Raw genomic sequence first — 57,671 nt, 5'->3', positions numbered from 1 at the left:
TCTGAACGTTCATTCGTTGCGAGCTGGCCGTTCAGGTAGGCTTGGTTCGCCGCGGAACCCGCAAGATAGTTCCAAAGTGCCCTATATCCCCTGAGGTGCTCGCCACCGACCAGACCTAGTACGCGTGATGCCGCATCCATTGCATCAACGAAATCGCCCTGCCAAATGCTTTTTTGGAAATCAATTTCATGGGGTACGGCTGACTCAAGTGCCGTGATCGCAGGGAAGTTATCTTGAGTGTAGCTGTCTCTCAGATCCAATATGTCTTGGTTTGCAGACTCCCATTCCTCATCGTTCGCCAGAAAGATATTCAAATTATCCAGGAAGTCTTTGGGCTTGGCGGCCATGGATTGCTCTATGCCAAACTGGAGCTCTGCTTGGATCTCAGGGTGTAGATATGATCGGCGTTTTTTGTCAGTAAGGTAATCCTGAAGGTCCAGGCCGTTGACAATAACTGCGGAATAATCCTCGAGTGACCTTGTGCATCGTCCAATGGCTTGAAGGACACGCGTTTGTACTCTTTCGTTGAATAGAACATTGGCGGCCATGCGGGACATCAAAAACTTTTCCTGCATGTTCGTTGCGGTGGGAAGGCCCTCCACAAACGTGACACGACATTCGTCCCCTGGAAAGTCAATTCCGTCATATCGATTTGCAACGATTGCCACAGCATGATTTTCTTTCAGGAATGGATCTTTTGTGACTTCGATATCGACCGCATCCAAAGTGCGAAAGCTAATTTTGCTTTCAATTTCAGTTCGGATGCTTTCTCCGTTTGTTGTGCTAGGTACTAGCACGAGGCTTCTGCCAGCTCTCTGCATCATGCTCAAACGAAGATTGCTTGCTTCTTTGTCATCAAGGCTCATGCCAGGAAATAGGAACAGTCTGCGACCAACCCCTTGTTTGTCCCATCCTGTTGGTGTCGATATGCGATGAATTTTCTTTCGTCCAAATAGGCGCTCTAGATCACCGCCTTTTCCAAGCGTCGCAGACATGTAGATTCGTTGGCGAGCATTGGTGAATGCTTCGTGAGTCCATGTGGGTGGTATCAATGGTCGAATCAGTATTTCGCTTTCGTTTAAATATAGATGGCATGCATGGAGGTTACTTCGAATGAGGGACCATGGGTATCGAATGCTTTTTACGGTTGTTGCGTGCTCGTCAATTATTGAGCGAATCTCGTTTATAGATTTTATAAAAGAAGGGGTGGGAACTTTGTCGATCCATCCATTATTTTCGTCCCTACTTGATCGAAGTTTGTAGTTGCTGGCATCGTCGAGATGCGGTTTTAGTGCGCTGACAATGGAGTTGAAACAAGCCGTGTGATCGTGATCAACTTTTAATAGTGAGACGGACCACATGCTTGCAATATAGTTTTCCGCAGCATGTGAGTCATCAATGATGATTACATCCGCATCGCAGAAGAATGGATTAGTGTTGAACAGGCTGCTGTAGTTGGTAATGGCAATCTTTTCTGCGGTTTTGTACTCGGAGCGACTGGAGGGTGAATAGTCGGATTTTGCTCCCGTGAAACCATTTGCCTGAATACCGTATCGCGACTCGCATTGAGTTACCACTTGATTGACAAGCTGCTTTGTTGGGGTTAAGTAGACAACACGTTCTCCCTTCTTTCTGCGAATCCATTCGGCTATTAGTGCTCCAACTAGCGTCTTTCCGCTCCCGGTTGGTAACTGTAGCGCGACGTCAGACTTCTCAGTTGACGTCTCATAATAAGCCCTCATTACTTCAGACTGATGCGTGAGTACACCCGGGATCTTTCGTCTAGGTAAGTCGAATATTAGATTTTCAGGGCTGCTGGTTGCCTGAGGAATCTTTGTTACGCGCTTGAATGCCATGGGATTTCCTTGTCCTCTTTCTATGGATGCCAAATTTTGGCCAGACTACGTCGTAGAGATGCAATGGTGATCTTGGTTGTGTGATTTTTCTCAATATTGCCGCCGCGCAAGATTTTCGGGATGCTGAGGTTGGTTCGCTAAGCAATCTTTGCGCCGAAGATCGCACGGTGGTGACCAAGAAAGAACTTTTGTTCGGGTCTGAACTGATCAGTCTTCTTGTGCGGATTAATGCCCCAGCGCTCCAGGACCTCAGGGGAAAGTGAGCGGTGAAAATGCATGCGTCCGTTGTCTTCAAATGTCATAAGGTGGTCGTCGAACAAAGTGTCCACATGCGGTGACAGCAAAATGCCGTTGTGACCATCGAGGCGTTCGATGTTGCTAGACGCACGCCACGGCTTGATATGACTCGCAATGAGTACCCGGCTATCTTCCACGCCTGTTACGCGGCAAGCGGACTCCAAAAGCATCACACGCTTTCGGTACAAGCCTTGGCCAACGCGTGCTTTGGCCAGGTGCAGGCGCTGTGTCTCAGGGACGTTTGGATCACGCTCGATCACGTGCAAATCTTCTAGGAGCTCTGGTGCGGGCACATGCTCGCTTACGAGATGATGGAGCCAAGGCTTCGGATCGATCTTAAGAAGCGCGAGGAGAAGATGGCCCAACGCATCGCTGATCGCGGCCAGGTAGCAGCCTTGGTTGCCATGCCCTGTGGCTTTCTGGATTGGGGAATGCTTGTCTGGTAACAGTGGAGCTATTTGCTGCAGGTGATCGACAGGACGCAAGGGCTGAGCCACTTGCTCGAAGTACACGTCAACTAGCCAGCCATCGTCGGACCAGTTGTCGCCTACGTTGCCAAACTCTTCGGGTTTTGGTCCCGGTACCGCGGCAGCAGTGACCGTACCGACATACGCGATATGCCCGAAGCCGTAGGAAAGCACGATATCGCCAGCCTTCACGTGGCGCATGTTCTCGTAGCTCTGATTGAAAGCGCCATTCGCGTTACGGTACGGAGACCACAGATAGCCTCCGCGAACCTCATGAGCACGCGTTTGCTTGTGATTGACCCACCAGAAGCTCATCGATATCGCTCCGTGCGAAGGATGCAGCTCGCCGTTTGGATAGCGGTAGAAATCGCTTTCGCCATTCAGACTTTCCCCCTTTCGAGGGATGGTAGGCGAGCTGACTGGAATCTTCCATCTCAATGCGTGGGACGCGTCCAGGTCAGGCTCGCTGCTGGTTGGTTCTCGTGGCTGATGGGATGAGAGAAAGCGTGAGTTACTCGGTGCTGGAGTACATGTATCGCGATGCAGGGAATTGGAAGACCCATGGCGTCGCTTTGCTGTTGGGCAATGTCGGGGCGTTGGAGGCGACGATTCGGTCTTGTTTAGATCCCGGGGCGCTGTTCGTGCCCGAGCAAGTGCTGCTGCCGGGGCTGCACCGCCGGCATTGGACTCAGTACGGCGACGGGCCCAACGACTTGGACCATGCATTTCATGAGTTCGTAGGATTGCGCGATGTTGGAAAGGAGGATGCTGAGTTGCATCCTCTCATTGGATCAACAATGGAAGTCGCCGCACTTTTCTTGGAAGCGCGTGGCCGATGGGACGTCCGCTGCTCGCGGTACTTGAGAGAGATATATTCCGGTTGGGTAGGTTGAGTTAGTACGGGCTCGAGGCCGGGTCACCATGTCTGCGAAAGCATCCGACGATACTCGGGTGCTTGCATCAACCCGGATGATCGTAAGAGTCAGGTCCATCTCTCGCGTTTCCGATGTTCCGTTACGGAGAGGGCCGGTTTAACGGTGTGATTGGGTACGATACGCGCCACTTGGTTTCTCCGCTCCGGATTCCGCTGCCCATGCTGGCGGCCATCCGCGTTGTTCTGCACCTGCGCCTTTCAACCTCGACCACCCCATGATCGCCACCCTTCTCGTAGGCATGCTGTGTGTCTACCTGCTGAGCTTTACGGTGATGTTCCTGCTCATCAGCCGGCGGCTGCGAGAAAACAGGGGTCAGAGTCGAGTTTCTTGGCATTGGCTTATTTGTACCGGTTAACTGGGTGAGACTCATTTCGGATAATTTTGCTGTTGTTGGTATACGGCCAGGGATAGGTCGATGTGGAAATTAACTAGAGAAGAATATGAGCCAGAGAGGTTTTCTACCCTGGCCCTTTGCTATTCACAGCGGCTTAGATATTGCTAGTCAGCTGTGCCCAGCCAGCACGGGCGACTCTCGGTGCTGTTCACGCTAAGAAATTAGGTTGAGTCTGATCGACCTATCAAGATATATCAGTAATCTAGTTACTGGCGGGAAGCCGAAAACATATGGAGTGTAAGAGATATGGCAAGGAACTGGATTGTTGTTGGCGACGCAACTACAGGCGGCGGTCGTGTGATAACCGGCTCGCCGCATACGGATATAGATGGGATCCCAGTCGCGCGGGTGAACGATAAGGTCACTTGCCCGCAGCACAAGGGCGTGTTCCCGATCATACAGGGCGATGCATCCATGATCATTGATGGCCAACCGGTGGCTATCAATGGTGGTGCAGTCGCTTGTGGGTGCCGATTGATGTCTTTTCGGCAGAATCATGTTTATGTGGATAGCGCAGGCTCGCCTGGCACGAACTCAAGCACAGCCGCTGCCTTGGGCGCACTTGCTGCGACCGCATCTGCAAATATTAATAAATCCAGCGGCGGTTATGATCAGGCGATTCGATTTGTAACAGAGTCAAATGGCAGTTTATGCAAGGTAGGTTACGCTCTGCGCTTGGCGAACGGCGAGGTGATTGAAGGTGTGACCGACGATGAGGGCTTGACGCAGCGCGTGGTGACGGCTACTCCGGTTGCCATTAAAAGCGTGGAACTAAAGCAGTTTGAGAAAAATGCGGGATGTTGCGGTGACCTAGTATCCGGTCAAGAGGATGACGTCGAAGCCGAGATATTTGATCTGGACGGAGTGATTACAACTAGTAGCTACCTTGGAACGTCGGTGGTTGTCGCGAAGGCACCTCATCATGAGCGTGATTTAACTCATGATGAAATTGAGATGGCTAGGCTGGTGTTCGCCGAATCTATTGACTATACGAGGGTTAAGGTTCATAACCATGGGTATTGGCTTTTCTTTGGGCTTCAGGACAGCGAGACCGCGGTGACCCCGAATGGTGAAATGTATTTTCCAAAAGGGGTGTATAAGGACGACTACTCCTTGGAGGACTTCAAGACTCAGGCTTGGTTTATTCATGAAATGGCCCATGTATGGCAGTATCAGCTCGGTTATCCCGTTAAGTTGGTAAGAGGGCCTAGGCCAAATATGAGTTATAAATATACTCTGGCGCCAGATAAAAAATTATGCGATTACAATATGGAGGCGCAAGGGAATATCATTGCTGACTATTTTCTATCTGAATTTCGGTTGGCGCAGGATAGCGTCTATGAAGCGCGCTATTCGTTTGACCCTTTGTTCTTAGGGATGATTCGAGCGACGCTATCTGATTTCTTGGAAGCGCCCAGTAGCGTAAGTAATTTGCCAAACACAGCAAAAAGCGGGAGGTGATATGCGTTATTTCTTGTTGATGGCGCTGTTCGCTATTTCGACGACGGCTGCATGTGGTCAACCGAAGGAGCTGTACCAGAAGGCGGTCGTTACTGGCAGCGGAGAGTCTTTGTGCGTAAAGGCCAATGACGTGCCAGAACTAAAACAGACTTCTCCCGCGGTGACCAATGTGTCGATCTACCAGAGAATCGACGGCGCTCAGCGAATCATCTGGCAGCAAAGCTACCCTCCTGGCGATGGGGAGGTTCCAACGGTGTCTTCGAAAGAGTGTATGAATGATCTGGGTGGGAGAGGTAATCCATTTCCTTCCCTGTTGCCTGGAAAGCAGTACTCGATTGACATTGCGGCTGGAATCGCAGATCGAGATGGCGATATGGTGCGCCGTTGGTATAGCGCGTATTTCTGTGTCGTGAGTAATGGGAATAGCTCTGATATTCGCCAGGTCGTGTTTGATCGTCGGCGAGAAGTATGGCGTTGGGATATTTGCGGTTTGTAGGGAGGGAGGGGGCATGGTCCAGCTTCGGAGCGGGTTCGTCCTGTCCCTCTTTGTGATTATGAAAGCGTCGGTCAGCGAGGCGATTGGCTTGAAGACAGGGGTCAGAGTCGAGTTTCTAAGTCTCTGGCCTTCGCTTCTTGGGCCGTCCACCTTTTCCCGGCGTGAGCTTGCGACCCAACTGCGCTTCGATGGTTGCGCGAAACCGGTCATTCCCCATCGGATGTTGATGCCGCAAATGATCGCTGAAACGTGCCGCATCTTCTTCGCAGGCTTGTTGAACCAAATCGCGATACGCCGGTAGCCGTTCCGTGTCTGTTATCCCTAACCGGCGATAGCAATCGTGCGGGCGAACGAGTGGATCAGCTTGGCCCAGGGCATTGCGGCGATAGCTCGACCAGCGGTAGTCGGCCGCGTGCGCAACCATTCCCGCACGAACCGGGTTGAGCTCGATGTAGCGATAGCAACGCAGTAGATGGTCGTCATCAGCGACGAGGTGCGACTTGTAACGGCCTTCCCATAGCGTGCCGGTTCGGCCGTAAGCGTCATTGATGTAGCGAACGTAACGCCGCCCAAGGGATTGCATCACCTTGCTGATGGCCCCGGTTACGCCGGGCGTGATCAATAGATGCACGTGGTTGGTCATCAGTACGTACGCGTGCACATGGCAGCGTCCTGCTAGCGTCAGTTCGCGCAGGTCTTGCAGATAGCGCACGCGATCAATGTCGCGGAAGAAACACGGCTGGCGGTCGTTGCCGCGTTGGATGACGTGCTGGGCTACGCCGGGTAGATCGATTCTGGGTTGTCGTGCCATGTCAGCCTCGCTGTCGTTGTGCAGACGAGGCTGATTTGCTCAGTGGGCAATGGCGATCCGGGGAGTCAGTGGCTTGGGGTAAGAACCCGACTCTGACCCCGGTTTTCTTCCTTCTTCCAGGCACGAAGGCCCATCGCGGCCAAGCCTACGAAGACCAGATACAAGCCCGCCGTCGCATGCAGCGACTTCACCGCATACATGCCGATGTAGACCACGTCGACCACGATCCACAGCCACCAGGCGGCGGTGTGGCGGCGTGCCTGCCACCATTGGGCGACCAGGCTGAGCGCGGCGAGCATGGCGTCCAGCCAGGGCAGGGCGGCGTTGGTCCAGCTATGCATGGCCGCACCGAGCGCGATGCCGAACGCGATGCCGATGCCCAGGTCACGCGCCAGCAGGTGATTGGCCAGCGGCACGATGATGACGCGACCATCGGGCCGGTCCTGCCGCTGCCAGTTGATCCAGCCGTACAGCAGGAAGGCGGCGAACGCGCATTGCAGCAGCGTGTCCGAGTACAGCCGCGCTTCGATAAACACGAAGGCGTACAGGCCGACCGAGATCAGCCCCACCGGCCAGGCCAGCATCCGCCGCTGCGCCATCAGCCAGACGCCGAGGATGCTGGCGCCGACTGCCGACCATTCCAGGATCGCCGGGTTCATAGCGCGACGGTGACCGACAGGCGTGCCTGACGCGGGGCGCCGGGGAACAGGTAGTAATCACCGGAGCTGCTGCCAGTGTCGCGCCAGTAGAAGCGGTTGAACACGTTGTCCACCGACAGGTTCCAGTTCACCGCGTGCTCGCGCAGCTGGTGCTGGAAGCGCAGGCCCACATCGGCGACGTTGTAGCTCGGTGCACGCACGCGGCCGTCGGCGGTGGCAACGTTGGAGGACGCATAACGCCAGCCGCCGGTGATGCCCAGGCCGGAGACGAACGGCAGTGCGTAGTCGGCATGCAGGCTGGCGCGCGTGCTCGGCACGTTGATCAGCGGATGGCCTTCGTAAGCCGGCGTGCCGGTGTTGCGTGCACGCGCGCGCAACGCACTGGCGCTGGCGGTCAGTTGCAGGCGCTCGGTGATATGGCCCTGCGCGCTCAGTTCCAGGCCGATGTGGTTCTGTTGGCCTTCCTGCACGAAGGTGTAGCCGTAGGCGCTGTCGTCGGGCTTGGCGTACTGGAATGGCTGGCTGATGCGGAACAGGGCGGCGCCCAGCGTCAGGGCATCCGATGGCGTGTACTTGGCGCCCACTTCCAGCTGGCGTGAGCGCACCGCCGGCAGGAAGGTGCCTTCATTGGTGGTCCAGAACGGCGCTTCCTGGCCGAGCGAAATGCCCTGCGCGTAGCTGGCATAGAGATTCAGTTCGTCGTTGGCGCTCCAGATCAACGCGGCCTGCGGCAGGAACCGCGACAACCGGCTGCTGCGCTCGGGATTGCCACGCTTGTCGAACGCGCGCTCGTCCAGCCGCACGAAGCGGCCGCCGGCCAGCAGCTGCCAATCGTCGGCGAAGCTCATGCGGTCGAGCAGGAACAGCGATTTCTGTGTGCTGTCCAGGCGACGCACCGAAGGGCCCGGTTGCAACGGTGACGGCGCGAACTGCGGCACGTGCTTGTCGTGGATATTGGCGGTGCCGACGTACTCGTTGACGTTGCGGCGCTTGTCGACGGTGCGGTCGAAGTAGTCCGCACCGAAGGTCAGCTGGTGCTCGACGCCGCCGGTGCTGAAGCGCCCGCGCAGCTCGGCGCGCAGCTGCTGGTTGCGGCGGGTGTCGTCCGGGCTGCGGTAGTCGTAGATGTCGTAGTCGCCATTGGGCGCGAAGTAGTTGCCCGGCACGCTGCCGTCAGCGCACTCGGCGGCGTAGTAGCAGCCGTAGGCGAAGGCGACGTTGTCGTCGATGACCGAGCGGCTGTAGCTGGCCGACACGCGCGACTGCCAGGCGCTGTTGAAGTCGAAGGTATGCAGCGCGGTGATGTTGGTGCTATCGATGCCGACCGGCTCCTGCCACGCCTGGTGGCCGAGCATCTTCTTGCGGTCAACGTTGCGCGGCAGCACGGTGGCACCCAGCAGCTGGTAGCCCGAGGCCGAGCGCTGCGCGCTGGTCTGGTAGTTGGCGTCCACTTCCAGCTTGCCGCGCTCGCCGATCAGCCAGTCGGTCGCCAGCGAATAGAAGTTGCGGCGGCCATCGGCGTTGTCGATATACGAATTGCTGTCGTCCCACGCGGCGTTGAAGCGCAGGCCGATGCGCGGGGTGACCCAGTGGCCGACGTCGATGGCGGCGTAACGGCTGCCTTCCGAATCGGTGCCGAGGGTGACGCTGCGTACTTCGGCTGGGCGCTTTCCGACGTAGTTGATGACGCCGCCCGGCGCGATTACGCCAGCGGCCAGGCCGGCTTCGCCCTTGAGGATTTCCACCTGCTGCACGTTCTCCAGCGCCAGGCGTTGTTCGCCGGCGATGGTCAGGCCGTTGAAGCGGTAGCCGGTGGCGGTATCCAGCGCGAAGCCGCGGATGGCGATGTTCTGGTAATAGCCGACCGGCGCGTAGCTGTCGCCCAGCGAAGCATCGTTGTAGGCCAGCTCGGACAGCGTGCGCACGTGACGGCTGTCGAGCACCTCGCGGTCCAGCACGGTGATCGAGGCGGGGGTGTTCTTCCAGTCACCCACGCCGAAGCTGTTGGACTGGGTGTTCTTTGCATGCGGCTGCTCGGCCTGCACGCGCACGGCGGCCAGCTCGGTGGGCGAGCGGTCGGCGGCGGCGGTTTCGGGGTTGCTGGCGTGCAGCGGCAGGGCCGCGCTCAGGGCAGCAGTCAACAGCGAGATTCGATAGCAGCGGTTCATTCGTTTCGTCATCAGCTGATGGGGGAGACGAAGCGAAGGCGCGCACGCGCAACGCCATGGCGGCGGTGTGCCTGCTGCTCAAAGCTCCCTACGCCGGTGCAAACCGGATCAGGTTCCAAGGGACTCTCTCAGCCTGCAAAAACCAGGCACCCCCGCTTCAGGCGCGTATTGGACCACAAACGGTACGGTTTTGCCCTCCGCCCGTGTTCAGGTGCCGACTCAGGCGGCGGCGTGCAGTGCGGCCAGCAGCGTCTGGCCATCGTCACTGCGGAACCATTGCGCGTGCCCGAGCAGGAAGTCGTGATAGGCCACGTCCGCGTTTGCAGTCGAGCCGGTAATGCCGTGGAAGTACTCCACTTCGGACAGCGCAAAGTCCACATGCACCAGCGGCAGCAGATCGGCCAGCAGATGCACCTGTGCGGCGGAGAGTGGGCGTATCTGTCGGTAGCCGTCGAGCAACGCCAGTGCGGTATCGATATGCACCGCATCCATGCCGCGTTCCAACTCCAGCCATGCCACCGCGTTACGTTCGATGGCGGTAGCCAGGTCAAACAAAGCGCTGGTCGGCGAGGCCAGGCCGAAGTCGAGCACGGTGGCGACCTTCATCGCATCGCCGTCGCGCCGCCACAGAAGATTGGAGACATGCCAATCGTTGTGCGCCCACAGATGCGGCTCGGTGTGCAGGCGTTCGGCCAGACCGCTGTGCAGCGGCAGCACGGCTTGCCGAAGATCCTGCTGCCACGGTTTGTGTGCCAGGTAGTCGGCCAGTGCCGGGCGCTCGGGCAGGTCGTGTTCCAGCTTTGCGATGGGGTTGGCAGCGCGGATCAGGTCATCGCGTGCGACCAGGATATGGGTGTCGCGTTGTGCTGCGGTGTAGCTTTCCGATGCCTGATGCAGCACGGCGAGCATGCTGCCGGCTTCGCGCGCCTGGATGAGGTCGGTGACCGGCGTCCAGGAAGGCGCATCGCGGTAAAGGTCCAGCCCGTCGCCCACGGCATGCAGCTCATAGGTCCAGCTGTCGTGCTCGACGGCGGTAGCACCGTCGCGATCCTGCAGTACCTGAACCACCGGCACGCCGTTGTTGGCCAAGTGACCGATGAAACGATGTTCCTCATCCAACGTGGCCGCCGTGCGGACGCTGTGATGATGACGTTTGATGAAGATCTTGCCCGAAGTGCCTTCAACGATGGCCGCAGCCGACATCGGGCGCGGGCTGTGCCAAAGCACCGTGCCGGCACCTTCCAGTTGCGTGAAGCGGTCACGCAGCCAAGCCACCTCACGCTCACTGATGGCCGGCCAGTCGGCAGGCACCTCATCGTTGTTGAGGCCTTGGACGCGGTGGTTGGAGCTGGTCATCTGGGACGGGCGAGTGATGTGGTGCTGGGGGCGACAGGGTAGCGTGTTGGCTTCGCAAAGGAAGTCGAAGCGTGTCCAGAGCCACTGGGGACAGGCGCTGAGGATGCGTCGATCAACACGCAGCGCATCAGGGGTGGTGGGGCCACATTCCTGATACGTCCCCCCGGTGTTGATGCCGGCGTGCCTTCGCACCTTATGGAAATGGACTGATTTCCGTATTCTGCGGTCTCTTCCAGATGACGCATCTGCAATGCCATAAGGCGCAGAAGACCGGGCGAGGGACAATCTGCGAACGTACGTGGGTTGTTGCTGCAGCGGGTGCGGCGGAGGAAGTGGTTCTTGCATGCGGAGGTCGCTTCCAAAACGGAAGCCACCTCCCCAGGCTGGTCTTCAAACACATCATTCGAAATGGAGTTCGTACCCATGTATTCCCGTACCTTGCTGCTGGCTGTGGCTGGCCTCACCTGCACGACCGCTTCGGCAGCAGAAGATCCCATCGCACAACCCGGCGCCGCTGCCGCCACGGTCGAGCGCCCCGCGCGCATCCGCCTGTTCGGCCAGAACGGCGTTGGGCTGACGATGTATACCAACGCACGCTGCGAGGACGAGTACGACGAGGAGATCGAGGCGTCCGGTTCGTTGTCGCACGGCTTCAAGACCCTGGTTGGCAAGAAGCGCCCCAACGAGTCCATCGGCATCCCGGAGACCGAGCACACCCGCAACCTCGCTGATCGGGACCGGTTGCTGGCCAACCCGTACTACGCCGAGCATCCGCTGGTGCCGGGGCAGCGGGTGTTGCTAGAGGCCAATATCGCCAGTGGCTCGGGCTGGAGCTGCAACCGCGGGCGCGGAATCCAGACAAGCTTCATCCCCGAGCCTGGCGTGGACTACGAAGGCGACATGATTCGCGACTTCCAGGGCGGAAGCTGCAGCATCGCGATCCGTCGTGTTTCGGCCGATGGCGGATTGACCCCGGTGCCTAGTGAGCCGCTGCCCGCCACCTGCGCCGCCGATAGTGGCGAGGTGGCGCCATTGATGGTGATGCTGTTCGAACCCGGCCGGATGCAGTACCGGTGGGCGGAACAGGGCGCCGGCATCGATGAGTTGGACAACGACGACGACAGCGTCGAGGACTTCGAGGAGATGATGGCGGAGGCCCCCATCGCAGCGGATACGGCGATCTGCATCATTGCCGATGACGCCGCCGACAGCAGCGAACTGGGCAAAGCATTGCCGGCGCAGTTGCAGGCGCGTGGGGTGACCGACCGGGTGCTGCGTTACCGCAGCAAGGCGCTGGAAACCGAATGGCAACTGACCGCCGAGCGCCCGCTGAACTTCGCGCTGGCCGAGTACTACTGCCACGCGGTTAACGGCAAGCGCTGACCCGGATTGGCCGGGGTGGGTGTGCTGTGACGGTTTTGTGCATCATTGGCCCATGACACCCACCCTCGACCAGCTCCGCCGCTACGCCATCGCCCGCACGCTGTTCAAGCCGACCACGCTGATGCAGGCGATCGGCAAGCTGGGCTTTGTCCAGGCTGACCCGATCCGTGCGCCGGCCCGTGCGCAGGATCTGACCCTGCGTCATCGCGTCACCGGCTACCGGGCCGGCGAGCTAGAGCGGCGCTATCCGAAGCTGGCGCTGGAAGAGGACTTCTTCGTCAATTACGGCTTTCTGCCGCGTGCCCACCATGCGCTGATGCATCCGCGCGAGGCGCGTTTGGTGTGGACGCCCGCACGTCTGAAACAGGCGCATGCGGTACGCGAGTTCATCGCCGAACGCGGCGCGGTGCACCCGAAGGAAGTGGATGCGCACTTTGCGCATGGCAAAACCACCAACTGGTTTGGTGGTTCATCCAAGGCCAGCACCGAACTGCTCGATGGGATGCATTACCGGGGCATGTTGCGCATCGCCCGCCGCGAAAGTGGTACGCGTGTCTATGCATTGCGTGAAGGCGACGCGACGCGGGTTGATGAAGCCATCGCCCAGGAACGCCTGGATGCGTTGTTGGACATCGTGATCCGCAAGTACGCCCCCCTGCCGGCGGCCAGTCTCGGGCAGCTGGTGGGCTACCTGCGCAGTGGCGTGCCGCAATGGCAGGGACTGCGTGCCGAGGCCCTGAAGCGCGCGCGGCAGCGATGGGCAACCGCGCGCATCGATGGCGTTGACTGGTACTGGCCCAGCGAAGAAAGCCCGGCGTCGGCACGATGGAAGCCCGACGATGCGGTACGTCTGCTGACGCCATTCGATCCGGTGGTCTGGGACCGCCGACGTTTCGAGCAGTTCTGGGGCTGGGCGTACCGGTTCGAGGCGTACACCCCGGCAGCCAAGCGCAAGCTCGGTTACTACGCGCTGCCGCTGTTGTGGCGTGAGCGGGTGATCGGCTGGGCCAACCTCAGCGTTTCCGGCGGCGAGCTGCGATCGCAGTTCGGCTATGTCGATGGCGCGGCGCCGCGTGATGCGGCGTTCCGTAGTGCACTCGAGGCGGAACTTGAGCGGATGGGGGTGTTCCTGGGATTGGGGAGCTGAGCCGCCTGGAAACTCGACTCTGACCCCGGTTTTCGCCATGCTCCGCAGGCCAGCGGGGGCTGGTATCAACAGGGGACGGGAATGTCGGTTTCGCGGGCATGGGGAATGTTGCTGTGCGGGATGTTTTCGATCGGCGCAGTGCAGGCTGGCCAAACGCTGGATCTGGCGCCATACGTCCGTCAGGACATGTACGAATGGGTGAAGATTTCGCCGGATGGGCAGTACTTCGCGGTGACCGCGCCGCTGGAGGATCGCACCGCACTGCTGATCCTGCGTCGTTCGGACCAGGCCTTCACCGCCAAGGTATCCGGCCCCGCCAACTCGGTGGTCGATGACTTCTGGTGGGCCAACAACGAGCGCGTGGTGATGTCTATGGCGCGTCGGCAGGGATCGCGCGACGAGCCCTCATCAATCGGTGAGCTGTACGCGGTCAACGTCGACGGCAAACAGAGCATGTTGCTGGCCAGCCCATATGGAACCAACGAGCGGGCCGGGATCGTTTCCGAATACAAGAACACGCTCGATCAGTCGGTCTACATGCTCGATACCTTGGACGGTGATGAGCGCAATGTCCTCGTCTCGGCTGTTCCCATTGCCAACGACCCGCACATCCGCATCGAGAAGCTGGATATCTACAACCGCAACCGCATTCGGGTCGCCGACGTGCCGGTGCGGCGGGCGAGTTTCAAGTCCGACCGGGAGGGCGAAGTGCGCTTCGCCGTCGGGGCGGACGCCGACAACCTGTCCAAGCTCTATTACCGCGAGGCGCGAGGCCAGTCGTGGCGTCTGCTCAATGATGAAAAGGTGAGCAAGCAGCGGCGCTACCCGTTGGGTTTCAGCGCTGATGGCAGGCTTGCCTACCTGCAGGTCGAGCGTGATCGCGGGCCGGACGTCATCGTTTCTTGGGATCCGGCAACCGACCAACAAGCTGAGCTGCTGCACGACGAGGTGGTCGATCCGCTGCATATCCTTTATGACATGGACGGCAAGACGCCAATCGGTGCCTCGTACATGCGGGAGAAGGTGGTCAATCGCTTCTTCGACGAGGGCGCGCGCACCGCGCGTCTCTACCGCAGTCTGGAGAAGGCCTTCAACGGCGACGCAGTGCGTATGACCTCGGCTACCCGCGATGGCCGGCAGGTGCTGCTGTACGTGTGGAGCGACCGCAACAACGGTGATTATTTCCTGTTCGACACGCAGACGCGCGAGGCCGATCGGATCTTCAGTCGACGCGAGTGGTTCGTGCCCGACCAGCGGCCGGCATCGCGCTACTTCAGTTTCCGCGCACGCGACGGAATGATGTTGCACGGTTATCTGACCGAGCCCAAGGCCGTGGCCAGTGGCCCAGGCCCTATGGTGCTGCTGCCGCACGGCGGTCCGTTCGGCGTCTTCGACGCGTGGGGTTTCGACCTGGACGCGCAATTGCTCGCCGATGCCGGTTACAGGGTTTTGCGGGTCAATTACCGGGGTTCCGGTAACTACGGTGCGGCGTATCGCGATGCCGGTGCACAGGAGTGGGGCGGCAAGATGCAGGCCGATCTGGTCGATGCGACGCACTGGGCGGTCGAGCAGGGCATCGCCGACCGTGAACGCATCTGCATCTACGGCGCCAGTTACGGGGGCTATGCGGCATTGATGGGTGCGGTGCGAGATCCGCAGCTGTATCGCTGCGCGGTGGGTTATGTTGGCGTCTACGACTTGGAATTGATGCACCGTGACGCTTCCGAGGGCAGCCGGTCGGGGCGGACATGGGCAGCCGATTGGCTGGGGGCACGCAGTACCTTGGGGGCACGTTCGCCGACCCGATTGGCGGAGCAGATCAAAGTGCCGGTGTTCCTCGCAGCGGGTGGCAAGGACGAACGCGCGCCGATCGAGCACAGCAGGAACATGGAGCGCGCATTGAAGCGTGCCGGGGTGCCGGTGGAAACGCTGTACTACCCGAACGAGGGCCACGGCTTCTACACACAGGAGCATCGTCGCGAGTACTACGCACGATTGCTTGGCTTCCTGAGCCGGCATCTCGGCGGGGCGACGGCCAGCCAATGAGCGCTGTCCGCGCAATGCGACAGGCCGCCAGGCGTATATGGGGCGGTTGCCTTGGGGTGCTGTTGTCGCTGCCGCTTGTGGCTGCGGCACAGGATAGCGCTGTAGTTCCGCAACGCATTCTCATCAACTACCAACACATGGGCTGGGACTCGATCAACGAGCGCTTCGTACTGCAACGGCATGCGGATGGCAGCGGCTACGAAATGCATGCACGTTACGAGAGCAGGACCCATGTCGCGAAGGATCTGCGACTGCATGTCGATGCCGGGACGGCACGCGCATTGGTCGATGCGCTGATCGCTCCGCCATGGCCGCGTGACAGGGGAGTACGGGCAGTGGCGTCGCGATACTCGCGCAGGCAGCTGATGCCGAAGGAATTTTGGCCTACCCGGCCGCCGTCGCCTTGCAGCGTGGAGACGCAGCGCGTGCTGGGTGGGCAGTACGTGAAGAACCGGGGAACGGTGGCCTTGGTCGATGATCTGTATGGCGAGAACGGAGGGGTGAGCTGGACTGACGACTATCCGTTCGCCGTGGTACAGCTGTTGTGGCCAGACGGCTCCGTGCAGACACTGCACTCGCGTTCGCAGAAGGCCATGATGCTGCCGTGGGTAACAGGGGTGCCCGAAGTGGAAGCGCAGGCCGCAAAAGAGAACTGGTCGGTGACGGCCAGCGACCAGCTACGTGCGTTACTGCCGTCGGACAGCTATCTGCATGCGCGCCTGGATGGACTGGAGGCCATGGCTCGCAGGATCCGCGAAAGGGTCAGTTACGCAGTCTCAAGACAGTGCGATGCGTCGATGAGCAATAGCATGAGGTCACGCTGAGGCCGCTTCCCGCTGGGTCATTGCATATGGACCGGGCATTGCATGCGTCATTCGATTATTTGCATGTCATGCCACAAAGGCGCGGAAATCCGCATTGTGCTCGGGCCCGGAAAGGTCACGGAATTCGGCTGTGCTCGGGCTTTGGTGAGTCCGGGATCGGTGGCCGAGGTCAGCTTTGTGGCGAACTGCATACACCCGGCAACGGCCTGATAACTCCGGCACGCGCAATCTGGCGTTGCGGCACGTTGCCGTGAGTTGGAGGTCGCCCATGGGCACCCAGAACCACCCGAACCAGAACAAGCAGGACCAGACGCGTCAGGGACGTCCAGGCGTGGACGACGCGCGCAAAGGCAATCCGTCGCGACAGGCGTCGCGTGGTGAGCCCAGTCATCAGAAGGACATGCAGGACCGCGACGCACCGCAGAAGGACCGCATGGACCCGAAGCATTGAGTTGACATGAACGCGGTCACGGCAAGGCTCCCGGGTAGGGAGCCTTGCCTCAGGGTTGGCAGTGGAGACGGCTTGTCAGACTGCACGAGCTGACGAGCGTCGGCCGGGACTGCGTAGCCGTTCGTCAATCGCGTGTTTGATCAATCTGAATGATCAGTCTGAAACGACCAGCGACCACACCCCGTAGCGACCGCGGAACTGATAGCGGTAGCCGTTCTTGTCGGTTTGCTCGGCGATGTTTCCCTCTTCATCGATCATCGCGCGGCGTACATCGTTGGTGCGCTGTGATTCATGCCATTCGCCTTCATCCACGGGGGTGACGGCTATGGTTTCGCGGCCGGGGCCTTCAAGAAAAAAGTGAACTGTTTCCATTGGCGGTACCTGTGCGGGCAAGAGGAGAAGCAGGCCCTTGGCGGCGGACGCCAAGGGCCTGTGATGCAGGAGTCTTCGCGGCTCAGTAGCCGCTACCGGAGCGGCCAACCACGAGGCCGCTGCTGTCCACGCGGGTGACACCCTTGATGTTCCGGGCCACGGCGATCGCGCGATCCGCTTCTGCCTGCGTATCGACACGGCCGGCGAGTGTTACCACACCGTTGCGCGTATCAACCCGCAGGTCCATGCCGGGAACATCCTTGGTGGCGAGCAGGTCGGCCTTGACCTTGGTGGTGATCCAGGCATCGCTGCCAGGCTGTGCGGACTGATCGTCGTGCCCGGCCTTGGCCGATTGCGCATCCTGTGCCGGTGGATTGCCCATGCTGGCAACCGCGACGGGGGCACATGCCGGCAGCATGAGTGCCGCGAAGATCAAGTTCCGAACGTGTAGGTATCTCATCAGCAATCCTCCATCCGAATGATGGTTGTGCAGGTTCCATGCAACGAACCTGCGCCTGCACCTTAGTCGGCAGCGGGTTAAAGCAATGCGCCTGCGATGTTAGCGATAGGGAAGCAACCGCAATTCAAGTTCCGCAACCCACGATGAAGCGGCGAATGAATGTGGGACGTGTGCACTATTTTCAGAGCCCTTCCGATGATTCATCCACAAGCCGATTACGCGCGCGTGGCTACGGTGGCGCTCATGTCAGGAAGGAGCAAGGCGATGACACGTGGTGACAAGAGTGCGTATACCGACAAGCAGAAGCGTCAGGCCGCACATATAGAGCACAGCGAGCGCGAAGAAGGTCGATCGAAGAAGGATGCGGCACGCATAGCCTGGGCGACGGTGAACAAACAGGACGGCGGCGGCAAGAAGTCAGGTTCGGGGCGCGCGCATGGGCGGCATCATTGATACGGGGGTGAGGATTGGCGTCTATTTCGCAGCGCTTTTGGTTGTACGGCTTCGGGTGCGATGTGAGGTTTGAGGTGAGGCTGCTTCGACATTGCTCTCACCCCAGCCCCGCCCTGCGCTAGCGCAAGGGCGCCCAACGGTTGCGAATCAAGGGTTCGCAGGCAGGCCGGCATCGCCCCGTGAACGGGAGAGGGGCTTTAGAGCAGAGCTTCCGCTAGCCCTTCTCCCGCTGGCGGAAGAAGGTGCCCGAAGGGCGGATGAGGGCCGGGGCGAAGCGTGCGTTGCTTCTGATCGAAAGACTTCGGATGTCTTTTGGATCTTGAAGCGACCCCACTCCAGCATCGCCCTCATTTCAACGCTATCCAGCAAACACCTTCCGCCCGTGGTCAACACTCATCCGGTGCGTTCCTGCCACCGCCGTGCCGCGCGTCTTGATGCCCTGCATGAAAACCCACTCACCGGTGATGCGCTGCGGAGTGATTTCAATCATCGCGTAGCCGCGTTGCGAGGTATCACACCAGCTCAGTTCCGGATTGCTGGCGATGAAAGCGCGGGCCACGTTGCGCGGGTCGGTTGCCAGGCTGCCCTCGATGCCACCGGACGTAACGGCCTGCACCGCGAATTCGACACCAGCGGGTTGGCCACCTTCCACCAGCGAGTACGCCCAGGCGTTGTGGCTGTCGCCGGACAGCATTACCAGGTTGGCGTCCGCATGCTGGGCAGCGCGCAACAGACGCGAGCGCGCTGCAGGATAGCCGTCCCAGCGGTCCATCCACATCGGCACACCGAGTCGTGCGGCGCGGATATTGTTCCTGAATGCCTGCTGCGTGCGCTCGCTGGCATCCGGGCGCAGCCAGCCGGCCGTTTCCTCTGGCATCACGGTGCGGCCGAGGATGGTGCCCATGCCAACCATCTGCCACCGGCTGCTGCGCGCATTGGCTTTCAAAGCGCGGTGCAGCCAGCTTTCCTGTTCCAGGCCGAGCATCGTCGCTGAAGGGTCCATCCACGGACCATCGCGGAACGCCTCCAGCGCGGAATCTGTGCCGGCAGCAAAGGCGCTGTTGATATCGGCCGGTCGGGTACGGCCGATCAACCGCGATTCGGTGCGGTACAACGTGGCCAGGGTGCCGATCGGGTAGGCCTTCCAGGGTTCGTCCGAGACCGGCATCCATTCGCGGTAGGCCTGCACGGCGGCGGCCTTGCGGACGTTCCAGTCGCCTTCGGTGTCCGGCTGGTGGTTCTGCGCGCCGCCTTCCCAGCTGTCGTTGGTGATTTCGTGGTCGTCCCACAACGCGACCATGGGTGCCATCTGGTGCAGCTTCTGCAGGTCCGGGTCGGCGCGGTAGCAGGCCAGGCGCATGCGGTAGTCGAGCAGGGACACCATTTCATGATCGTGGGCCGGCAAGACCTTGCGTTCGGTGATGCGGTCATGCGGCTTGTACGAGGCAATCCCATACTCGTAGATGTAGTCGCCCACATGCAGCCACAGATCCATGTCCTCGCGCTCGGCAGCGTGTGCGTAGGCATTGAACCAGCCGATGGGAAGATTGGAGCAGGAGAACAGGCCGAGCTTGAAGCCGGCTACTTCGCCTACCGGCAAGGTGCGTGTGCGGCCCACCGGCGAGATGCTGCCGTCGGGCGCGATGAAGCGGTACCAGTAGGTGGTGCCCGGTTGCAGTCCGTCGAGGGTGAGCTTGGCCGTCCAGTCGCGGTAGCGGCCGGTGCGCACGCTGGCACCACCAACCACGCGGCTGAACGTGTCGTCCAGTGCGATCTCGGCATGCAGGGTGACTTCTTCAACATCGCCGGGCGGCACGTAGCGTGTCCACAACAGCATCGAATCCGGACCGGGTTCGCCGCTGGCGACGTTGTGGGTGAAGCCTTTGGCGGCAAGAACCTCGGAGGCCAGCAGGCTGCCCGCCGGCAGCAGCAGTGCGCCCAGGCCAAGGCCGGCGCCGATGATCAGGCGACGGCGGTCTATGTTGAGGGTCATGGTGGAGTTTCCTGGCGAGGCGTTGTGAGGAGATGGGAGGCGAGCGCCTAGCTTGAAGCTTGCCCTCACCCCAACCCCTCTTCCGCTTGCGGGAGAGGGGCTATGGGCTGCTGCGGGTTTCGGGCTCAGAAACGGCCGCGGATGCCGAAGTTCCACATCGAGCCGTAGACCGTGTACATCTGCACGCGGCTGGGGATGTTGGAGTAGATGACTTCCGGCGCGTTGAAGATGTTGCGGCCGGCCAGCATCACGTCGATGTTGTCGGTGAGCTTGTAGCTGGCGCTGATGTTCCACAGCTCACGCGAGTCGCGGTACAGGATGCCGTTGTTGGCCGTGGTCTCGGTGTTGCTCAGCGCGCTGATGCGATGGCTGGACTGGTAGTTGCCGTTGATCTGGAAATCAAAGCACCCGTAGTTGTAGCGGATGCCCCAGTTGGCCGCTTCCTTGGGAATGTTCTGGCGCGGACCATCCGGGTTCACATGGGTCAGTGAGCCGTACAGGCTCAGGCCCTTGAATGCGCCCGGCAGGAAGGTCAGCTGCTGGTTGTACTCCAGCACCACGCCTTCATTGGTGCTGGTGCCCGGCAGGTTCTGCGCACTGCGGAAGGTGTAGCCCTCGTAGTCGCCGGGATTGAAGCCGACTTCTTCCGGGTCAACGCTGACGCCGGTGACCTGCATGTCGGTCATGTCCAGCTTGTAGTACGACAGGCCGAGCATGCCTGACGGTTCCAGGTAGTACTGCAGGCTGGCGTAGTACTTGGTGGAACGCTCCGGCTTGAGCTGGGCGTTGGGCACGGTGACGATCATCGTGTCCTCGTTCACCGACACCACGCCGCCGAGATTGCCGTAGTCCGGGCGCAGGATCGATTCGCTGAAGGACAGCTGCCCGACCAGCTTGTCGGTGAAGTCGTACTTCATGCCACCGCTGAGGAAGAAGTCGTCGTACTCGCCCTTGCGGGTGGTGTAGCGGCCGTTGTTGTACTGGTACATCAGGCCTTCGACGGTGTTCGGGTCCAACCCGGCCTCCTTGACCTCGCTGGCCGGGCGCACGTCGGCCACGCGCGCGGCGGTGCGGGTCTTCTCGTAGCGCAGGCCCAGGTCGAAGCGTGCGTCACCGATGCGGGTTTCGGCCTCGATGTAGGCCGCGTCCACTTCTTCCTGGATGCGCTTGTTGTTGTCCAGTTGGCGCTTGAGGTTGCCGACCACATCCGGCACGAAGTACTCGGGGTGCTCCTTGTAGATGTCGTACATGGCGTAGTTGTTGTCGGCACGCCAGCCTTGGTCGTTCATGTTGCCGGCACCGGTGCCGATGATCTCGAAGTCGTAATCGCCGGTCCACGGCACCGAGGCCGATGGATCTGTCTGGCTGCCGTTCGGGCCAACGTACTTGTACTGCTGCCACGAGCCTTCGTTGGTGCGCCAGTCATTGCGACGGGTGCCGGCACCGCCCATCAGCGTGATCGGGTTGTCGTTCCAGATCAGGTGCTTCTTCAGGTCCAGGTTGACGCCGTACTGATCGTTGAGCGCGTCGGACTCGGCGGTGCGCACGTTGTAGCCGATGGCCGCATCACGGTTGAAGTTGGACGGGTCATCCCATGGGCGGCCGGCGGTCTGTTCCAGATCCCAGGCATGCGAGCTTTCCGATGGGCGGTCCAGGTTGAAGCCGATGCCGGTCAGCCAGCTGTCGGAGCGCTGGAAGAAGCCCTTGCTCTTGTCGCGGAAGTTGAATTCGGCTGCGGAGTAGCTGCCGCGCAGCACGGCCTCCCAGCTTTCACCCTTGTATTCGAGCTTGGGCGCGATGAGGTAGGCCGGCGTGCCCGCATAACGGTGCGAGTACTGGGTGTGCAGGCGGGTGTTGGTGCCGTTGGGCTTGACCACGATGTGGTCGGGCGTGGAGCCAGGCGCGGCTTCCGATTTGGTCGGGGTACCGAAGATCAGATACGTGTACTGGTTGAAATACTCCACGTCGTACATGGAGTAGGTGCTGCGCAGCGAGGCGACCAGGTTGTCTGTGATCTGGTAGTCCAGGCTCAGGTTGGCCGCGGTGCGGCTGGTCATCTTCGGTCCCGGGCGCCACATCACGCGGTAGGGCATCGCGCTGCCGTCGGGCTTGTAGGCGTAGTCGGTCTGGATGCGGTCCTGCTGCACGTAGTTGGCGTTGTAGCTGGCGTTGAACTCCACGCCGAAGCGTCCGTCCATGAACACATCGCCGAAGCCGAACTGGCCGGACGGGTAGATCGTCGCGTGCTTCTTGTCATCCGGGAAATACTTGCGCGACCACGTCGAATCCGACGTGCCCACCGCGCCAAGCTGGAACACCAGGTCGCGCTTGCTGCGCTGGAAGGCGTATTTGCTGCGCAGGTTGATGTTGCCACCGGGTGAGTCGGCATCCATCGCAGCGGTGAGCGTGTGGTTCAACTCGATCGACTCGATGCCGGTGATGGACATCTGCTCGAACGAGTTCTGGCGGCCGGAGTTGTTGTTCGACGTGGCCGTGGCCATGCGCGCGCCGTCGGTGGTGAAGGTGGAATACTTGGGGTCAAGTCCGTCGATGCGCACGGCGGTTGCGTCCACTTCGGTGTAATCCAGCGACAGGCCCGGCATCGACTTCATGAACTCGCCGACGTCGCCCATGGTCAGCGCGCCGTAGTTGTCGGCGGCCACCACGTTCTTGGCGTTCATCGCCGCGCGGCGTTCCATGATGGCGCTGGCCTGGCCATCGCGCGATGCGGTGACCTGGATCATGTCCAGGTCGGTGGTTTCGCCGCCGCCGGCGGCATACGACGGTGCCTTCAGCGACACGTCCAGCGTGGCGGTCTTGCCGGCGTCGATACGCACCGTGCTGCGTGATTCCTGCAGGCCGGTGTACTTCACCACCACCGTGACATCACCGGCCGCAATGCCGGTGAGCTGGAAGTGGCCACCCTCCTGGGTGTAGCTGACATTGCGGCTGCCTTCGATGCGAACTTCGGCATTGCGCAGGTAGTCGCCAGTGGCGGTGTTGAGCACGCGGCCGCGCAGGTTGCCGGTGCCGATGTTCTGCACGCTGGCGGTGTCCGCCTGCTGGGCGCGCACGTCGGGCGAAACGCTGAGCGCAACCATGATGGCGCTGACAAGCGCCGTTGTTCTGAGTTCGAGCATGGATCTGTTCCGGAGAAGTGTGGGAGTACCGCACACAGCTGAGGTTCCGCCGTGCAAGCGGCGCAACGATACGTCCGGACAATTACAGAAACTTTACGTTTTCACCCTGCACATGCGGATGTGTGAAGCAGGCTTTTCTTGCGTGTCGTGCATACGCAACCGTATGACGCATGTGCGAATGAAACTTGTAGGAGCGGCGCAAGCCGCGAAGCGGGTACGCTCGCGTCGCGTACATCACGCAACTGCAAGCGCTTGGATGTCCCGGGTTTCTGGCACGTCATCAGCCTCGCGGCTGAAGCCGCTCCTACGGCAGCGTGCGCTTCACCGCCGGTCTGCATCCACGCTGATGAAAGGCTGCTGCGCATCGCCGCTCCAGCGCATCAACTGAAGGTCTGCGCGTTGCTTGCCGTCCTCCTTCGAGTTCTCGACAAGATAGAACAGCCCATCACCAATGGGTTGCAGGCCGACATCGGCCTTCTGGTTCCAGCCACGGATGCCGGTGGCTTCGTGCCTCAATCCGGCATCGGCCAATGGCAGCAGCTGGCCTTGTTCCCAGCGGCCTCTGCGCTTGCCCGGTACGCCGATCAGGTCGCCACGTTCCGGTGTTGCCTGCGCTTCAACAGCGAACATCCGGTAGTTGGGGAACTCGGCCTTCTTTCCCTGGTAGACGCCCATGAACCAGCGTTGCTGGGCGCTGTCGTAGGCCAGGTTCTGCACGCCGTAACTGGTGTTGCCGGTGCGCACGAAGTACTTTCCATCCACGGTGGCAGGGCCGCTGTGATGCGGTGCCTGCTCGGACAGTGGTTGCGCCAGTTGCTCCCACTGCGAAACGTCGTACTGCAGCAGCACCTGATGGTCGTTGTCATTGCGCTGCGTGTTGCCGTAGATGCCGTAAGCAACCGTGAGCAGGGGCGATCCGTCGTTGCTGCCAAAACGGGGCCCGAACGAAACGCCGTCGATTCCGGAGCAGCCGTAACGGTGATCCGGCGACGCGGTGACATCATCGCGATACTTGCCGTCGTCACCGTCGAAGCGGCCGTCGCCATTCACATCGGCGGTGTAGTCGGCATTGACTTCGGGAAGGTAGACGGTGCGCAGGATGTCGGTGTCGGCGGCATTGATGCCAACGCGGTCGATGCGCGCGACATCGATCATCGCGATGTAGAACGCCTGGTCCTTCTTGTATTCCAGCGAGCCGTACACCTTGCCGTCTGCGGCATTGAAGTCCAGGTCGCCGAGATGGCCGGTCCAGCCCACCAGCGTGCCGATCAGCTTGCCGCTGAAGTCGTAACGCGCCAGCAGATTGGTGAAGGAGTAATAGATGTAGCCACCGCGCATATCCACGGCGATGCCTTGCACGTGTCCGGCATCCCAGCTGCCGCCATGTTGTTGCAGCGGTGGATGCACAACGGATGCGTTGGCGGCGCAGGGGGCAGCCACGCAGGTGGCGACAAGCAGGGCGAGCAGCAGAGGGCGTGGCGACATGGCGCGGTGGTCCGTTGCGGAAACAACCACGCAGGCTGGCAGCCAGCGGTGACAACGCAGTGACACCAATGCCGTAGGAATGGCCTTGGCCGCGGAGCCGCTTGTCTTTCCGACGCGGCAGTTTTGAGCGGCGTAAACCGCGAAGCGGGTAAAGCGACGGATCGCGAAGACTGCGGCAATCAACGCCATGGGAACGATGGCGGGCTTAGTGACGTGCACCGCTCATGCAACAACAGCAGGCCTCCCGCGCTAAGGGCGGGAGGCGGTGCGGAAGCGAGTCAGTTTTCTTCCTCGTCCTCTTCTTCCTCGTCTTCCTCTTCGTCTTCCTCGTCTTCTTCTTCGTCCTCATCCTCGCCTTCGAACGCTTCGAGCTCTTCCACGCGCACGAAGTTGGGCAGGGTGTCGGCCAGGCTGATCAGCTTGCCGTTGGCGACCATCGGGCGCACTGCGCCTCCTGCGATTGCAAAGCACACCAGCGTCTGCGCGCTTTCTTCGCCGCCTTCTTCGAACACGGCGACCCAGCCGGTGGCGGGGATGATCTGGAGGATGTTGTCTTGCATGGAAACACCATTGGCCGAAAGAGCGCAGAGCTTGCGTGAAGCCCCGCCGGGATTGCAACCGATCCGGCGCCGGGCTTTACGCGCCGGCATCCGGGGATGGACGATGCAGCCTGGCTTCCCTTCGAGGTGCGCACCATGCTCCATTGCCGGACCATCGCCCAGCCCGGTTCAAGCGGCGCAACGGCGTTGTGGGTGGACCTGTGCCAGCCCACGCCGGAGGAGCTGGCGCAGGCCGCGCAGCGGGTGGGCTTTGCCATTCCCGACCGGGCCGGCATCAGTGAGATCGAGTTCAGCAGCCGGGTCCGCGTGGAAGGGCAGGCACTGGTGCTGAACCTGCCGCGTTTCCAGTACGAGGCCGCGCACGGCGTGGCGCCGCTGGGGTTCGTGGTGGCGCCGGGTGCGCTGGTGGTCCAGCGCGAGTACCCGGTGCCGGCGTTGGCGACGCTGGAGGCGGACCTGGACAAGCACCCCTGCGACGGCCCGGCGGATCTGTTCCTGCGCATGATCGAGCGCATCGTCGACCACCTTGCCGACCTGCTCGAGTCACTGGAAAGCACCATGAGCGAGTTCTCGCGGCAGGCGTTCAACAAGCCCAAGCGGCGCCGCGCGGCGCGACGGCTGGAGCACATGCTGCATGAAGTCGGGCAGATGGGGCGGCAGATCGGCATCCTGCACAACACGCTGCATGGCCTGCTGCGGATGCTGAACTACCTGGATGAGTCCATGCCCGAATGGTTTGGTGAGCACACCCACAAGCGCATCACCCTGGTGCTCAAGGATGTTGCTTCGCTGAGCGAGTTCGAGCAGCAGCTGGGTGACCGCATCGAGTTCCTGCTCGACAGCGTGCTGGGCCTGATCAACATGGACCAGAACGAAGTGATGAAGGTGATGGCGGTCGCTTCGGTGGTGGGCATTCCGCCGACCGTGCTGGTGGGCGTATGGGGCATGAACTTCGCGGCCATGCCGGAGTTGCAGTGGCATTACGGCTACGCCATCGCCCTGGTGGCGGTGCTGACAAGCATCGTGGTGCCGCTGGCGTGGTTCAGGCGGCGCGGCTGGGTGTGAGGCGGGGTTGGAGAGCTGCGATAGCGGTGCAGTGGAAAGTCACCCCTCCCCAACCCTCCCCTTGGCTACGCCAAAGGGAGGGAGCTGGAGCGGCTTGATCACAATCTGGCAGATCGCTGGATCAACCCCCTCCCTTGCGCCGCAGGCGCAGGGGAGGGTTGGGGAGGGGGACCGTTGACGCTTTGTCCCCTGCCCATTCCCCCGACACCACTCATCTCCCCTTAACGCCCCTCTGCCCGCCGCCTACAATCGCCGGTCCCCAGAATCCAACCGGAGTTGCAATGCCCGCCAAACCGATGTCCCCCGCCGGGAAGTTGTTCGCCACCGCCGCGATGATCGAAGGCGTCACCTGGGCCGGGTTGCTGATCGGCATGCTGTTGAAGCGCGGTCTGGAGATCACCGACCTTGGCGTGCGGATTTTCGGGCCGCTGCATGGCGCGGCTTTCCTGTTCTACGTGGTGGTGACGCTGTACGCCTGGGGCAAGCTGCGCTGGCCGCTGTGGGCGATGGGCGTGGCGCTGGTCGCGGCCGTGCCGCCGCTGGTCACCGTGCCCCTGGAAATGTGGTTCCGCCGCATCGGCCTGTTGTCCGGGCGTCCTTCCTGAGCGTTCCGGCCGGTAGGGCCTGCCGGTCGCTTTTCGCGCATCTGGCGGGACCGGCCCAGCCATCCCGCTGTGCCGGCCGCTGCTGCGAAACCCCCTGTTCAGGTTGGCCGGTGCATAGCCGCCCAGGCGGGTTCCGTCCCGGCCGTGTGCGGTGCGGCGTTGATGATTGGCCGGGATTGCTGCCGGTAACGGGTGCTGTGTCACGTCAGCACCTGCCGCGCTCGCCGTGGCACTTTGCCTTCGTGGATAATTGGCCCGCCCACGCGACCGGCAGGCTTTTGCCAGCCGGGGTTTGCAGGGCCGAATGGCGCGGTTGAGGGGGCTCCCGCATGCCGGATGGCTCGCACCGCCAACGCGGTGCAAGCTGCGTTTGCCGCAGGTTTAGGTTCGATCTTCTAATTTCCCCGCACATCACGCTCTCCCTTCAAGGAATCCCGGTGCAACACGCAAGCAGTGAATCGCACGGTGCAGCGCGTCTTCGCGCACGATGCAATGGCCTGCTGGCAGCAGCGGCAGGGAGCCGTCGATGAACACCCAGATCGCTGACAAGGCCGCATTGGACGCGGGCATGGCGGTACTGCCGGCCGAGCACCCGTTGCCGATGCCCGAGCAGTCCCTGCGCAAGGGCTCGTTGCAGGTAGCCCGACAGATGACCGCGCCGCCCAACATCGGCCTGCGCCGCCTTTATGTGTTCGGAAGCACCGCGCTGATGACGGCGGCGGCTACCTGGATGATGGCGCGGGTGCTGGCAAACGGCGGCATCAACGTGCTGGAGGCCTGCCTGCTGGCGCTGTTCGTGGCGCTGTTCGCCTGGATCGCCCTGTCCTTCGTCGGCAGCCTGGCCGGCCTGCAGGCGCTGCTGCGCGGCCGCCGCAAGCTCGGCATCTATCCGGACACGCCGCTGCCGGTGCTGGAAAGCCGCACCGCGCTGCTGATGCCCACCTACAACGAAGACCCGCGCCGGATGATGGCCGGGCTGCAGGCGATCTACGAGTCGGTGGCGGCCACCGGCCAGCTCGACCATTTCGATTTCTACGTGCTCAGCGACACCACCCGCGACAACATCGGCCGTGCCGAGGAACAGGTGTTCGCACGCCTTGTCGAGGCGACCGGCGGGGCGGGGCGGCTGTTCTACCGGCGCCGTGCCAGCAACGTCGGCCGCAAGGCCGGCAATATCGCCGACTGGGTGCGCCGCTTCGGCGGCGCCTATCCGCAGATGCTGATCCTGGACGCCGACAGCCTGATGACCGGCGACGTGATCGTGCGGCTGTGCTCGGCGATGGAAAAGCACCCGACCGTGGGCCTGATCCAGTCACTGCCGGCGGTGGTCAACGGCCGCACCGCATTCGCCCGCATGCAGCAGTTCGGTGGCCGCGTTTATGGCCCGGTGATGGCCTACGGCGTGGCCTGGTGGCACGGCGCCGAGAGCAACTACTGGGGCCACAACGCAGTGATCCGCACCCGCGCGTTCGCCGAGCAGGCGGGCCTGCCGGAGTTGCCGGGGCGCAAGCCGTTCGGCGGCCACGTGCTCAGCCATGACTTTGTCGAAGCCGCGCTGATCCGCCGTGGCGGTTGGGCCGCGCACATGGTGCCGTATCTGCAGGGCAGCTACGAGGAAGGCCCGCCGACACTGACCGACCTGCTGATCCGCGACCGCCGCTGGTGCCAGGGCAACCTGCAGCACTCCAAGGTGGTGGCCACGCCGGGCCTGCACTGGATCAACCGCGTGCACATGATGATCGGCATCGGCCATTACTTCACCGCGCCGATGTGGGCGATGCTGATGCTGATCGGCATCGCGATCCCGCTGATCCACGGTGGCATCGACTTGATGGAAGAGCTGCACCTGAAGGCTTCGCCGGCGCATTACTGGCGCGGGCTGGACCAGGCCGGCGTGGTCTGGGTGTTTGCGGTGACCATGGCGGTACTGCTGGCGCCCAAGCTGATGGGTTACGTGGCGATGCTGACCTCGCGCAACGAGCGCATCGGTTGTGGCGGTGCGTTGCGTGCGTTCTTCTCGGTGTTGCTGGAAACGCTGCTGGCCGCATTGATGGCGCCGGTGGTGATGTACGTGCAGTCGCGTGGCGTGGCTGAAGTGCTGGCCGGCAGGGATTCGGGCTGGGACGCGCAGCAGCGCGACGATGGCAGCATCCCGTTGAGCGCCTTGTTGCGCAGCTACGGCGGGCTGAGCCTGTTCGGCCTGGCGATGGGCGCGATGGCCTACGCGGTGTCACCACCGCTGGCCGCGTGGATGGCGCCGGTGGTGGTTGGCATGGCGCTGGCCGTACCGGTGGTGGCGTGGACGTCCTCGCGCCGGACCGGTGATTGGCTGCGTCGTCACAAGCTGTTGTCGATTCCGGAAGAAACCAGCCCGCCGCAGGTGCTGGTGCGCGCCGCCGAGCTGCGCGCCGCGGCGATGCGTGAGCCGCTGCAGGACTGAAGCGGCGAATCTGTGGAGCGGAGCCATGCTCCGCTGGACTTCACAGCTGACGCTCCCGCTGAGCGCGCCCCGGCGCTGCCGTTGAACGCTCCGTCGCACATGGCGCCACGCTGCCGCAGGTGATTCGCAGCCTGCGGCCCTGCTCAACCCGGCATAATCTCCCGTCTGTCCTTGGGAGTCGTACAACATGCTGGAAACGGTGGAGCAGGAAACCGGCGCATCGCCGCAGTGGTCGATCATCTGGCTGCACGGCCTTGGTGCCGATGGCCATGATTTCACGCCCATCGTGCCGGAACTGGTGCGCCCGCAATGGCCGGCGCTGCGCTTCGTGTTTCCGCATGCGCCCAAGCGTCCGGTCAGCATCAACAACGGCATGCCGATGCGGGCGTGGTACGACATCGTCAGCATGGATTTCCGCAGCCGCGCCGACGCCACGGGCGTCGCCGAATCCGTGGTGCAGGTTGAAGAACTCATCGCCCGCGAGCAGGCCCGTGGCATTCCGCTCAACCGCATCCTGCTGGCCGGTTTCTCGCAGGGCGGTGCCATTACCTTGTCTGCCGGCCTGAAGCGCCGCGAGCAGCTGGCCGGTCTGATTGCCCTGTCCACCTACCTGCCGGAAGTCGATGCCGCCGCAGCGCAGTTGGCCGAAGGCGCCACCTCCCAGCCGGTGTTCATGGCCCACGGCAGCGCCGACCCGGTGATTCCGGTGCAGATCGCCGATCACAGCATGCAGGTGCTCAAGGATCTGGGTTTCAAGGTGGAATGGCATCGCTATCCGATGGCGCACCAGGTGTGCGCCGAGGAAATCCACGCGCTCGGTGATTGGATGCAGGCACGCTTCGCCCAGCAGTGAGCGGCGTGTGAAGGGCTGCGCAGTTCCGCATCTGTTGCCGGCAGCTTCGCGCCGGGCTGGCTATCATGGCCGCCTGCGTGATCCGCAACTGGGGAGGTTGCTGGCATGAAGGTGGTAATCGCCGATGACGAGCCCTTGGCGCGCGAGCGTCTGCGCGCGTTGCTGGCCGAACACGAAGGGGTGACCGTGGTGGCCGAGGCCAGCAACGGCGCCGAAGCACTGCACGCCTGCGCCCAGACCCTGCCGGACATGGTGCTGCTGGATATCGCCATGCCCGGCGTGGACGGGCTGGAAGCGGCACGGCACCTGGCCCAGTTCCAGCCGCGCCCGGCGGTGGTGTTCTGCACCGCCTATGACGCGCATGCGCTGTCCGCATTCGAAGCGGCCGCCATCGATTACCTGATGAAGCCGGTGCGTGCCGAGCGGCTGGCGACGGCGCTGGAGCGGGTGCGCACCTTCATTGCCGGGCGCGCATCGGCGCTGCCGGTGTCGCCGGCCCAGGCGCGGCGCGTACTGTGCGCACGGCTGCGCGGCAATCTGCGGCTGGTGCCGGTGGAGGACATCCACTACCTGCAGGCCGAGGAGAAATACGTCGTGGCGCACCATGCGCGCGGCCAGGACCTGATCGAAGAGTCATTGCGTGCGCTGGAGGAGGAATTCGGCGAGCGCTTCATCCGCATTCACCGCAACTGCCTGATCGCCCGCGACCGCCTGCAGGAAGTGCGGCGTACCTCGGCCGGGCAGGTGCAGGCGGTGCTGCGTGACGTGGCCCAGCCGCTGGAAGTCAGCCGCCGCTGCGTGGCCAACCTGAAGATCGAACTGGTCCGGCTGTGACCGCCGCGCCGGCAGCGGCGATAATGGCGCGCATGAGTACCCTGCGCATCGCTACCCGAAAGAGCCCGCTTGCCCTGTGGCAGAGCGAACATGTCGCCGACCGTCTGCGTCAGGCCCATCCTGGGCTGGTGGTGGAACTGGTGCCGATGAGCACGCGTGGTGACGAGGTGCTGGACCGTTCACTGGCGGCGATTGGTGGCAAAGGCCTGTTCCTGAAGGAACTGGAGCTGGCGATGATGCGCGGCGAAGCCGACTGCGCGGTGCATTCGCTCAAGGATGTGCCGATGGAACTGGAGCCGCCGTTCGTGCTGCCGGCGATCCTGACCCGTGCCGATCCGGCCGATGCCTTCGTCTCCAACCATTACGACACCCTGGACGCATTGCCACCGGGCGCAGTGGTGGGGACTTCGTCGCTGCGTCGCCAGGCACAACTGCGCGCGTTGCGTCCGGACCTGGTGGCACGCGATCTGCGTGGCAACGTCAATACGCGCCTGGCCAAGCTCGATGCCGGCGAATACGACGCCATCATCCTGGCCTGCGCAGGCCTTGAGCGGCTGGAACTGGGCGCGCGCATCCGCGACCGCCTGCGTGCGCCGCATTGGCTGCCGGCACCGGCACAGGCCGCGGTGGCCATTGAATGCCGTCAGGACGATGCGGCGGTGATCGCACTGCTGGCGGCATTGGACGATGCCCACACCCGTACCTGCGTGGAGGCCGAGCGGGCAATGAACCGCGCGCTGGACGGCAGCTGTCACGTGCCGGTGGCCGGGTTGGCGCAGTGGCAGGGCCAGGAACTCTGGCTACAGGGTCTGGTGGGCGGCGTGGCCGATGGCCGCGCCGTGCGTGCGGAAGCGACCGGCCCGGCGAGCGACCCGGAGGCACTGGGCCGCAATGTCGCCCGGCAGTTGTTGGATGCCGGTGCGGGCGAGCTGCTTGGACGGGTGGATTAAAGGATCGGAGTTCGGTAGTGCCGAGCCATGCTCGGCAGGGGCCTTACCGACAAAGCCACAGCGCAGCATGGCTGCGCCCTACGCAATCCCCGATCCTCAATCTCACTTGAAGCTGTAAACCACGTTCATCGTGGTCAGGGTGTCGGTCTTGCGCTTGTCTTCGGCCACGTCGCTGTTGTGGCGGGCCTGCCAGCCGGCCTTCAGGGCGAAGTGCTTGTTCATGTTCACCGACACGCCGAAGTCATTCTGGGCGAAGGTGTTGTACGAACCCGATTCGATCAGCAGGTTGTTGACCAGCTCGGTGTTCTCGGTCATCGCGAACTTCAGGTCGAACACGCCGCGGCCGATCAGGCCGGTGCGGTCCTCGTCGGTATCGACATTGTGCGAACGGCGCACACCGGGGCCGATCTGCGTATCCAGCACCAGCCGTTCGCCGTCGATCAGGCGCGTGCCGTAACCCAGACCGAAGCTGCTCTGGCGGTCGTAGGTGGCGAAATCGTCGCGCTCATGACGCACCGTGGCGGTCAGCTGGCGGTGTTCGCCCAACTGCAGGGCGCTGCCGGCGCTGGCGGTGTACCGGTTGGCGGTGGTCTGGCGGCTGCGGTCGGTGCTGCCGTCATCATTGGTGGTGGTGTACTCGGCGCTGGAGCGCAGGCCGAACAGGTCCATGCTGTGGACCCAGTCGTTGTCGCTGTAACGCAGCTTCAGGCGGCCGTTGAAACTTTCGGTGGTGCTGTTGCCGTGGGCCGAGGCAAAGCCCAGCTCACCGCCGCTGCCGCTCCAGGGCGAGGTCATGGCGGCCAGCTCGGAGGCGTCCTGTGCCCAGGCCAGCGGGGAGAGCAGCAGCAACGGCAGGATCAGTGAAACACGCAGGGACATCGAGGATCTCCAGGGGCAAAACGGGTGCGGGTAAACGCTTTCATGATAGCGGAAGCCCTGCGGCTGACTGGGCTGGGGCCCGCCCCGGCTTCATTCCCGGTTGAGCTGGGCACCCGGCTCCATTGCTGCCCGGACTCGGACATAATCGGGTCCATGGACCGCTATGAACGCATCAACGCGCTGCATCGTCTGCTCAAATCCGCCCGCTACCCGATCACGGTGGCGCGTCTGCAGGAGGAATTGAGCTGCTCCCGTGCCACGGTCTATCGCGACCTGGCCTTCCTGCGTGACGCGCTGATGGCGCCGGTGGAGGGTGACGGCGAAGCCGGGTTCCGCTACCAGAGCACGGAAAGCGACCGCTTCGAACTGCCGGGCCTGTGGCTCAGCTCCGAGGAATTGCACGCGCTGCTGGCCTCCCAGCACCTGCTGTCTCGGACCGGTGGCGGGGTGCTGTCCTCGGTGCTGGCGCCGTTGCAGCAGCGCATCGAAGGACTGCTGGCCGCGCAGGCCGGTGCTTCCTCCTGGCCGGTGGAGCGGGTGCGGGTGATCCCGCACCGGGGCCGCAAGCTGGATGAAGCCAGCTTCCGCACGGTCGCTTCGGGCGTGCTGGAGCGCAAGCAGCTGTCCTTTGAATACCGCGCGCGTTCCACCGACGAGGCGACCCGCCGCACGGTATCGCCGCAGCGCATCACCCATTACCGCGACAACTGGTATCTCGACGCCTGGGACCACAGCCGCGATGCGGTACGCAGTTTCGCGGTGGACCGCATCCATCAGGCACGGCTGCTGGACGAAACCGCGCGCGACGTGCCCGATGAGGAACTGAACGAGCAGCTGGCCGCCAGCTACGGCATTTTCTCCGGTGCCCCCAAGGGCTGGGCGACCATCGTGTTCAGTGCCAAGGCCGCGCGTTGGGTGGCCGACGAGCACTGGCATTCCAAGCAGCAGGGCCGCTTTCTGGCCGACGGCCGCTATGAGCTGAAGGTGCCGTACAGCGTCTCGCGCGAACTGCTGATGGACGTGCTGCACTACGGCTCGGACGCGGAGATCATCGAGCCGCAATCGCTGCGTGAGCAGGCCAAGGCCTTGTTGTCGCTGGCGCTGAGCAACTACGACTGAAGCCGAGCGCTGGAAGATCAACGCAAATCCGCAGCAGCGGATTCGAAGCTCCAGCCAGCGCTCGAGAATCGCCGCAGCCATGTGGAAGCGGCTTCAGCCGCGAAGCTGACAGCGCGTCCGTCTACGGGGAAATCCGCAATTGCACGCGTACCGGGCAACGGAAACTTGCCCGGCTTCGCGGCTGAAGCCGCTCCTGCGTGGTTGCGATGCCTAGTGTTGGCGGCTTGCTACTTCTTGCTTGGCACTTCAAACCCAAGCCGTCCCACCTGCTCCGGGTGCTGCGGCACGCGCTTGAGCTTGTCGGTGTTGACGTCGTAGTCGTCACGCAGACGCTGCGCCAACTGGCGGTACAGCGCGTTGTCCATGTCCGGCTGGCGGGCGAAGATCCAGGCCATCTCGCGGCCGGGGTAGCCGATCAGTGCCCAGGAGTAATCCGGTGCCACTTCCAGAATGCGCGAGTGGGTGGGCACGATCTTGTAGAACCACGTGCGCCAACGGCGGTTGCCGCTGTCATCGTCGACCTTGGCGCGGATGCTCAGTTCTTCCGCAGGCTGGCTGAAGCCTTCGCGGAACTGGTAGTTGATGGCGACCTTGTCATCTTCGCGCAGCGTGTAGGTGTTGACGCTGGCCACGTGCCCGCGCTCGATGTGGTTGGGAACGCGGCCAATCACGTACCAGCGGCCCATGAAGCGTTGCAGGTCCACCGGGCCATCGGCATTGCCTTCCACCACGGGCGCCGGGGCGGGCTCATCCTGCGCGAGGGCAGGTGCCAGCGGCAGGGTCAGGCTCAACAGCAGGGCGGGCAGGAACGCAGGAATCAGTCGCATTACGGTTGGGGCGCCAGAGCGGGTGACGGGGAGCATGTTCGGCGGGCAGCGATGGGCGCGTCAATGCCAGGTCGCAATCCGTGAGATGGGCCACAAGGAGGATGCGTCCAACACCACTGTGTTGTCGGAGAACGTCATGCCCAGCTCCAAGGCTTCCTCGCACCGCCGTAACGAATTTCCTTGCCCCGATCCGCGCGTGTTGCGCTGCGTCAGGCAGGCCGCCCTTGCCGGGCTGGCGCTGGTACTTGTGTGGCCAGCCGCGCGCGGCCACAGCGAATGGATCGGTTGGTTGCCGTTGTGGCTGGTGGGCATGCCATTGGCGGCCTGGTGGGCCTTGCACCGTTTCCGCCTGCCGGCGGCATGGCGCAACCGGAAGGCTAGCCCGCGCCGGCGTGGCCCGCAGGCGCGCCGGGCCCGCCGCCCGGCACGGCCGCGGTGGTCGCAGGCAGCCTGACCTTTGACAGGGGGAGTGGTGGGACGGCTGTGCTAGCGTTCGCGGCCTATGTCCGCACGGAGCCAACATGTCCCGAATCACTTCCGCCTGCCTTGTGGCCGGCCTGCTTTCCTCCGGCCTGGCCGGCGCGGCCATGGCCGCTGACGCGCCCAAGGACACCTACGCCTGGCTGGAAGACGTCACCGGCGACAAGCCGCTGGGCTGGGTGAAGGAGCAGAACGCCAAGTCCGAGGGCCGCCTGGCGCAGAGCCCGCAGTTCAAGCAGATGGAAGCCGGCATCCGCGAGGTGCTCGATTCGGACGCCAAGATCCCGGGCGTGCAGAAGATCGGCGACTACTACTACAACTTCTGGAAGGACAAGCAGCATGAGCGCGGCGTGTGGCGCCGTACCACGCTGACCGAATACCGCAAGGCCGAGCCGTTGTGGGAAACGATTCTGGACCTGGATGCGTTGAACAAGGCCGAGGGTGAGAACTGGGTGTGGCATGGCGCCAACTGCCTGCGTCCGGAATACACCCGCTGCCTGATCGCGCTCTCGCGCGGCGGCGCCGACGCCGATGTCACCCGCGAATTCGATTTGTCGAAGAAGGATTGGATCAAGGACGGCTTCTTCCGTCCGGAAGCCAAGGGCGGCCTGGGTTGGATCGACCAGGACAACGTCTTCGTCTACACCGATTTCGGTGACGGCTCGATGACCACCTCCGGCTACCCGCGCGTGGTCAAGCAGTGGCGTCGTGGCACCCCGATGTCTGCGGCCACGACCGTGTACGAGGGCAAGCCGGAAGACATGTACATCGCGGCGATCCACGACGACACGCCGGGCTTCGAGCGCAACTACGTCAGCCGCACGATCGCCTTCTACAACAACGAGCTGTACGTGCTCGGTGCCGACGGCAAGCTGACCAAGATCGATGCACCGGATTCGGCCGAGAAGGGCGTGCACCGCGAGTGGCTGACCCTGGAGCTGCGCGAGCCGTGGACCGTGGGCGGCAAGACCTACGCCGCCGGTTCGCTGCTGGCCACGAAGTTCGATGATTTCATGGCCGGCAAGCGCGAGTTCGACGTGCTGTTCGCACCGACTCAGACCACTTCGCTGGCCGGCATGTCCTGGACCAAGTCGCACGTGGTGCTGAACGTGCTCGATGACGTCAAGAACCGCCTGCAGGTGCTGACCCATGGCGCCAACGGCTGGACCACCAGCGACTTCACCGGCGCACCGGCGTTCGGCACCATCGGCATCGGCGCGGTGGACGCGGACGAAAGCGATGCGGTGTGGATGACCGTCACCGACTACCTGACCCCGACCACGCTGTCGCTGGCTGAAATCGGCCAGCAGCCGGAAGTGCTCAAGACCATGCCGGCGTTCTTCGACGCCAACGGCAAGGTGATCGAGCAGCACTTCGCCACCAGCAAGGACGGCACCCGCGTGCCGTACTTCGTGGTGCACGACAAGGCGATGAAGCTGGATGGCTCCAACCCGACCCTGCTGTACGGCTACGGCGGTTTTGAAATCTCGCTCACCCCGGGCTACTCCGGCGGCATGGGCCGCGCCTGGCTGGACAAGGGCGGCGTGTACGTCGTGGCCAACATCCGTGGCGGTGGCGAGTACGGCCCGCGCTGGCACCAGGCCGCGCTGAAGCAGAACCGTCACAAGGCGTATGAGGACATGGCGGCGGTGGCGCAGGACCTGGTCAGCCGCAACATCACCTCGGCCCGGCACCTGGGCGTGCAGGGCGGCAGCAACGGCGGCCTGCTGACCGGCAACATGCTGACCCAGTACCCGGAGCTGTTCGGTGCGGTGGTGGTGCAGGTTCCGCTGCTGGACATGAAGCGCTACAGCCACCTGCTGGCCGGTGCCTCGTGGATGGCCGAATACGGCAACCCGGATACGGCCGATTGGGAATTCATCCAGACCTTCTCGCCGTACCACCTGTTCGATCCGGCCAAGAGCTACCCGCCGGTGCTGTTCACCACCTCCACCCGCGATGACCGCGTGCATCCGGGCCATGCCCGCAAGATGGCGGCCAAGATGATCGACGCCGGCAAGGACGTGACCTACTACGAGAACATCGAAGGTGGCCACGGTGGCGCAGCCAACAATGCGCAGGCCGCGCACATGTCGGCACTGGCCTATAGCTTCCTGTGGGAACAGCTGAGCAAGAAGTGATGCTCGGCTGGAACTGATGCAGAACAAACGCCACCGAAAGGTGGCGTTTGTTCTTTAGCTTCAAGCCCCTCTCCCTTTACGGGAGAGGGGTTGGGGAGAGGGGAGGGTGGAGTGGCGTAAGTGAATTGAGCATGTTGCTTCCAAAGCCCAAATCCAAAAGCTCCCCCATCCGCCCTTCGGGTACCTTCCCCCGCAAGGGGGAGAAGGGAACAACCCGGCTGCTTACTTTTCCGATCAGTTTCCAGCCCCGCCTCTGTGGGGAGGCTCTTGGTTCTGCGTAGGCGGGAGAGGGTTGTTTACTTTTCCAGCCGGCTCTCCAGCCCCGCCTTCGCGGGCGGGCTGCTGGCTCCCCGCAGGTGGAAGAAGGAGCCCGCTCGGCAGCTCACTTCCGCTGCCAGCTTTCCAGCCCACGCCCAATCCGCATCACCGCTTCCTGCAACCGCGCGATGTCCTGCGTATAGGCAATGCGTACATGCTGGTTGGCGCGGTAATGCCCGAAGTCCAGGCCTGGCGTGAACGCCACATGCTCGGTCTCCAGGAAATGCGCGCAGAACGCCTGCGCGTCATCGGTGAACGCACTCACGTCGCAGTACAGATAGAACGCGCCCTGCGGCTCCACGTCAATGCGGAAGCCAAGCTCGCGCAACGCGGGCAGCAGGTAATCGCGGCGCTGACGGAACTGCTCGCGGCGCTGTTCGAAGATGGCGATCGTCTCCGGCTCGAAGCACGCCAGCGCCGCATGCTGGGCCATCGACGGCGCACTGATGTAAAGATTCTGCGCAAGCTTCTCCAGCTCCGGTACCGCGCCGGGCGGTGCCACCAGCCAGCCCAGGCGCCAGCCGGTCATGCCGAAGTATTTGGAGAAGCTGTTCAACACGAACGCTTCATCGTCTACTTCCAGCACGCTGGGGGCGTCGAAACCGTAGGTCAGGCCGTGGTAGATCTCGTCCACCACCAGATGGCCGCCGCGCGCCTTCAAGGCGGACGACAGCGCTGCCAGCTGCGTGGTATCGAGCGTGGTGCCGGTGGGATTTGCTGGCGAGGCGGCCAGCGCGCCGACGCTGTCGTTGTTCCATTGCTGGGCGATCAGCTCGGGCGTGAGCTGGTAACCGCTGTCCGGGCCGACCGGCACCAGTTGTGCCGCACCTTCCACCAGACGCAGAAAGTGGCGGTTGCAGGGATAACCCGGATCGGCCAGCAGCCAGTGCTTGCCAGGGTCCACCAACAGGCTGGATGCCAGCAGCAATGCGCCCGAACCGCCGGGCGTGACCAGGATGCGTTCGGGATCGATAGCCAAACCATAACGGTCGCGATAGAAGCCGGCGATGGCTTCGCGCAGCAGCGGCAGTCCGCGTGCGGCGGTATAGCGCGTGTGGCCGGCGCCCAACGCCGCCTGGCCGGCGCGAACAATGGGCTCGGCGGTGGTGAAATCCGGTTCGCCGATTTCCAGGTGGATGACGTCGTGACCGGCCTGCTCCAGCGCATTGGCGCGGGCCAGCAGGGACATGACGTGGAACGGGGCGATCTCGTGGCTGCGGCGGCTGTAGCCGGACGGTGTGGGGGCAGTCGTGTTCATCCGGGCATGATAGGCCGGCCGGCATGGACGGGCATGACGGCAACACAACGGTGCGTTGGCCGCGTTGCTCTGTACGTGGGGCGTGTCAAACTGTGGACTGCCGCGTGGTTGGCATCCAACCCGCCCTGTCGGAGCCCACTGCGTGAAAACCACCCTCTGTCTGTTGGTAGCTAGCCTGATGATGAACACCGCCGTCGCCTCCCAGCCCATTCCGCCGGATGTGGAAAAGCATCCGCATACGGTCAAGGCACCGTTCGGCGCCGAGCGCCAGGACGAGTACTACTGGCTGCGCGACGACAAGCGCGAGAATCCTGCCATGCTGGCCTATCTCAAGGCCGAGAACGCCTATACCGACGCGCTGATGGCGCCGCTCAAGCCGCTGGAGGAGAAGCTCTACGGCGAGATCGTCGGCCGCATCAAGCAGGATGACGCCAGCGTGCCGTACCGCGAACGCGATTACTGGTATTACACGCGCTACGAAACCGGCAAGGACTATCCGATCCACGCGCGCCGCAAGGGCGACATGCAGGCACCGGAGCAGGTGCTGCTGGATCTGAATGTCATGGCCGAAGGCAAGGGTTACTTCGGTGTCGATGACATGCAGGTGAGCCAGGACAACCGCCTGTTGGCCTGGGCCGAGGACGATGTCGGCCGCCGCCAGTACACGATCCGCTTCAAGGACCTGGAAACCGGCAAGCTGCTGCCGGACGTGATCACCGGTGTTTCGGCCAACGTGGTCTGGGCGGACGACAACCGCACCGTGTTCTATGTCGAAAACGACCCGGAAACCCTGCTCACCGTGCGCGTGAAGAAGCACGTGCTGGGTACACCGGCCAGCGCCGACGAGCTGGTCTACGAGGAAGACGACGACAGCTTCTACATGGGCATCGGCCGTACCCGCGATGACCGCTTCATCACCATCGGCGTGGACAGCACGGTGTCCTCCGAGCTGCGTTACACCTCGGCCACCACGCCCGGTGCCTTCACCGTGCTGGCCCCGCGCGAACGCGACGTGGAGTACGACGCGGACCATTTCGACGGCCGCTGGGTGATCCGCACCAATGCCGATGGCGCCAAGAACTTCAAGCTGGTCACCGCGCCGGAAGGTGCCACCAGCCGCAAGCAGTGGAAGGACTGGGTGGCGCACGATCCGCAGGTGCTGGTCGAAGGCTTCGAGCTGTTCAACGGCTACACCGCCATCGCCGAGCGTGCCGACGCGCTGGAGCGCATTCGCCTGCTGTTTGCCGATGGTCGCAGCGAGTTCGTCAAGGCCGACGAGCCGGCGTACTCGATGGGCCTGTCGGTCAACGCCGAGCCCGATACCGAGTGGCTGCGTTATGGCTACACCTCGCTGACCACGCCGGCCACCACCTACGAGCTCAACGTCAAGACCGGCGAGCGGCGCCAGCTCAAGCAGCAGCCGGTGATCGGCTACGACCCATCGCTGTACCAGACTGAGCGCGTGTGGGTCACCGCGCGCGATGGCGCCAAGGTGCCGGTGTCGCTGGTCTACAAGAAGGGCTTCAAGAAGGACGGCAGCGCCGCGCTGTACCAGTACGCCTATGGCAGCTACGGCATGTCGATGGACCCGGGTTTCAACCAGAGCGTGGTCAGCCTGTTGGATCGCGGCATGGTCTACGCCATCGCCCACATCCGTGGCGGCGAGGAGATGGGCCGCAACTGGTACGAGGACGGCAAGCTGCTGCACAAGCAGAACACCTTCAACGATTTCGTCGACGTGACCCGCGCGCTGGTCGCGCAGGGCTATGCGGCCAAGGATCGCGTGGCCGCGTCCGGCGGCAGTGCCGGCGGCCTGTTGATGGGCGCGGTGGCCAACCAGGCCCCGAGCGACTACCGGGTGATGGTCGCCCAGGTGCCGTTCGTGGACGTGGTCACCACCATGCTCGATGCCAGCATCCCGTTGACCACCAACGAGTACGACGAGTGGGGCAACCCGGAGCAGAAGCAGTACTACGACTACATGCTGAGCTATTCGCCGTACGACAACGTGCGCGCGCAGGCCTACCCGTCGCTGTTCGTCGGCACCGGCCTGTGGGATTCGCAGGTGCAGTACTGGGAGCCGGCCAAGTGGGTGGCACGTCTGCGTGACGTCAACACCGGCAGCCTGCCCATCGTGTTCCGCACCAACATGGAAGCCGGCCATGGCGGCAAGTCCGGCCGCTTCCAGCGTTACCACGAGCTGGCCGAGTCGTACGCGTTCGTGCTGTCGCAGCTGGGCGTGGCGCACTGACCTGCGGGGACGCGCATGTCCAGGCTCCCCCCGCCACCGGAGAAACGCCCAGTGCGCCTGCGCTGGGCGTGGTGGCTGCTGGCCTATGTCAGCCTCGGTATCGGCATCATCGGCATCTTCGTGCCGGGGCTGCCGACCACCGTGTTCGTGCTGATTTCGGCGTGGGCGGCCTCGCATGGCTCCCAGCGCCTGCATGACTGGCTGGTAACCCACCCGCGCTTCGGTCCGTCCATCGTCAACTGGCGCACGCACGGCGCGGTGAGCCGCAAGGGCAAATGGATGGCCAGCATCACCATGCTGGTCTGTGCCCTGATCACCCTGTGGCGCGTGCCGCTGGCCTGGGTGAAGTGGACATCGATCAGCATCATGGCCGTCGTCTGCCTGTGGTTGTGGATGCGGCCGTTGCCACCGGAAGGCAGCTGAACGGGCATCGATGCCATTCGGACTTCATGGCGCAATGGCTATACTTCGGCCATGAACAAGACGTCCCGTTTGCTGATGCTCATCCCCGCCGCCTGTGCGCTGCTGGTCCTCACCGCCTGTGGCAACAAAGGCCCGCTGGTCATGCCGCAGAAGCCAGTGCCGATCGAGGAGCAGGAAGTCGTACCGACCGATGCGGTGCAGGACGCGTCCGACGCGAAGTCGGACGAGAATCAGCCCAAGTCGCTGGACAACACCGACGACAGCGACGTGAAGCCGGCCAACGGGACTGATGACGGCAATGAGTAAGTTGGCAACAGGGCGCCTGCATTTCAGCAAGATGCACGGCGCCGGCAATGATTTCGTGGTGCTGGACCTGCGCGATGGCACGCCGCCGCCGGATGCGGCGTTGGCCGCCAGGCTCGCCGATCGCCACCTTGGCGTGGGCTGCGACCAGATTCTGACCATTGAAGCGCCGCGCAGCGAAGGCGCGGTGGCGTCGTATCGCATCTGGAACTCCGATGGCTCCACTTCGCAGCAGTGCGGCAACGGCGCGCGCTGCGTCGCTGCCTGGCTGGTGCGCGCCGGCGCGGTGCAGGGCGATGAATTCGTGATCGACAGCCCGGTGCGCACGCATGCCGTGCAGCGCCTGGCCGACGACCAGTACGCGGTGGTGATGGGCAAGCCCGATTTTGAGCCGACGCAGATTCCGCTGGTGGGTTTTCCGCGTGCGCGCGAGGAATACGCGGTGTCGTTGCAGGGTGAGAACGTGCGCTTCGGCGCGGTGTCGATGGGCAACCCGCACGCGGTGCTGGAAGTGGGCCTGATCGACGCGGCACCGGTGGAGCGGGTCGGGCCACTGTTGCAGCAGCACGCTTCGTTCCCGGAATCGGTGAATGTCGGCTTCGCCCAGGTGCTGGACGCCGGTCGCGCGCGGCTGCGCGTGTTCGAGCGCGGCGTCGGCGAAACCCTGGCCTGCGGCAGCGGTGCCTGCGCGGCGGCGGTGGTGCTGATGCAGCGTGGCCGCCTGCAACGTGATGCGGTGATGTCGCTGCCCGGCGGTGATCTGCGCATCCAATGGCCGGCTGATGATGCGCCGATCGTGATGTCCGGCCCTGTGGCATTCGTTTTCGACGGAGAGTGGATGGGATGAGCGACACACTGGAAAAGATCGGTGCCCACGAAGTCGCCGCCTGGCTGCGACGTCATCCGGGTTTCCTGAAGCAGTTTCCCGACCTGGCGCTGACCCTGGTGGTGCCGCGTGATGACGGCCCCACCGCGTCGCTGGCCAGCTATCAGCTGGAAGTGCTGCGCGACAAGAACCGCGAGTTGTCGCGGCGCCTGGCCGACCTGGCGACCAACGCGCAGATCAACGAGCGGCTGGCGGTGCGCACCCAACAGTTGACGCTGGCGCTGATGCGCCAGACCAACGCCGCCGACACGCTGCGTGCGATGGCCGCGTCGCTGGAAGAGGATTTCGCCGGCGACCTGGTGCGCATCGTGTCCTTCGATGCACAGCCGGAGCTGGAGCAGGCGCCGTGGTTGCAGGTGCTTGCGCAGGACGACGCGCGCCTGGCGCCGTTCCACGATTGCCTGCAGGACGGCGAGCCGATCTGCGGCCGGTTGCAGCCGGAAAAGAATGCCGTGCTCTACGGCGACCGCGTACAGGAAGTGATGTCCACTGCATTGCTGCCATTGCCGGGCGTGGGTTTGATCGCAGTGGGCAGCCACGATGCCAACCGCTTCTATCCGGGCATGGGCACGCTGTTCCTGCGCATGATGGGCGAGGCGCTGGTAGCGGGTTTGCAGCGCTTCCGCAGCGCCTGAGTGTGGGAGCACGGCGATGAGCGCCGTTGAGAGATTCCTGGCCTACCTGCGGGTCGAGCGGCGCATGTCGGCGCATACGCTGGACGCCTACCAGCGCGATCTTGCGGCGTTGTCGCAGTGGTGTGAGGCCAACGGCATTGCTGATCCACAGGCTGTGGTCGGCGACCAGCTGCGTGAGTTCATTGCTGCCGAACATCGCCGTGGGTTGTCGGCGAAGAGCCTGCAACGACGCCTGTCGGCGTGCCGCAGCTTCTATGCATGGCTGCTCAAGAACAACGTCATCGACACCAGCCCGGCTGCCGGACTGCGTGCGCCGAAAGCACCGCGCAAGTTGCCGCAAGTGCTCGATGCCGACGAGGCGGTGCAACTGGTTGAACTGCCCACCGAGGCGCCCTTGGGCGTGCGCGACCGCGCGCTGCTTGAGTTGTCCTATTCCTCGGGCCTGCGCCTGAGTGAACTGTGCGCCCTGCGTTGGCGCGAGCTGGATATGGACGGCGGGATGGTGCGGGTCCACGGCAAGGGCAACCGCGAGCGTAGCCTGCCGGTGGGTTCGCACGCGTTGGCTGCATTGCAGCAGTGGCGCAGGGAAAGCGCGGGCACGGCCGACAAACCGGTGTTTCCTGGCCGTGGCGGCGGGCCGATCAGCCAGCGTGCGGTGCAGATCCGCATCAAGCAGTTGGCGCAGCGGCAGGGGCTGTTCAAGAACGTGCATCCGCACATGTTGCGGCACAGTTTCGCCAGCCACATCCTGGAATCCTCCGGCGACCTGCGCGGCGTGCAGGAGCTGCTTGGGCATGCCGACATCGCCACCACCCAGATCTACACGCACCTGGATTTCCAGCACCTGGCCAAGGTGTACGACGCCGCGCATCCACGGGCCAAGCGCAAGAGCTGATCGCTTGTTGGCGACGCAGGACCCATGCGGATTTGATGTCCGATTCCGGCGAGCGTGATGGCGTGCCGTTCGCCATGCTGCGTGCTCCAGAACCGGATGCATGCACATGACGTCTTTCATTCTGCGGGGCTTGGCTCCGGCTACCTTCGCTCCTTTGTTCCTGCTCGATGATGCGGTGCTTGCCGCACGCCAGATACAACGGCTGACCGTACCTGATGATGCGACCACTGGCTTTCCGTGCCGCGTCAGTCTGGTGGATGCCCGTCCCGGTGAGCAGGTGTTGTTGCTGCCGTACCAGCATCAGCCGGCGGACTCGCCGTATCGCGCCAGTGGGCCGATCTTCGTGCGGCGTGGCGCGCGTACCCCGGCGCTGGCAACCGATCAGGTGCCTGCGCCTATGTTGCGGCGGCTGTTGTCGGTGCGTGCCTATGACCAGGCACATCGGATCATCCGGGCCGAAGTATGCGAGGGCACCGAGGTCGGCGCATGGTTGCAGGCCGGCTTCGATGACGCGGCGGTCGCGTATGTGCACATCCATCATGCCCGCTATGGTTGTTATGCATGTAGCGCCGAGCGCGCATGAACGGTGCGCTGGCCTGAATGCGGTTGAACCGCAGGCAGCCCATCTGGCTTGGATTTGATTCATGTCAGAAGCATCTGTGCGCGGGTGAGCCACACTGCGTGCTCGATGGTCGTGGAGGTGATTGCGATGGCAAAACCCTTTCCGCTCAAACCCAAACATCCCGAGCGCATTTGCTGGGGATGCGACCGTTATTGCGCGACCGATGCGTTGGCCTGCGGTAACGGTTCCGGCCGCACCCAACACCCGATCGAAACGCAGGGTGAGAACTGGTACGTGGCATGGGGCATCGAACCCGAGCCGGACCGCCCGAATCTGGCCAAGCTGACGCCTTAGGTACCGGCATTTGATGTTGGTAGAGCGGAGCCATGCTCCGCTGGGCTTTACCAGGGATACCTCCGCCGAGCATGGCTCGGGGCTACAGGCGCGCACGCCAACCGGCCCTTGCCGTTTTTCTGAACGCCGGCTGTCGCCGGTGGGGGAGGGGGCAGGCTTGATCGGGGCGCGACCGGCCCCACTTCGGTTGAACAGTATCCCGGAGGCCGTATGGACCCCAGTCAGAACCCGAACGTTTTTCATGCCACCACCATCTGCTGCGTGCGTCGCGGCGAGCATGTGGCGATTGCCGGCGATGGTCAGGTCACGCTGGGTCACACGGTGATGAAGGGCAATGCACGCAAGGTGCGCCGGCTCGGTCGTGACGGCCAGGTGCTGGCCGGTTTTGCCGGTGCGGCGGCCGATGCGTTCACGCTGTTCGAGCTGTTTGAAGCCAAGCTGGAGAAACATGGCCAGCTGACCCGTGCGGCGGTGGAGCTGGCCAAGGATTGGCGTACCGAACGTCGCCTGGGCAAGCTGGAAGCATTGCTGGCGGTGGCCGACAAGGAAACCTCGCTGATCATCAGCGGTACCGGCGATGTGATCGAACCGGAGGACGGCATCATCGCCATCGGTTCCGGCGGTTCCTACGCACTGAGCGCGGCGCGCGCACTGCTTGCGCACACCGAGATGGATGCAAAGTCGGTGGCCGTGGAGGCGATCAACATCGCCGGCGGCATCTGCATCTACACCAACAAGAATGTGGTGGTTGAGGAGTTGTGACGGGGCACCCGTCACCGGCATCCCTGATCCGCCGGGCATGGCCCGGCGCTACCGGCCGGGGCCTTTGGGTTCCGGCGACATCGACAACGAATTCGTGAGCACATCCATGTCGAAGATTGAAGTTTCCTCCGCCACCATGACCCCGCGCGAAATCGTGCAGGAGCTGGACCGGCACATCGTCGGCCAGCATGACGCCAAGCGTGCTGTGGCCATCGCCCTGCGCAACCGCTGGCGCCGCATGCAGCTGGTGCCGGAGCTGCGCAATGAAGTGATGCCCAAGAACATCCTGATGATCGGCCCGACCGGCGTCGGCAAGACCGAGATCGCCCGCCGCCTGGCTACCTTGGCCAACGCGCCGTTCGTCAAGGTTGAAGCCACGCGCTTCACCGAGGTCGGCTACGTCGGCAAGGACGTGGAGCAGATCATCCGCGATCTGGCCGACACCGCGGTCAAGCTGTACCGCGAGCAGGCCAAGGTGCGGGTGCGCACGCAGGCCGAAGAGAAAGCCGAGGACCGCATCCTCGATGCACTGCTGCCGCGTCGCAGCGTCGGCATCGGCTTCGACGCCGAAGCTGCGCGCAACGAGCCGTCGGCTGCCGATAACGAAACCCGCATCAAGTTCCGCCGCATGCTGCGTGCAGGTGAGCTGGACGAGCGCGAGATCGAACTGGACGTGGCTGCCAACGTCAGCATGGACATCATGACTCCGCCAGGCATGGAGGAAATGGGCCAGCAGCTGAAGTCGATGTTCGCCAACCTTGGCAGTGCCAAGTCCAACAAGCGCACGCTGACGATCAAGGCCGCCAAGCCGCTGCTGATCGAGGAAGAGGCGGGCAAGCTGGTCAACGAGGACGACATCCGCGCTGCGGCGGTCGAGGCCTGCGAGCAGCACGGCATCGTGTTCATCGACGAGATCGACAAGGTGGCCAAGCGCGGCGACAACGTCGGCGGTGGCGATGTTTCGCGCGAAGGCGTGCAGCGTGATCTGCTGCCGCTGGTGGAAGGCTCCAACGTGTCCACCAAGTACGGCACGATCAAGACCGACCACATCCTGTTCATCGCCTCCGGTGCGTTCCACCTGGCCAAGCCCAGCGACCTGATTCCGGAACTGCAGGGCCGCTTCCCGATCCGCGTGGAACTGGGCGCCCTGACCAAGGCCGATTTCGTGCGCATCCTCACCGAGCCGAAGGCCGCGCTGACCAAGCAGTACGAAGCACTGTTGGCGACCGAGGGCGTCAATGTGAGTTTCACGGTGGATGCGGTGGATCGTCTGGCCGAGATCGCCTTCCAGGTCAACGAGCGCCAGGAGAACATCGGTGCGCGTCGTCTGCACACGGTGCTGGAACGTCTGCTGGATTCGCTCAGCTACGAAGCACCGGATCGTGATGGCGAAACCATCACCATCGACAGCGCCTATGTGAACAAGCATCTGGGCGAGCTGGTGCAGGACCCGGACCTGAGCCGCTACATCCTGTAACTGCTCGTTGTAGGCTCATGAAAACGGCAGCACCTTGGTGCTGCCGTTTTCTTTTGGGGATACGGCCTTCGTCCCAGCCGGCGGTTCCACGCGATGCCGGAACCAGGCTGCCAACCTGCGGCGTCAGTCCTGCGGGTCCGGATCGGCGGGCGGCAAGGGTTTCGGGTCGGCGCCCGGGGTGAACACGCCCGGCTTCACGTAGTAGGCCAGCAGGGCGTCCATCACCTCGCGGCTGTCGCGCTCCAGGTCGAACTGCTTGGGTTCGAGCATGGCGCTGTACAGCACGCCGGTCATGCCTGCATGCAGGATGCGCGACACCACCGCGGTGTCCACGCCGTCGCGCAGTTGGCCCAGTTCGCGCGCGCGCTCGAATGCGCGGCGGAAGATCGCCATCTCCTCTTCGATGCTGTCCTGCTGCATCTGCTGCATGGCCTGGCTTTCGGCCGACAGGTCATTGCGCAGCATGATTTCCATCATGTCGCGCAGGTGCGGCTCGTTGGCCAGCTCGCTCAGCGAGATCAGCATCACCGAGCGCAGGTCCAGGATCGGCGTATTGCGATGCGGCGAATAGGCGTGGCGCAGGCGCTCGATGAAAGGAATGCGCTCGCGGTTGATCATCGCTTCGAGCACTTCGGTCTTGTTCTTGAAGTGCCAGTACACCGCGCCACGGGTATAGCCGGCGCGCTCGCCGATGGCCGCCAGCGAGGTGTTGGCGACGCCGTTCTCATGGAAACAGGCCAGCGCGGCATCAAGGATGCCTTCGCGGGTGGCCTGCGCCTCTTCTTTGGTTTTTCTGGCCATGCGTTGCGCAGATGCTGGATGAAACCGGCCTGAATTGTATGCGTTTACAAACAAGCGTGCATGTATGTATATTCCCGCAGCTTGCATCGCAGGATGGCCGGGCTTGCGTTACGTGTGGGGGTGGCGGTGGTCACCGCTGTGCCCGTAGCGTATGCCCTTGGCAGGTACTGCCCGGTTTTGGGGCAGTGCCCGACATCTGCGAGCGTCACTTTCTCATTGAGCCTTTCTCATGTCCCGAATCAGCAACTGCCGTCTCGTCGCGCTTTCTCTCGCACTAACCGTCGCGCTTGCTGCCTGCAAAGGTGGTGAAGCACCGCCGCAGGGTGGTCCGGGCCAGGTCACCGTGGTCACGCTCAAGACCGAACCGGTCACGCTTACCCGTGAACTGGCCGGCCGTGCCAATGGCTACCAGGTGGCCGAAGTCCGTCCGCAGGTGAGCGGCATCGTTGCCAAGCGCCTGTTCACCGAAGGCAGCCTGGTGAAGGAAGGTCAGCCGCTGTATCAGCTTGATGATGCCGCTTACCGCGCACAGGCCAACAGCGCCCGCGCGCAGCTGGCGCGTGCCGAAGCCGCCGTAAGCGCCGCGCGCCTGGCGGCGCGCCGCAGCAGCGAGCTGGTCAAGAGCAAGCTCATCAGCGTGCAGGACGACGAAGGCGCACAGGCTGCCTGGAAGCAGGCAGAAGCCGATGTCGGCGCTGCCCGCGCTTCGCTGGATGCGGCCAACGTGACGCTGGGCTACGCCCGCATCACCGCGCCGATCAGCGGCCAGATCGGAAAGTCCTCGGTCACCCAGGGCGCGCTGGTCAGCGCCGGCCAGGCCGCACCGCTGGCGACGATCAACCAGCTCGACCCGATCTACATCGACGTCACCCAGTCTTCGGCCGAGCTGCTGCAGCTGCGCCGTGAACTGGCCGAAGGCCGCCTGGAAGGCGCCTCCGAACTGCCGGTGGACATCCTGCTCGAAGACGGCAGCACCTTCGCCCACAAGGGCAAGCTGGAGTTCTCCGAAGTCAGCGTCGACCCGTCCACCGGCAGCTACGGCCTGCGGATCCGCGTGGAGAACCCCGAGCAGGTGTTGATGCCGGGCATGTTCGTGCGCGCCGTGCTGGGCAGTGGCGTGCGTCCGAATGGATTGCTGGTGCCGATGCAGGGCATCGCGCGTGACCCGAAGGGTGACACCAGCGCGATGGTGGTCGATGGCGAAGGCAAGGTTGCGGTGCGTCCGGTCGTGGTCAGCCGCACCATCGGCGACAAGTGGCTGGTCGAAAGCGGCCTGAAGGCCGGCGACAAGGTCATCGTCGAAGGGCTGCAGAAGATTGGTCCGGGGATGCCGGTACAAGCCACCGAGAAGGGTGCCGAAGCCGCCAAGCCTGCCGCCGCGCCTGACGCGGCGGCACCGGCTGCCAAGCAGTAAGCGGAGAAATACATGGCACGCTTCTTTATCGACCGACCCATCTTTGCGTGGGTCATCGCCATCATCATCATGCTGGCCGGCGCCTTGGCCATGCTCAAGCTGCCGATCTCGATGTACCCGGAGGTGGCACCGCCGGCGGTGTCGATCACGGCGAACTATCCGGGCGCTTCGGCCAAGGTGGTCGAGGACTCGGTGACGCAGATCATCGAGCAGAACATGAAGGGCCTGGACGGCCTGATGTACTTCTCCTCCAACAGCTCCTCCAACGGCCAGGCCAGCATCACCCTGACCTTCGAGAGCGGCACCAACTCGGACATCGCGCAGGTGCAGGTGCAGAACAAGCTGCAGCTGGCCATGCCGTTGCTGCCGCAGGAAGTGCAGCGCCAGGGCATCAACGTCGCCAAGTCCAGCTCCGGCTTCCTCAACGTGCTCGGCTTCGTGTCCGAAGACGGCAGCATGGATGAGAACGACATCTCCGACTACGTCGGTTCCAACGTCGTTGACCCGCTCAGCCGCGTGCCGGGCGTGGGCAGCATCCAGGTGTTTGGCGGCAAGTACGCCATGCGTATCTGGCTGGACCCGACCAAGCTGCAGACCTACAAGGTCTCCGTGGATGAAGTCACGGCCGCGGTCAGGGCGCAGAACGCGCAGGTTGCGGTGGGCCAGCTCGGCGGCGCGCCGGCGGTGAAGGGCCAGCAGCTCAACGCCACCATCAATGCGCAGGACCGCCTGCAGACGCCGGAGCAGTTCCGCAACATCGTGGTGCGCACCGAAGCCGATGGCTCGTCGCTGAAACTGGGCGACGTGGCCCGCGTCGAGCTGGGCGCGGAAACCTACGACTTCGTCACCCGCTACAACGGCAAGCCGGCCTCGGGCCTGGCCATCACCCTGGCCACCGGCGCCAACGCGCTGGAAACGGCCGAGGGCGTAAGCAAGACGCTGGAAGAGCTCAAGGCCAACTTCCCGCGTGGCATGACCGCGGTGATCCCGTACGACACCACCCCGTTCGTGCGCGTGTCGATCAAGGGCGTGGTCAAGACGCTGCTTGAGGCCATCGTGCTGGTGTTCGTGGTGATGTACCTGTTCCTGCAGAACTTCCGCGCAACGCTGATCCCGACCATCGCCGTGCCGGTGGTGTTGCTGGGCACGTTCGGCATCCTCGCGGTGCTGGGCTTCTCGATCAACATGCTGACCATGTTCGCGATGGTGCTGGCGATCGGCCTGCTGGTGGATGATGCCATCGTGGTGGTGGAGAACGTCGAGCGCATCATGTCCGAGGAGGGCCTGTCGCCGCTGGAAGCCACGCGCAAATCGATGAGCCAGATCACCGGCGCGCTGGTCGGCATCGGCCTGGTGCTGTCGGCGGTGTTCGTGCCGATGGCCTTCATGAGCGGCTCCACCGGCGTGATCTACCGTCAGTTCTCGGCGACCATCGTGTCGGCGATGGCGCTGTCGGTGCTGGTCGCCATCGTGCTGACCCCGGCGCTGTGCGCGACCATGCTCAAGCCGCTGAAGAAGGGCGAGCATCACGTCGCCCACAAGGGCCTGTCGGGGCGTTTCTTCAATGCCTTCAACAACGGCTTTGATCGCACCAGCGGCACCTACCAGCGCGGCGTGAAGGGCATCCTGCTTCGCCCGGGCCGGTTCATGGCGGTGTTCCTGGCGCTGGCGGTGGTGATGGGCCTGCTGTTCGTGCGACTGCCCAGCTCGTTCCTGCCCAATGAAGACCAGGGCATCCTGATGGCGCTGGTGCAGGCACCGGTGGGTGCCACGCAGGAGCGCACGCTGGAGTCGATCTACAAGCTGGAAGACCACTTCCTGAAGAACGAAAAGGACGCCGTGGAATCGGTGTTCTCGGTGCAGGGCTTCAGCTTCTCCGGCATGGGCCAGAACTCGGGCATGGCCTTCGTCAAGCTCAAGGACTGGAGCGAGCGCAGTGACGACCAGGGCGTGGGCCCGATCACCGGCCGTGCGATGGCCGCGCTTGGCCAGATCAAGGACGCTTTCATCTTCGCCTTCCCGCCGCCGGCCATGCCGGAGCTGGGTATCGCCTCGGGTTACACCTTCTTCCTGAAGGACAACTCCGGCCTGGGCCATGAAGCTCTGGTCAATGCACGCAATCAGCTGCTTGGAATGGCCGGCGAGAGCAAGTTGTTGGCCAATGTTCGACCCAATGGCCTGGACGACACGCCGCAGCTGCGCCTGGACATCGACGTGGCCAAGGCCGGCGCGCATGGTCTGTCGCTGGATACGATCAACAGCACTCTGGCTACCGCCTGGGGTTCGAGCTACATCGATGACTTCATCGACCGTGGCCGGGTCAAGCGCGTGTACGTGCAGGCCGATGACGGCTTCCGCATGAACCCGGAAGACTTCAGTCTGTGGACGGTGAAGAACAACGTCGGCGAGATGGTGCCGTTCTCGGCATTCGCCAGCCAGCGTTGGGATTACGGTTCGCCGCGTCTGGAGCGCTACAACGGTGTGTCGGCGCTGGAAATCCAGGGTGAAGCCGCACCGGGCGTGGCCTCGGGCGATGCAATGCTGGAAGTGGAGAAGCTGGCCAAGCAGTTGCCGGCCGGTTTCAGCATCGAGTGGACGGCCGTGTCCTACCAGGAGCGCGAGGCCGGTTCGCAGACGCCGCTGCTGTACACGCTGTCGCTGCTGATCGTGTTCCTGTGTCTTGCCGCGCTGTACGAAAGCTGGTCGGTGCCGACTTCGGTGCTGATGGTTGCGCCGCTGGGCATCCTCGGTGCGGTGCTGGCCAACACGATGCGTGGCATGGAGCGTGACGTGTACTTCCAGGTGGCGATGCTGACCACGGTGGGCCTGACTTCGAAGAACGCGATCCTGATCGTGGAATTCGCCAAGGAGCATCTGGAGAAGGGCGCCGGTGTGATCGAAGCGACCATGCATGCGGTACGCGATCGTCTGCGTCCGATCATCATGACCTCGCTGGCGTTCGGCCTGGGCGTGCTGCCGCTGGCGATTGCCTCCGGTGCGGGTTCGGGTGCGCAGCGCGCCATCGGTACCGGCGTGCTGGGCGGCATGATTGTCGGCACGCTGCTGGGCCTGTTCTTCATCCCGCTGTTCTTCGTGGTGGTGCAGCGCCTGTTCAACCGCAAGCAGTTGGCCAAGAACGGCGATCTGCCGCAGTAACAACGCGGTGCGGTGAATACGAAAAACGCCGGGCATTGCCCGGCGTTTTTTTGTTGCGCGCGATTTCCAGTTTTCTGTAGGAGCGGCGTAAGCCGCGAAGCTGGCGATGGAGAACCGCAATGCATCCGGTGATTGCACCATCGAAAGCACGCCGTGCAGTTGCTGATGTCGCGCATGCCGGATGCATTCTCAGCCTCGCTGCTTACGCCGCTCCTGCACCCCCCGGACGCGGCTTTCCCGGCTCTTCGTAGGAGCGGCTTCAGCCGCGAAGCTGGCGATGGAGAGCTGGCACGTACCGGGTGATTGCACCATCGAAGGCGCACCGGGCAATTGCTGATGTCGCGCATGCCCGATGCATCCTCTGCTTCGCGGCTTACGCCGCTCCTACAGTGTCCAGGGCGGTGGATGCAAAAACGCCGGGGCAGGCCCCGGCGTTTTCGTGTGCGGCGATGGGGCCGTTGTCAGCGGCCGATCTCCACGGTGTCCAGCAGCTGTGCTTTCTCCACTGCGCCCAGGTCCTGTGCGAGGACGGCCAGGCGATTGCAGAGTTCGGCACGTTGACCGGGAAAGGCGGCGACCAGTTCACCCTGCACCTGCTGGTAGGCGTCCCAGAACGGGGCCGAACTGCGGTGGCGGGCGTACTGGGCTCGCAGGCGCTCACTTGCACGTAGCAGCGAGCGGCGGCTGTTGGCCTGAATGGGCGTTGTGTGCATCGCTTCACCTCGATGGCTGTGCCCCCCTGTGACTGGAGCATAGCCCGACTTTTCTTACGATGCGGTTACTTTGTCTCTTTTATTTATGAGATAGGGCGGACTTTTCTCACATTTGGATCGATCAGTCGCCGATGTCCTCATTCCAGACGTCGGGATTTTCGGCAATGTAGCGGCCCATCATCTCGATGCAGCCGGCGTCGTTCAGGTCGATGACAGTGACCCCGTTCTCACGCAGCCAGTCGATACCGCCGGCGAAGCTGACCGACTCGCCGACCACCACCGTGCCGATGTTGAACTGGCGCACCAGCCCGCTGCAGTACCAGCACGGGGCCAGGGTGGTGACCATGATGGTGTCGCGGTAGCCGCGCTGGCGACCGGCCTTGCGGAAAGCGTCGGTCTCGCCGTGGATGGACGGGTCGCCCTCCTGAATGCGCCGGTTGTGGCCGCAGCCGAGCAGCCGGCCATCGTTGTGGTACAGCGCCGCGCCGATCGGGATGCCGCCTTCGGCCAGGCCCTGACGGGCTTCGGCAATGGCGGTTTCAAGCAGGGCGCGGTAGTCGGGGGTGGTGATCATGCGGGTTCCTTGTGGCGCGCAGGCGCCGTGGTGCGCCGATGATAGCGAGCGTGAATGACGCATGTGGCGGGCATGCTGGCGACGTTGCGGGCTGGCGGTGCGATAATTCGGCACATGAGCGAATCCCCCTACAAGACCGGCACCACCCATTTCGGCTTCCGCGACGTATCGGCCAAGGACAAGCAGAAGCTTGTCGGCCAGGTGTTCACCTCCGTGGCCGACAACTACGACCTGATGAACGACCTGATGAGCCTCGGCATCCATCGGTTGTGGAAGCGCTACTTCGTGGCCACCGCGCAGGTGAAACCCGGTGACCGGGTGCTGGATCTGGCAGGCGGTACCGGTGATATCGCGGTGCTGCTGAAGGAGCGCCTGGGCGCCGAAGGCAGCGTGGTGCTGGGCGACATCAACGCCGGCATGCTGACCGTGGGCCGTGATCGTCTGACCAACCGTGGCCATGTATCCGGTTTCGAATGGGTGCAGCTCAATGCCGAGGCGCTGCCGTTCCCGGACCAGAGTTTCGACCTGGTGACCATTTCCTTCGGCCTGCGCAACGTCACCGACAAGGACGCCGCGCTGCGCGAGATGTACCGCGTGCTCAAGGTTGGTGGCCAGGCGCGCGTGCTGGAGTTCTCCGAAGTGACGTTGGACTGGTTCAAGCCGATCTACGACTTCCATTCGTTCAAGGTACTGCCCAAGCTGGGCAAGCTGTTTGCGCGTGGTGATGCTGACAGCTACCAGTATCTTGCCGAGAGCATCCGCAAGCATCCGCCACAGGAAGAACTCAAGGCGATGATGACCGAGGCCGGTTTCGGCCGCTGTCATTACAAGAACCTCAGCGCCGGCATCGTCTCGATCCATTCCGGTTACAAGCTCTGAGGCAGGTTCAGGATGCAGGGAAAAGGCGGCCAGGGGCCGCCTTTTTCATGGCCGCAAGGCGGTAGGAGCGGCCTTGGCCACGAAGCAGGTGCACCCCCCTGTGTGCGAAAAGCCAACCCCTCCCCAACCCTTCCCTTGGCTTCGCCAAAGGGAGGGGGCGATCCCCGGCATGGACACGGTGGGAGCGGTCTGCAATGGCAGGCCAGCGGGTGGCCTGTGTCGGCAGCTTCGCCACCCAGGTCGCTCCTACGGTGCGCTGCCGCATCCGGCAAGGCGGTTCGGGTTTAAAATCGACGGTTGTTCCCTGAACCGGTTCCTCCTCGATGCGTTCTTCCTTCCTGATGCTGCCCCTGGCCGTGGCGCTTGTCGCCGGCTGTGCCAAGGAGCCTGCAGCCCCCACCACCGACCCCGTCGCCCAGAAGCCCGCCGCCGCCGTGAATACCGTCAGCCGCAGCCACGATGAAAGCTCCTACGCCGAACCGGACAAGGTGGTCATCAAGGGCCTGGCGCTGGACCTGAAGGTCGATTTCGACGCCAAGCAGATCGGTGGCAGCGCCACCTACACGCTGGAGTGGAAGGACAAGGCTGCCCAGCAGCTGCTGCTTGATACCCGCGAGTTGACCGTCGAAAAGGTGGAAGCCGTGGCCGCCGATGGTGCTGCGACCCCGCTGCAGTTCGCGCTGGCCCCGGCCGACAAGGTGTTCGGCAGCAAGCTGAGCATCGAAACCCCGGCCCAGCCGACCAGCGTGCGCATCACCTACCACACCGCACCGACTGCTTCCGGCCTGCAGTGGCTGGAGCCGTCGATGACCGAAGGCAAGAACCTGCCCTTCATGTTCAGCCAGTCGCAGGCCATCCACGCCCGTTCGTGGGTACCGCTGCAGGACACCCCGAGCGTGCGCTTCACCTACAGCGCGCACGTGACCAGCCGCCCGGACGTGATGGTGCTGATGAGCGCCGACAACGACCCGAAGGCCGCACGTGATGGCGATTACGCCTTCAAGATGCCGCAGCCGATCCCGTCCTACCTGCTGGCCATCGCCGCTGGTGACCTGGTGTTCGAACCGATCTCCGAGCGTTCCGGCGTGTGGGCCGAGCCGTCCATGGTCAACAAGGCCGCCAAGGAGTTCGAAGACACCGAGAAGATGATCGGTGCCGCCGAGAACCTGTACGGCGAGTACCGCTGGGGCCGTTACGACATGCTGGTGCTGCCGCCGTCGTTCCCATTCGGTGGCATGGAGAATCCGCGCCTGACCTTCGCCACCCCGACCGTGATCGTCGGTGACAAGTCGCTGGTCTCGCTGGTCGCGCACGAACTGGCGCACAGCTGGTCCGGCAACCTGGTGACCAATGCAAGCTGGAAGGACATCTGGCTCAACGAAGGCTTCACCACCTACGTGCAGGGCCGCATCACCGAAGCGCTGTACGGCACGGAAATGGCTGAGATGGAGCGCGAGATCGACCAGACCGACCTGCTCAACGAAGTGAAGGACATGAGCCCGGCCGACCAGGCACTGGCACTGCCGCCGCTCAACGAGCGTGACCCGGACGAAGCGCTGAGCAACGTTGCCTACGTCAAGGGCGCCTGGTTCCTGCAGTTCCTGGAGCAGCGTTTCGGCCGTGCAGTGTTCGATCCGTTCCTGCGTGGCTGGTTCAACGACCATGCGTTCCAGAGCGCCAACACCGACCAGTTCGTCGCCTACATGACGAAGAACCTGCTGCCGAAGAACCCGCAGGCGGTGACCGAGGCCGAGCTGAAGGCGTGGCTGGAAGAGCCGGGTATCCCGGCATTCGCGCAGAAGGCGCGTTCGCGCAATTTCGCTGTGGTCGATACCGCGCGCATCGCGTTCCTGGGCAGCGAGAGCGTGCCCAGCAGCCAGGTCACCAACGAGTGGGGCACGCAGGAATGGGTGCGCTTCATCGATGGCCTGGGCCAGACGATGCCGGTTGAGAAGCTGGCGCAGCTGGACAAGGCTTACCACTTCACCGGCACGCCGAATGGCGAGATCGCCATGCGCTGGTACCCGCTGACCATCCGCAGCGGCTATGCCGAGGCGCAGACTGCCGCCGGTGAGTTCATCCAGAAGGTGGGCCGTCGCAAGCTGGTGCTGCCGATCTACGCCGAGCTGCTGAAGACGCCGGAAGGCCTGGCCTTCGCCAAGGACGTGTTCGCCAAGGCCAAGCCGGGCTACCACCCGATCACCACCGCCTCGGTGGAAGACATGATCGCCAAGGCTGAAGCTGCCGCACCGAAGCAGTAAGACGCTTCAACATCGTTCAATGCAAACGGCGAGCTTCGGCTCGCCGTTTGTTTTTCAGGACGGTGGGAGCGGCGTTGGATTGGCCAGCGGGCAATGTGTCTGCCAACAGCAAAGGCACCGTTGCTTTCATTGCTGATCTTGTCGTCGCAGTTCCAGTCGCGTCCTTTGAGCTGCCATCCCCATGCGGGCGGGAAGCGCTCCAGACCTTGGCGCGAATCCGGAACCTGGGGCGACGCGTAAACAAGAACGATGTTCCTGCATGCGTCGGCTGAAGCTCCTGCTGTCGCGGGAACGGCGACAGCAAACCCGAAGCCAACGCTCTGTTGTCCCCGCTATCTGGCC

General features: G+C 63.2%; 49 protein-coding genes, 1 pseudogene and 1 riboswitch (1 of these 51 running past the window's edge). Of the genes and pseudogenes, 32 read left to right on the top strand and 18 right to left on the bottom strand.

Translation table 11 applies throughout. The annotated features are described in order from the left end of the window. Both LR961_RS16105 and LR961_RS16100 read right to left on the bottom strand, forming a co-directional pair. Nucleotides 1–1,856 carry the 5' portion of a DEAD/DEAH box helicase gene (locus tag LR961_RS16105; protein ID WP_232150950.1) on the bottom strand. Its footprint begins 739 nt before the window's first position, so only the first 1,856 of its 2,595 coding nucleotides appear in the window; the start codon lies at nt 1,854–1,856; its stop codon lies beyond the left edge, outside the window. Nucleotides 1,857–1,993: 137 nt separating this feature from the next. Further along, on the bottom strand, nt 1,994–2,935 hold the full coding sequence (locus LR961_RS16100; RefSeq protein WP_232150949.1) for an HNH endonuclease signature motif containing protein: 942 nt from the start codon (nt 2,933–2,935) through the stop codon (nt 1,994–1,996). Nucleotides 2,936–3,126: 191 nt separating this feature from the next. Here LR961_RS16100 and LR961_RS16095 point away from each other — a divergent pair, with 191 nt between their 5' ends. From LR961_RS16095 to LR961_RS16085, 3 genes are all read left to right on the top strand, one after another. Then, on the top strand, nt 3,127–3,513 hold the full coding sequence (locus LR961_RS16095) for a hypothetical protein (protein ID WP_232150948.1): 387 nt from the start codon (nt 3,127–3,129) through the stop codon (nt 3,511–3,513). A 682-nt stretch (nt 3,514–4,195) separates the two neighbouring features. Then, nucleotides 4,196–5,410, top strand: coding sequence for a PAAR domain-containing protein (locus tag LR961_RS16090; protein ID WP_232150947.1), 1,215 nt, complete (start codon nt 4,196–4,198; stop codon nt 5,408–5,410). Between the two features lies 1 nt (nt 5,411). After that, on the top strand, nt 5,412–5,906 hold the full coding sequence (locus LR961_RS16085) for a hypothetical protein (RefSeq protein WP_232150946.1): 495 nt from the start codon (nt 5,412–5,414) through the stop codon (nt 5,904–5,906). A 115-nt stretch (nt 5,907–6,021) separates the two neighbouring features. On the opposite strand, the gene LR961_RS16080 is transcribed toward LR961_RS16085, so the two are convergent. The 4 genes from LR961_RS16080 to LR961_RS16065 form a co-directional block, all read right to left on the bottom strand. Continuing rightward, the gene (locus LR961_RS16080) at nt 6,022–6,717 is read right to left on the bottom strand and encodes a transposase (protein WP_232150945.1); all 696 of its coding nucleotides are present in this window, start codon (nt 6,715–6,717) and stop codon (nt 6,022–6,024) included. A gap of 65 nt (nt 6,718–6,782) precedes the next feature. Continuing rightward, a complete protein-coding gene (gene pnuC / locus LR961_RS16075; protein WP_232150944.1) occupies nt 6,783–7,376 on the bottom strand; it encodes a nicotinamide riboside transporter PnuC in 594 nt (197 codons plus the stop codon). Then, a complete protein-coding gene (locus LR961_RS16070; protein ID WP_232151174.1) occupies nt 7,373–9,544 on the bottom strand; it encodes a TonB-dependent siderophore receptor in 2,172 nt (723 codons plus the stop codon). The genes pnuC and LR961_RS16070 overlap by 4 nt, the downstream gene beginning before the upstream one ends. 68 nt (nt 9,545–9,612) lie before the next feature. Then, nucleotides 9,613–9,708, bottom strand: a riboswitch (TPP riboswitch). Nucleotides 9,709–9,763: 55 nt separating this feature from the next. Further along, a complete protein-coding gene (locus tag LR961_RS16065) occupies nt 9,764–10,900 on the bottom strand; it encodes a phosphotransferase (RefSeq protein WP_232150943.1) in 1,137 nt (378 codons plus the stop codon). A gap of 423 nt (nt 10,901–11,323) precedes the next feature. Here LR961_RS16065 and LR961_RS16060 point away from each other — a divergent pair, with 423 nt between their 5' ends. The 5 genes from LR961_RS16060 to LR961_RS16040 all read left to right on the top strand — a co-directional run bounded on the left by LR961_RS16060 (nt 11,324) and on the right by LR961_RS16040 (nt 16,751). Further along, complete coding sequence (locus LR961_RS16060) at nt 11,324–12,283, top strand: hypothetical protein (protein WP_232150942.1); 960 nt, start codon at nt 11,324–11,326, stop codon at nt 12,281–12,283. Nucleotides 12,284–12,335: 52 nt separating this feature from the next. After that, nucleotides 12,336–13,430 carry a crosslink repair DNA glycosylase YcaQ family protein gene (locus tag LR961_RS16055; RefSeq protein ID WP_232150941.1) on the top strand — a complete coding sequence of 365 codons (1,095 nt, stop codon included), beginning with the start codon at nt 12,336–12,338 and terminating at the stop codon, nt 13,428–13,430. Between the two features lie 120 nt (nt 13,431–13,550). After that, nucleotides 13,551–15,476, top strand: a complete 1,926-nt coding sequence (locus tag LR961_RS16050) for a S9 family peptidase (protein WP_232150940.1) — start codon at nt 13,551–13,553, stop codon at nt 15,474–15,476. Further along, the gene (locus LR961_RS16045) at nt 15,473–16,300 is read left to right on the top strand and encodes a hypothetical protein (RefSeq protein ID WP_232150939.1); all 828 of its coding nucleotides are present in this window, start codon (nt 15,473–15,475) and stop codon (nt 16,298–16,300) included. The genes LR961_RS16050 and LR961_RS16045 overlap by 4 nt, the downstream gene beginning before the upstream one ends. Before the next feature lie 268 nt (nt 16,301–16,568). Then, a complete protein-coding gene (locus LR961_RS16040; RefSeq protein ID WP_232150938.1) occupies nt 16,569–16,751 on the top strand; it encodes a hypothetical protein in 183 nt (60 codons plus the stop codon). 153 nt (nt 16,752–16,904) lie between these two features. On the opposite strand, the gene LR961_RS16035 is transcribed toward LR961_RS16040, so the two are convergent. Both LR961_RS16035 and LR961_RS16030 read right to left on the bottom strand, forming a co-directional pair. After that, entirely contained in the window at nt 16,905–17,123 is a 219-nt protein-coding gene (locus LR961_RS16035; protein WP_232150937.1) for a hypothetical protein, read from the bottom strand. A gap of 82 nt (nt 17,124–17,205) precedes the next feature. Continuing rightward, nucleotides 17,206–17,451, bottom strand: a pseudogene (locus tag LR961_RS16030) (BON domain-containing protein); the annotation flags it as partial. A gap of 396 nt (nt 17,452–17,847) precedes the next feature. On the opposite strand from LR961_RS16030, the gene LR961_RS16025 reads away from it, so the two are divergent. Then, complete coding sequence (locus tag LR961_RS16025) at nt 17,848–18,036, top strand: hypothetical protein (RefSeq protein ID WP_232151189.1); 189 nt, start codon at nt 17,848–17,850, stop codon at nt 18,034–18,036. Nucleotides 18,037–18,394: 358 nt separating this feature from the next. Here the strand turns inward: LR961_RS16025 and LR961_RS16020 are convergent, their stop codons facing one another. From LR961_RS16020 to LR961_RS16005, 4 genes are all read right to left on the bottom strand, one after another. Next, entirely contained in the window at nt 18,395–20,029 is a 1,635-nt protein-coding gene (locus tag LR961_RS16020; protein ID WP_232150936.1) for an alkaline phosphatase D family protein, read from the bottom strand. A gap of 125 nt (nt 20,030–20,154) precedes the next feature. Continuing rightward, entirely contained in the window at nt 20,155–23,169 is a 3,015-nt protein-coding gene (locus tag LR961_RS16015; RefSeq protein WP_232150935.1) for a TonB-dependent receptor, read from the bottom strand. A gap of 321 nt (nt 23,170–23,490) precedes the next feature. Further along, complete coding sequence (locus LR961_RS16010; protein ID WP_232150934.1) at nt 23,491–24,654, bottom strand: hypothetical protein; 1,164 nt, start codon at nt 24,652–24,654, stop codon at nt 23,491–23,493. Between the two features lie 278 nt (nt 24,655–24,932). After that, nucleotides 24,933–25,214: a hypothetical protein gene (locus LR961_RS16005; protein WP_232150933.1), complete on the bottom strand. Its 282-nt coding sequence runs from the start codon at nt 25,212–25,214 to the stop codon at nt 24,933–24,935. A 135-nt stretch (nt 25,215–25,349) separates the two neighbouring features. Between LR961_RS16005 and LR961_RS16000 the strand changes: the two genes are divergently transcribed. The 6 genes from LR961_RS16000 (at nt 25,350) to hemC (ending at nt 31,961) form a co-directional block, all read left to right on the top strand. Continuing rightward, nucleotides 25,350–26,279, top strand: a complete 930-nt coding sequence (locus tag LR961_RS16000; RefSeq protein WP_232150932.1) for a CorA family divalent cation transporter — start codon at nt 25,350–25,352, stop codon at nt 26,277–26,279. Between the two features lie 296 nt (nt 26,280–26,575). Further along, nucleotides 26,576–26,884, top strand: a complete 309-nt coding sequence (locus LR961_RS15995; RefSeq protein WP_232151173.1) for a DUF3817 domain-containing protein — start codon at nt 26,576–26,578, stop codon at nt 26,882–26,884. Between the two features lie 526 nt (nt 26,885–27,410). Continuing rightward, nucleotides 27,411–29,324 (top strand): glucans biosynthesis glucosyltransferase MdoH, encoded by a 1,914-nt coding sequence (gene mdoH, locus LR961_RS15990; RefSeq protein WP_232150931.1) that lies wholly within the window; start codon nt 27,411–27,413, stop codon nt 29,322–29,324. Between the two features lie 187 nt (nt 29,325–29,511). Beyond that, complete coding sequence (locus tag LR961_RS15985) at nt 29,512–30,177, top strand: alpha/beta hydrolase (RefSeq protein ID WP_232150930.1); 666 nt, start codon at nt 29,512–29,514, stop codon at nt 30,175–30,177. A gap of 105 nt (nt 30,178–30,282) precedes the next feature. Further along, the gene (locus LR961_RS15980) at nt 30,283–31,011 is read left to right on the top strand and encodes a LytTR family DNA-binding domain-containing protein (RefSeq protein ID WP_232150929.1); all 729 of its coding nucleotides are present in this window, start codon (nt 30,283–30,285) and stop codon (nt 31,009–31,011) included. 32 nt (nt 31,012–31,043) lie between these two features. Continuing rightward, nucleotides 31,044–31,961, top strand: coding sequence for a hydroxymethylbilane synthase (gene hemC, locus LR961_RS15975; protein ID WP_232150928.1), 918 nt, complete (start codon nt 31,044–31,046; stop codon nt 31,959–31,961). 102 nt (nt 31,962–32,063) lie between these two features. Here hemC and LR961_RS15970 read toward each other — a convergent pair whose 3' ends face one another. Next, nucleotides 32,064–32,840 carry a DUF481 domain-containing protein gene (locus LR961_RS15970; RefSeq protein WP_232150927.1) on the bottom strand — a complete coding sequence of 259 codons (777 nt, stop codon included), beginning with the start codon at nt 32,838–32,840 and terminating at the stop codon, nt 32,064–32,066. A 153-nt stretch (nt 32,841–32,993) separates the two neighbouring features. Between LR961_RS15970 and LR961_RS15965 the strand changes: the two genes are divergently transcribed. Beyond that, entirely contained in the window at nt 32,994–33,959 is a 966-nt protein-coding gene (locus tag LR961_RS15965; RefSeq protein WP_232150926.1) for a YafY family protein, read from the top strand. A 227-nt stretch (nt 33,960–34,186) separates the two neighbouring features. Here the strand turns inward: LR961_RS15965 and LR961_RS15960 are convergent, their stop codons facing one another. Then, a complete protein-coding gene (locus LR961_RS15960; RefSeq protein WP_232150925.1) occupies nt 34,187–34,786 on the bottom strand; it encodes a lipocalin family protein in 600 nt (199 codons plus the stop codon). A 136-nt stretch (nt 34,787–34,922) separates the two neighbouring features. On the opposite strand from LR961_RS15960, the gene LR961_RS15955 reads away from it, so the two are divergent. Together LR961_RS15955 and LR961_RS15950 are read left to right on the top strand one after the other, a co-directional pair. Next, nucleotides 34,923–35,240, top strand: a complete 318-nt coding sequence (locus LR961_RS15955; RefSeq protein WP_232150924.1) for a hypothetical protein — start codon at nt 34,923–34,925, stop codon at nt 35,238–35,240. Between the two features lie 67 nt (nt 35,241–35,307). Then, nucleotides 35,308–37,407, top strand: coding sequence for a prolyl oligopeptidase family serine peptidase (locus LR961_RS15950; protein ID WP_232150923.1), 2,100 nt, complete (start codon nt 35,308–35,310; stop codon nt 37,405–37,407). 382 nt (nt 37,408–37,789) lie between these two features. Here the strand turns inward: LR961_RS15950 and LR961_RS15945 are convergent, their stop codons facing one another. Then, nucleotides 37,790–38,983 (bottom strand): pyridoxal phosphate-dependent aminotransferase, encoded by a 1,194-nt coding sequence (locus tag LR961_RS15945; RefSeq protein ID WP_232150922.1) that lies wholly within the window; start codon nt 38,981–38,983, stop codon nt 37,790–37,792. A gap of 142 nt (nt 38,984–39,125) precedes the next feature. On the opposite strand from LR961_RS15945, the gene LR961_RS15940 reads away from it, so the two are divergent. The 10 genes from LR961_RS15940 to hslU all read left to right on the top strand — a co-directional run bounded on the left by LR961_RS15940 (nt 39,126) and on the right by hslU (nt 47,531). Continuing rightward, nucleotides 39,126–41,234, top strand: coding sequence for a S9 family peptidase (locus LR961_RS15940; RefSeq protein ID WP_232150921.1), 2,109 nt, complete (start codon nt 39,126–39,128; stop codon nt 41,232–41,234). A 15-nt stretch (nt 41,235–41,249) separates the two neighbouring features. Next, entirely contained in the window at nt 41,250–41,657 is a 408-nt protein-coding gene (locus tag LR961_RS15935; protein ID WP_232150920.1) for a YbaN family protein, read from the top strand. Between the two features lie 51 nt (nt 41,658–41,708). Further along, entirely contained in the window at nt 41,709–41,963 is a 255-nt protein-coding gene (locus LR961_RS15930; protein ID WP_232150919.1) for a lipoprotein, read from the top strand. Continuing rightward, nucleotides 41,947–42,807, top strand: coding sequence for a diaminopimelate epimerase (gene dapF, locus LR961_RS15925; protein ID WP_232150918.1), 861 nt, complete (start codon nt 41,947–41,949; stop codon nt 42,805–42,807). Before LR961_RS15930 ends, dapF begins: the two co-directional genes overlap by 17 nt. Continuing rightward, nucleotides 42,804–43,481, top strand: a complete 678-nt coding sequence (locus LR961_RS15920; protein WP_232150917.1) for a DUF484 family protein — start codon at nt 42,804–42,806, stop codon at nt 43,479–43,481. The genes dapF and LR961_RS15920 overlap by 4 nt, the downstream gene beginning before the upstream one ends. Before the next feature lie 16 nt (nt 43,482–43,497). Next, entirely contained in the window at nt 43,498–44,376 is an 879-nt protein-coding gene (gene xerC / locus LR961_RS15915) for a tyrosine recombinase XerC (protein WP_232150916.1), read from the top strand. A 106-nt stretch (nt 44,377–44,482) separates the two neighbouring features. Beyond that, entirely contained in the window at nt 44,483–44,959 is a 477-nt protein-coding gene (locus tag LR961_RS15910) for a DUF1203 domain-containing protein (protein WP_232150915.1), read from the top strand. 48 nt (nt 44,960–45,007) lie between these two features. Continuing rightward, nucleotides 45,008–45,292 (top strand): DUF3079 domain-containing protein, encoded by a 285-nt coding sequence (locus LR961_RS15905; protein ID WP_232150914.1) that lies wholly within the window; start codon nt 45,008–45,010, stop codon nt 45,290–45,292. Nucleotides 45,293–45,502: 210 nt separating this feature from the next. After that, on the top strand, nt 45,503–46,054 hold the full coding sequence (hslV, locus tag LR961_RS15900; protein WP_232150913.1) for an ATP-dependent protease subunit HslV: 552 nt from the start codon (nt 45,503–45,505) through the stop codon (nt 46,052–46,054). A gap of 106 nt (nt 46,055–46,160) precedes the next feature. Continuing rightward, entirely contained in the window at nt 46,161–47,531 is a 1,371-nt protein-coding gene (hslU, locus tag LR961_RS15895) for an ATP-dependent protease ATPase subunit HslU (RefSeq protein WP_232150912.1), read from the top strand. Nucleotides 47,532–47,654: 123 nt separating this feature from the next. Here hslU and LR961_RS15890 read toward each other — a convergent pair whose 3' ends face one another. Then, nucleotides 47,655–48,332, bottom strand: coding sequence for a TetR family transcriptional regulator (locus LR961_RS15890; protein ID WP_232150911.1), 678 nt, complete (start codon nt 48,330–48,332; stop codon nt 47,655–47,657). A gap of 229 nt (nt 48,333–48,561) precedes the next feature. On the opposite strand from LR961_RS15890, the gene LR961_RS15885 reads away from it, so the two are divergent. Both LR961_RS15885 and smeE read left to right on the top strand, forming a co-directional pair. Then, nucleotides 48,562–49,746, top strand: a complete 1,185-nt coding sequence (locus LR961_RS15885) for an efflux RND transporter periplasmic adaptor subunit (protein ID WP_232150910.1) — start codon at nt 48,562–48,564, stop codon at nt 49,744–49,746. A gap of 12 nt (nt 49,747–49,758) precedes the next feature. Continuing rightward, entirely contained in the window at nt 49,759–52,902 is a 3,144-nt protein-coding gene (smeE, locus tag LR961_RS15880; protein WP_232150909.1) for a multidrug efflux RND transporter permease subunit SmeE, read from the top strand. Nucleotides 52,903–53,363: 461 nt separating this feature from the next. Here the strand turns inward: smeE and LR961_RS15875 are convergent, their stop codons facing one another. Further along, on the bottom strand, nt 53,364–53,615 hold the full coding sequence (locus LR961_RS15875; RefSeq protein WP_232150908.1) for a hypothetical protein: 252 nt from the start codon (nt 53,613–53,615) through the stop codon (nt 53,364–53,366). Nucleotides 53,616–53,736: 121 nt separating this feature from the next. Next, entirely contained in the window at nt 53,737–54,189 is a 453-nt protein-coding gene (locus tag LR961_RS15870; protein WP_232150907.1) for a nucleoside deaminase, read from the bottom strand. A gap of 114 nt (nt 54,190–54,303) precedes the next feature. On the opposite strand from LR961_RS15870, the gene ubiE reads away from it, so the two are divergent. Together ubiE and LR961_RS15860 are read left to right on the top strand one after the other, a co-directional pair. Next, nucleotides 54,304–55,068 (top strand): bifunctional demethylmenaquinone methyltransferase/2-methoxy-6-polyprenyl-1,4-benzoquinol methylase UbiE, encoded by a 765-nt coding sequence (gene ubiE, locus LR961_RS15865; RefSeq protein WP_232150906.1) that lies wholly within the window; start codon nt 54,304–54,306, stop codon nt 55,066–55,068. A gap of 323 nt (nt 55,069–55,391) precedes the next feature. Next, nucleotides 55,392–57,329 carry a M1 family metallopeptidase gene (locus LR961_RS15860; protein WP_232150905.1) on the top strand — a complete coding sequence of 646 codons (1,938 nt, stop codon included), beginning with the start codon at nt 55,392–55,394 and terminating at the stop codon, nt 57,327–57,329. Nucleotides 57,330–57,671 lie beyond the last annotated feature (342 nt).

Origin of the sequence: Stenotrophomonas sp. SY1 (genome assembly GCF_021202945.1) — a bacterium.
Lineage (GTDB): Bacteria > Pseudomonadota > Gammaproteobacteria > Xanthomonadales > Xanthomonadaceae > Stenotrophomonas.
The sequence above is the reverse complement of the archived record's forward strand: the minus strand, read 5'-3'. Positions and strand labels throughout refer to the sequence as shown.

Coding starts and splice junctions, on each gene's coding strand:
- LR961_RS16100 (WP_232150949.1), bottom strand. CDS start 2,935: ATGAGCTTCTGGTGGGTCAATCACAAGCAAACGCGTGCTCATGAGGTT.
- LR961_RS16090 (WP_232150947.1), top strand. CDS start 4,196: ATGGCAAGGAACTGGATTGTTGTTGGCGACGCAACTACAGGCGGCGGT.
- LR961_RS16085 (WP_232150946.1), top strand. CDS start 5,412: ATGCGTTATTTCTTGTTGATGGCGCTGTTCGCTATTTCGACGACGGCT.
- LR961_RS16080 (WP_232150945.1), bottom strand. CDS start 6,717: ATGGCACGACAACCCAGAATCGATCTACCCGGCGTAGCCCAGCACGTC.
- pnuC (WP_232150944.1), bottom strand. CDS start 7,376: ATGAACCCGGCGATCCTGGAATGGTCGGCAGTCGGCGCCAGCATCCTC.
- LR961_RS16070 (WP_232151174.1), bottom strand. CDS start 9,544: ATGAACCGCTGCTATCGAATCTCGCTGTTGACTGCTGCCCTGAGCGCG.
- LR961_RS16065 (WP_232150943.1), bottom strand. CDS start 10,900: ATGACCAGCTCCAACCACCGCGTCCAAGGCCTCAACAACGATGAGGTG.
- LR961_RS16060 (WP_232150942.1), top strand. CDS start 11,324: ATGTATTCCCGTACCTTGCTGCTGGCTGTGGCTGGCCTCACCTGCACG.
- LR961_RS16055 (WP_232150941.1), top strand. CDS start 12,336: ATGACACCCACCCTCGACCAGCTCCGCCGCTACGCCATCGCCCGCACG.
- LR961_RS16050 (WP_232150940.1), top strand. CDS start 13,551: ATGTTTTCGATCGGCGCAGTGCAGGCTGGCCAAACGCTGGATCTGGCG.
- LR961_RS16045 (WP_232150939.1), top strand. CDS start 15,473: ATGAGCGCTGTCCGCGCAATGCGACAGGCCGCCAGGCGTATATGGGGC.
- LR961_RS16040 (WP_232150938.1), top strand. CDS start 16,569: ATGGGCACCCAGAACCACCCGAACCAGAACAAGCAGGACCAGACGCGT.
- LR961_RS16035 (WP_232150937.1), bottom strand. CDS start 17,123: ATGGAAACAGTTCACTTTTTTCTTGAAGGCCCCGGCCGCGAAACCATA.
- LR961_RS16025 (WP_232151189.1), top strand. CDS start 17,848: ATGACACGTGGTGACAAGAGTGCGTATACCGACAAGCAGAAGCGTCAG.
- LR961_RS16020 (WP_232150936.1), bottom strand. CDS start 20,029: ATGACCCTCAACATAGACCGCCGTCGCCTGATCATCGGCGCCGGCCTT.
- LR961_RS16015 (WP_232150935.1), bottom strand. CDS start 23,169: ATGCTCGAACTCAGAACAACGGCGCTTGTCAGCGCCATCATGGTTGCG.
- LR961_RS16010 (WP_232150934.1), bottom strand. CDS start 24,654: ATGTCGCCACGCCCTCTGCTGCTCGCCCTGCTTGTCGCCACCTGCGTG.
- LR961_RS16005 (WP_232150933.1), bottom strand. CDS start 25,214: ATGCAAGACAACATCCTCCAGATCATCCCCGCCACCGGCTGGGTCGCC.
- LR961_RS16000 (WP_232150932.1), top strand. CDS start 25,350: ATGCTCCATTGCCGGACCATCGCCCAGCCCGGTTCAAGCGGCGCAACG.
- LR961_RS15995 (WP_232151173.1), top strand. CDS start 26,576: ATGTCCCCCGCCGGGAAGTTGTTCGCCACCGCCGCGATGATCGAAGGC.
- mdoH (WP_232150931.1), top strand. CDS start 27,411: ATGAACACCCAGATCGCTGACAAGGCCGCATTGGACGCGGGCATGGCG.
- LR961_RS15985 (WP_232150930.1), top strand. CDS start 29,512: ATGCTGGAAACGGTGGAGCAGGAAACCGGCGCATCGCCGCAGTGGTCG.
- LR961_RS15980 (WP_232150929.1), top strand. CDS start 30,283: ATGAAGGTGGTAATCGCCGATGACGAGCCCTTGGCGCGCGAGCGTCTG.
- hemC (WP_232150928.1), top strand. CDS start 31,044: ATGAGTACCCTGCGCATCGCTACCCGAAAGAGCCCGCTTGCCCTGTGG.
- LR961_RS15970 (WP_232150927.1), bottom strand. CDS start 32,840: ATGTCCCTGCGTGTTTCACTGATCCTGCCGTTGCTGCTGCTCTCCCCG.
- LR961_RS15965 (WP_232150926.1), top strand. CDS start 32,994: ATGGACCGCTATGAACGCATCAACGCGCTGCATCGTCTGCTCAAATCC.
- LR961_RS15960 (WP_232150925.1), bottom strand. CDS start 34,786: ATGCGACTGATTCCTGCGTTCCTGCCCGCCCTGCTGTTGAGCCTGACC.
- LR961_RS15955 (WP_232150924.1), top strand. CDS start 34,923: ATGCCCAGCTCCAAGGCTTCCTCGCACCGCCGTAACGAATTTCCTTGC.
- LR961_RS15950 (WP_232150923.1), top strand. CDS start 35,308: ATGTCCCGAATCACTTCCGCCTGCCTTGTGGCCGGCCTGCTTTCCTCC.
- LR961_RS15945 (WP_232150922.1), bottom strand. CDS start 38,983: ATGAACACGACTGCCCCCACACCGTCCGGCTACAGCCGCCGCAGCCAC.
- LR961_RS15935 (WP_232150920.1), top strand. CDS start 41,250: ATGTCCAGGCTCCCCCCGCCACCGGAGAAACGCCCAGTGCGCCTGCGC.
- LR961_RS15930 (WP_232150919.1), top strand. CDS start 41,709: ATGAACAAGACGTCCCGTTTGCTGATGCTCATCCCCGCCGCCTGTGCG.
- dapF (WP_232150918.1), top strand. CDS start 41,947: ATGACGGCAATGAGTAAGTTGGCAACAGGGCGCCTGCATTTCAGCAAG.
- LR961_RS15920 (WP_232150917.1), top strand. CDS start 42,804: ATGAGCGACACACTGGAAAAGATCGGTGCCCACGAAGTCGCCGCCTGG.
- xerC (WP_232150916.1), top strand. CDS start 43,498: ATGAGCGCCGTTGAGAGATTCCTGGCCTACCTGCGGGTCGAGCGGCGC.
- LR961_RS15910 (WP_232150915.1), top strand. CDS start 44,483: ATGACGTCTTTCATTCTGCGGGGCTTGGCTCCGGCTACCTTCGCTCCT.
- hslV (WP_232150913.1), top strand. CDS start 45,503: ATGGACCCCAGTCAGAACCCGAACGTTTTTCATGCCACCACCATCTGC.
- hslU (WP_232150912.1), top strand. CDS start 46,161: ATGTCGAAGATTGAAGTTTCCTCCGCCACCATGACCCCGCGCGAAATC.
- LR961_RS15890 (WP_232150911.1), bottom strand. CDS start 48,332: ATGGCCAGAAAAACCAAAGAAGAGGCGCAGGCCACCCGCGAAGGCATC.
- LR961_RS15885 (WP_232150910.1), top strand. CDS start 48,562: ATGTCCCGAATCAGCAACTGCCGTCTCGTCGCGCTTTCTCTCGCACTA.
- smeE (WP_232150909.1), top strand. CDS start 49,759: ATGGCACGCTTCTTTATCGACCGACCCATCTTTGCGTGGGTCATCGCC.
- LR961_RS15875 (WP_232150908.1), bottom strand. CDS start 53,615: ATGCACACAACGCCCATTCAGGCCAACAGCCGCCGCTCGCTGCTACGT.
- LR961_RS15870 (WP_232150907.1), bottom strand. CDS start 54,189: ATGATCACCACCCCCGACTACCGCGCCCTGCTTGAAACCGCCATTGCC.
- ubiE (WP_232150906.1), top strand. CDS start 54,304: ATGAGCGAATCCCCCTACAAGACCGGCACCACCCATTTCGGCTTCCGC.
- LR961_RS15860 (WP_232150905.1), top strand. CDS start 55,392: ATGCGTTCTTCCTTCCTGATGCTGCCCCTGGCCGTGGCGCTTGTCGCC.